Source organism: Parasulfuritortus cantonensis (genome assembly GCF_004337445.1).
GTDB lineage: Bacteria > Pseudomonadota > Gammaproteobacteria > Burkholderiales > Thiobacillaceae > Parasulfuritortus > Parasulfuritortus cantonensis.
The window spans coordinates 1-55,902 of the sequence record NZ_SJZB01000003.1 but is presented as its reverse complement, the minus strand read 5'-3'; the positions used below and the strand labels follow the sequence as shown (position 1 = coordinate 55,902).

At 63.3% G+C, this 55,902-nt stretch carries 59 protein-coding genes and 3 pseudogenes (1 of these 62 only partly in view); 31 read left to right on the top strand and 31 right to left on the bottom strand.

Going from position 1 to position 55,902, the window contains the following annotated elements; genetic code table 11:
- From EZJ19_RS01030 to EZJ19_RS15715, 10 genes are all read right to left on the bottom strand, one after another.
- Positions 1-41: the start of a cyclic 2,3-diphosphoglycerate synthase gene (locus tag EZJ19_RS01030; protein ID WP_131444448.1), read on the bottom strand. 1,303 nt of this gene lie to the left of the window's left edge; only the first 41 of its 1,344 coding nucleotides appear in the window; its start codon is at positions 39-41; the stop codon falls past the left edge of the window.
- A 17-nt stretch (positions 42-58) separates the two neighbouring features.
- The gene (lolA, locus tag EZJ19_RS01025) at positions 59-682 is read right to left on the bottom strand and encodes an outer membrane lipoprotein periplasmic chaperone LolA (protein ID WP_131444447.1); all 624 of its coding nucleotides are present in this window, start codon (positions 680-682) and stop codon (positions 59-61) included.
- Positions 675-2,960, bottom strand: a complete 2,286-nt coding sequence (locus EZJ19_RS01020; RefSeq protein ID WP_131444446.1) for a DNA translocase FtsK — start codon at positions 2,958-2,960, stop codon at positions 675-677. Before EZJ19_RS01020 ends, lolA begins: the two co-directional genes overlap by 8 nt.
- A gap of 107 nt (positions 2,961-3,067) precedes the next feature.
- A complete protein-coding gene (gene malQ / locus EZJ19_RS01015) occupies positions 3,068-5,131 on the bottom strand; it encodes a 4-alpha-glucanotransferase (protein WP_165873411.1) in 2,064 nt (687 codons plus the stop codon).
- Positions 5,132-5,452: 321 nt separating this feature from the next.
- Positions 5,453-5,761: a hypothetical protein gene (locus EZJ19_RS01010; RefSeq protein ID WP_131444444.1), complete on the bottom strand. Its 309-nt coding sequence runs from the start codon at positions 5,759-5,761 to the stop codon at positions 5,453-5,455.
- Between the two features lie 3 nt (positions 5,762-5,764).
- Positions 5,765-6,457, bottom strand: coding sequence for an IncC plasmid conjugative DNA transfer DtrJ family protein (locus EZJ19_RS01005; RefSeq protein ID WP_131444443.1), 693 nt, complete (start codon positions 6,455-6,457; stop codon positions 5,765-5,767).
- Positions 6,457-8,526: a type IV conjugative transfer system coupling protein TraD gene (gene traD / locus EZJ19_RS01000; RefSeq protein WP_131444442.1), complete on the bottom strand. Its 2,070-nt coding sequence runs from the start codon at positions 8,524-8,526 to the stop codon at positions 6,457-6,459. Before traD ends, EZJ19_RS01005 begins: the two co-directional genes overlap by 1 nt.
- The gene (locus EZJ19_RS00995; protein ID WP_131444441.1) at positions 8,523-8,978 is read right to left on the bottom strand and encodes a conjugal transfer nickase/helicase domain-containing protein; all 456 of its coding nucleotides are present in this window, start codon (positions 8,976-8,978) and stop codon (positions 8,523-8,525) included. The genes traD and EZJ19_RS00995 overlap by 4 nt, the downstream gene beginning before the upstream one ends.
- A complete protein-coding gene (mobH, locus tag EZJ19_RS00990; protein ID WP_165873410.1) occupies positions 8,950-10,791 on the bottom strand; it encodes a MobH family relaxase in 1,842 nt (613 codons plus the stop codon). The genes EZJ19_RS00995 and mobH overlap by 29 nt, the downstream gene beginning before the upstream one ends.
- Complete coding sequence (locus tag EZJ19_RS15715; RefSeq protein WP_165873409.1) at positions 10,778-11,209, bottom strand: hypothetical protein; 432 nt, start codon at positions 11,207-11,209, stop codon at positions 10,778-10,780. Before EZJ19_RS15715 ends, mobH begins: the two co-directional genes overlap by 14 nt.
- Positions 11,210-11,667: 458 nt before the next feature.
- Between EZJ19_RS15715 and EZJ19_RS00985 the strand changes: the two genes are divergently transcribed.
- From EZJ19_RS00985 to EZJ19_RS00895, 20 genes are all read left to right on the top strand, one after another.
- Positions 11,668-12,102: a lytic transglycosylase domain-containing protein gene (locus EZJ19_RS00985; protein WP_165873408.1), complete on the top strand. Its 435-nt coding sequence runs from the start codon at positions 11,668-11,670 to the stop codon at positions 12,100-12,102.
- A gap of 19 nt (positions 12,103-12,121) precedes the next feature.
- Positions 12,122-12,382, top strand: coding sequence for a hypothetical protein (locus EZJ19_RS00980; RefSeq protein WP_131444438.1), 261 nt, complete (start codon positions 12,122-12,124; stop codon positions 12,380-12,382).
- Positions 12,383-12,385: 3 nt separating this feature from the next.
- The gene (locus EZJ19_RS00975) at positions 12,386-12,757 is read left to right on the top strand and encodes a hypothetical protein (protein WP_131444437.1); all 372 of its coding nucleotides are present in this window, start codon (positions 12,386-12,388) and stop codon (positions 12,755-12,757) included.
- A 3-nt stretch (positions 12,758-12,760) separates the two neighbouring features.
- A complete protein-coding gene (traL, locus tag EZJ19_RS00970) occupies positions 12,761-13,063 on the top strand; it encodes a type IV conjugative transfer system protein TraL (protein WP_131444436.1) in 303 nt (100 codons plus the stop codon).
- Between the two features lie 13 nt (positions 13,064-13,076).
- Positions 13,077-13,694 carry a type IV conjugative transfer system protein TraE gene (gene traE, locus EZJ19_RS00965; protein ID WP_131444435.1) on the top strand — a complete coding sequence of 206 codons (618 nt, stop codon included), beginning with the start codon at positions 13,077-13,079 and terminating at the stop codon, positions 13,692-13,694.
- Positions 13,672-14,418, top strand: coding sequence for a TraK domain-containing protein (locus EZJ19_RS00960; RefSeq protein WP_165873407.1), 747 nt, complete (start codon positions 13,672-13,674; stop codon positions 14,416-14,418). Before traE ends, EZJ19_RS00960 begins: the two co-directional genes overlap by 23 nt.
- Positions 14,419-14,461: 43 nt before the next feature.
- Positions 14,462-15,775 (top strand): TraB/TrbI/VirB10 family type IV secretion system protein, encoded by a 1,314-nt coding sequence (locus tag EZJ19_RS00955; protein WP_131444433.1) that lies wholly within the window; start codon positions 14,462-14,464, stop codon positions 15,773-15,775.
- On the top strand, positions 15,772-16,536 hold the full coding sequence (locus tag EZJ19_RS00950) for a DsbC family protein (protein WP_131444432.1): 765 nt from the start codon (positions 15,772-15,774) through the stop codon (positions 16,534-16,536). The genes EZJ19_RS00955 and EZJ19_RS00950 overlap by 4 nt, the downstream gene beginning before the upstream one ends.
- A gap of 184 nt (positions 16,537-16,720) precedes the next feature.
- Positions 16,721-17,116, top strand: coding sequence for a TraV family lipoprotein (locus EZJ19_RS00945; protein ID WP_131444431.1), 396 nt, complete (start codon positions 16,721-16,723; stop codon positions 17,114-17,116).
- Between the two features lie 3 nt (positions 17,117-17,119).
- On the top strand, positions 17,120-19,675 hold the full coding sequence (gene traC, locus EZJ19_RS00940) for a type IV secretion system protein TraC (RefSeq protein WP_131444430.1): 2,556 nt from the start codon (positions 17,120-17,122) through the stop codon (positions 19,673-19,675).
- Positions 19,675-20,037: a hypothetical protein gene (locus EZJ19_RS00935; RefSeq protein ID WP_131444429.1), complete on the top strand. Its 363-nt coding sequence runs from the start codon at positions 19,675-19,677 to the stop codon at positions 20,035-20,037. Before traC ends, EZJ19_RS00935 begins: the two co-directional genes overlap by 1 nt.
- Positions 20,038-20,051: 14 nt before the next feature.
- Complete coding sequence (locus EZJ19_RS00930; protein WP_165873406.1) at positions 20,052-20,603, top strand: S26 family signal peptidase; 552 nt, start codon at positions 20,052-20,054, stop codon at positions 20,601-20,603.
- A gap of 2 nt (positions 20,604-20,605) precedes the next feature.
- The gene (traW, locus tag EZJ19_RS00925) at positions 20,606-21,244 is read left to right on the top strand and encodes a type-F conjugative transfer system protein TraW (protein ID WP_131444427.1); all 639 of its coding nucleotides are present in this window, start codon (positions 20,606-20,608) and stop codon (positions 21,242-21,244) included.
- The gene (locus EZJ19_RS00920) at positions 21,241-22,278 is read left to right on the top strand and encodes a TraU family protein (RefSeq protein ID WP_131444426.1); all 1,038 of its coding nucleotides are present in this window, start codon (positions 21,241-21,243) and stop codon (positions 22,276-22,278) included. The genes traW and EZJ19_RS00920 overlap by 4 nt, the downstream gene beginning before the upstream one ends.
- A 10-nt stretch (positions 22,279-22,288) precedes the next feature.
- Entirely contained in the window at positions 22,289-22,996 is a 708-nt protein-coding gene (gene trbC / locus EZJ19_RS00915) for a type-F conjugative transfer system pilin assembly protein TrbC (protein WP_131444425.1), read from the top strand.
- A gap of 442 nt (positions 22,997-23,438) precedes the next feature.
- Positions 23,439-24,560: a conjugal transfer protein TraN gene (gene traN / locus EZJ19_RS00910; RefSeq protein ID WP_165873405.1), complete on the top strand. Its 1,122-nt coding sequence runs from the start codon at positions 23,439-23,441 to the stop codon at positions 24,558-24,560.
- On the top strand, positions 24,542-24,943 hold the full coding sequence (locus tag EZJ19_RS15710) for a hypothetical protein (RefSeq protein ID WP_165873404.1): 402 nt from the start codon (positions 24,542-24,544) through the stop codon (positions 24,941-24,943). Before traN ends, EZJ19_RS15710 begins: the two co-directional genes overlap by 19 nt.
- A complete protein-coding gene (gene traF, locus EZJ19_RS00905; protein ID WP_165873403.1) occupies positions 24,936-25,832 on the top strand; it encodes a conjugal transfer protein TraF in 897 nt (298 codons plus the stop codon). The genes EZJ19_RS15710 and traF overlap by 8 nt, the downstream gene beginning before the upstream one ends.
- Positions 25,829-27,256, top strand: a complete 1,428-nt coding sequence (locus EZJ19_RS00900; RefSeq protein ID WP_131444422.1) for a conjugal transfer protein TraH — start codon at positions 25,829-25,831, stop codon at positions 27,254-27,256. The genes traF and EZJ19_RS00900 overlap by 4 nt, the downstream gene beginning before the upstream one ends.
- A gap of 19 nt (positions 27,257-27,275) precedes the next feature.
- Positions 27,276-30,215: a conjugal transfer protein TraG N-terminal domain-containing protein gene (locus EZJ19_RS00895; protein WP_165873402.1), complete on the top strand. Its 2,940-nt coding sequence runs from the start codon at positions 27,276-27,278 to the stop codon at positions 30,213-30,215.
- Positions 30,216-30,220: 5 nt separating this feature from the next.
- Here the strand turns inward: EZJ19_RS00895 and EZJ19_RS00890 are convergent, their stop codons facing one another.
- On the bottom strand, positions 30,221-30,526 hold the full coding sequence (locus EZJ19_RS00890) for a hypothetical protein (RefSeq protein ID WP_131444420.1): 306 nt from the start codon (positions 30,524-30,526) through the stop codon (positions 30,221-30,223).
- Positions 30,527-30,563: 37 nt separating this feature from the next.
- On the opposite strand from EZJ19_RS00890, the gene EZJ19_RS00885 reads away from it, so the two are divergent.
- A complete protein-coding gene (locus EZJ19_RS00885) occupies positions 30,564-30,863 on the top strand; it encodes a plasmid mobilization protein (RefSeq protein WP_420813083.1) in 300 nt (99 codons plus the stop codon).
- A gap of 17 nt (positions 30,864-30,880) precedes the next feature.
- Positions 30,881-31,090, top strand: coding sequence for a hypothetical protein (locus EZJ19_RS00880; protein WP_206199267.1), 210 nt, complete (start codon positions 30,881-30,883; stop codon positions 31,088-31,090).
- A 117-nt stretch (positions 31,091-31,207) separates the two neighbouring features.
- Here EZJ19_RS00880 and EZJ19_RS00875 read toward each other — a convergent pair whose 3' ends face one another.
- From EZJ19_RS00875 to EZJ19_RS00865, 3 genes are read right to left on the bottom strand one after another with little or no spacing between them, the layout of a single operon-like run.
- Complete coding sequence (locus EZJ19_RS00875; RefSeq protein ID WP_131444418.1) at positions 31,208-31,414, bottom strand: hypothetical protein; 207 nt, start codon at positions 31,412-31,414, stop codon at positions 31,208-31,210.
- A gap of 25 nt (positions 31,415-31,439) precedes the next feature.
- Positions 31,440-31,724 carry a type II toxin-antitoxin system RelE/ParE family toxin gene (locus EZJ19_RS00870; RefSeq protein ID WP_131444417.1) on the bottom strand — a complete coding sequence of 95 codons (285 nt, stop codon included), beginning with the start codon at positions 31,722-31,724 and terminating at the stop codon, positions 31,440-31,442.
- Positions 31,712-32,002, bottom strand: a complete 291-nt coding sequence (locus EZJ19_RS00865; RefSeq protein WP_131444416.1) for a CopG family ribbon-helix-helix protein — start codon at positions 32,000-32,002, stop codon at positions 31,712-31,714. The genes EZJ19_RS00870 and EZJ19_RS00865 overlap by 13 nt, the downstream gene beginning before the upstream one ends.
- A gap of 409 nt (positions 32,003-32,411) precedes the next feature.
- Here EZJ19_RS00865 and EZJ19_RS16740 point away from each other — a divergent pair, with 409 nt between their 5' ends.
- From EZJ19_RS16740 to EZJ19_RS00840, 5 genes are all read left to right on the top strand, one after another.
- Positions 32,412-33,230, top strand: a complete 819-nt coding sequence (locus tag EZJ19_RS16740; protein ID WP_420813082.1) for an OmpA family protein — start codon at positions 32,412-32,414, stop codon at positions 33,228-33,230.
- Between the two features lie 125 nt (positions 33,231-33,355).
- On the top strand, positions 33,356-33,832 hold the full coding sequence (locus tag EZJ19_RS00855) for an outer membrane lipoprotein (RefSeq protein ID WP_131444414.1): 477 nt from the start codon (positions 33,356-33,358) through the stop codon (positions 33,830-33,832).
- Between the two features lie 37 nt (positions 33,833-33,869).
- Positions 33,870-34,163 (top strand): hypothetical protein, encoded by a 294-nt coding sequence (locus tag EZJ19_RS00850; RefSeq protein ID WP_131444413.1) that lies wholly within the window; start codon positions 33,870-33,872, stop codon positions 34,161-34,163.
- Between the two features lie 165 nt (positions 34,164-34,328).
- The gene (locus EZJ19_RS00845; protein WP_131444412.1) at positions 34,329-35,423 is read left to right on the top strand and encodes a coiled-coil domain-containing protein; all 1,095 of its coding nucleotides are present in this window, start codon (positions 34,329-34,331) and stop codon (positions 35,421-35,423) included.
- Between the two features lie 76 nt (positions 35,424-35,499).
- Entirely contained in the window at positions 35,500-37,422 is a 1,923-nt protein-coding gene (locus tag EZJ19_RS00840) for a DEAD/DEAH box helicase (protein ID WP_131444411.1), read from the top strand.
- Here the strand turns inward: EZJ19_RS00840 and EZJ19_RS00835 are convergent.
- The 7 genes from EZJ19_RS00835 to EZJ19_RS00805 form a co-directional block, all read right to left on the bottom strand.
- Positions 37,415-37,672, bottom strand: a complete 258-nt coding sequence (locus tag EZJ19_RS00835; protein ID WP_206199266.1) for a hypothetical protein — start codon at positions 37,670-37,672, stop codon at positions 37,415-37,417. The genes EZJ19_RS00840 and EZJ19_RS00835 overlap by 8 nt on opposite strands.
- Before the next feature lie 113 nt (positions 37,673-37,785).
- Entirely contained in the window at positions 37,786-38,343 is a 558-nt protein-coding gene (locus tag EZJ19_RS00830; RefSeq protein WP_131444410.1) for a recombinase family protein, read from the bottom strand.
- Positions 38,337-38,594: a hypothetical protein gene (locus EZJ19_RS00825; RefSeq protein WP_131444409.1), complete on the bottom strand. Its 258-nt coding sequence runs from the start codon at positions 38,592-38,594 to the stop codon at positions 38,337-38,339. Before EZJ19_RS00825 ends, EZJ19_RS00830 begins: the two co-directional genes overlap by 7 nt.
- A 5-nt stretch (positions 38,595-38,599) precedes the next feature.
- A complete protein-coding gene (locus EZJ19_RS00820) occupies positions 38,600-39,034 on the bottom strand; it encodes a lysozyme inhibitor LprI family protein (protein ID WP_206199265.1) in 435 nt (144 codons plus the stop codon).
- Positions 39,031-39,771, bottom strand: coding sequence for a LysM peptidoglycan-binding domain-containing protein (locus EZJ19_RS00815; RefSeq protein WP_131444407.1), 741 nt, complete (start codon positions 39,769-39,771; stop codon positions 39,031-39,033). Before EZJ19_RS00815 ends, EZJ19_RS00820 begins: the two co-directional genes overlap by 4 nt.
- Before the next feature lie 24 nt (positions 39,772-39,795).
- Entirely contained in the window at positions 39,796-40,116 is a 321-nt protein-coding gene (locus EZJ19_RS00810; protein ID WP_476704064.1) for a HepT-like ribonuclease domain-containing protein, read from the bottom strand.
- Positions 40,113-40,379, bottom strand: coding sequence for a nucleotidyltransferase family protein (locus EZJ19_RS00805; protein WP_476704063.1), 267 nt, complete (start codon positions 40,377-40,379; stop codon positions 40,113-40,115). Before EZJ19_RS00805 ends, EZJ19_RS00810 begins: the two co-directional genes overlap by 4 nt.
- 183 nt (positions 40,380-40,562) lie before the next feature.
- On the opposite strand from EZJ19_RS00805, the pseudogene EZJ19_RS00800 reads away from it, so the two are divergent.
- A pseudogene (locus EZJ19_RS00800) lies at positions 40,563-42,011 on the top strand (Tn3 family transposase); the annotation flags it as partial.
- 32 nt (positions 42,012-42,043) lie between these two features.
- On the opposite strand, the pseudogene EZJ19_RS00795 reads toward EZJ19_RS00800, so the two are convergent.
- The 7 genes and pseudogenes from EZJ19_RS00795 to EZJ19_RS00770 form a co-directional block, all read right to left on the bottom strand.
- Positions 42,044-42,547 (bottom strand): annotated as a pseudogene (locus tag EZJ19_RS00795) (Tn3 family transposase); the annotation flags it as partial.
- Positions 42,526-42,687, bottom strand: a complete 162-nt coding sequence (locus EZJ19_RS00790) for a recombinase family protein (protein ID WP_476704062.1) — start codon at positions 42,685-42,687, stop codon at positions 42,526-42,528. The pseudogene EZJ19_RS00795 and the gene EZJ19_RS00790, both read right to left, overlap by 22 nt.
- 222 nt (positions 42,688-42,909) lie before the next feature.
- On the bottom strand, positions 42,910-43,461 hold the full coding sequence (locus tag EZJ19_RS15705; RefSeq protein WP_165873401.1) for a hypothetical protein: 552 nt from the start codon (positions 43,459-43,461) through the stop codon (positions 42,910-42,912).
- Between the two features lie 19 nt (positions 43,462-43,480).
- Positions 43,481-44,008 carry a pyridoxal-phosphate dependent enzyme gene (locus EZJ19_RS00785; protein WP_165873400.1) on the bottom strand — a complete coding sequence of 176 codons (528 nt, stop codon included), beginning with the start codon at positions 44,006-44,008 and terminating at the stop codon, positions 43,481-43,483.
- A complete protein-coding gene (locus EZJ19_RS16735; RefSeq protein ID WP_420813084.1) occupies positions 43,915-44,301 on the bottom strand; it encodes a pyridoxal-phosphate dependent enzyme in 387 nt (128 codons plus the stop codon). The genes EZJ19_RS00785 and EZJ19_RS16735 overlap by 94 nt, the downstream gene beginning before the upstream one ends.
- Before the next feature lie 10 nt (positions 44,302-44,311).
- Positions 44,312-45,604: a phenylacetate--CoA ligase family protein gene (locus EZJ19_RS00775; RefSeq protein WP_131444403.1), complete on the bottom strand. Its 1,293-nt coding sequence runs from the start codon at positions 45,602-45,604 to the stop codon at positions 44,312-44,314.
- A 58-nt stretch (positions 45,605-45,662) separates the two neighbouring features.
- Positions 45,663-46,340, bottom strand: coding sequence for a transglutaminase domain-containing protein (locus tag EZJ19_RS00770; protein ID WP_131444402.1), 678 nt, complete (start codon positions 46,338-46,340; stop codon positions 45,663-45,665).
- 586 nt (positions 46,341-46,926) lie between these two features.
- Here EZJ19_RS00770 and EZJ19_RS00765 point away from each other — a divergent pair.
- Positions 46,927-48,450 (top strand): annotated as a pseudogene (locus EZJ19_RS00765) (Tn3 family transposase); the annotation flags it as partial.
- Between the two features lie 134 nt (positions 48,451-48,584).
- Here EZJ19_RS00765 and EZJ19_RS00760 read toward each other — a convergent pair.
- From EZJ19_RS00760 to EZJ19_RS00750, 3 genes are read right to left on the bottom strand one after another with little or no spacing between them, the layout of a single operon-like run.
- Positions 48,585-51,653, bottom strand: a complete 3,069-nt coding sequence (locus tag EZJ19_RS00760; protein WP_131444401.1) for an efflux RND transporter permease subunit — start codon at positions 51,651-51,653, stop codon at positions 48,585-48,587.
- A 7-nt stretch (positions 51,654-51,660) separates the two neighbouring features.
- Complete coding sequence (locus tag EZJ19_RS00755) at positions 51,661-52,782, bottom strand: efflux RND transporter periplasmic adaptor subunit (protein ID WP_131444400.1); 1,122 nt, start codon at positions 52,780-52,782, stop codon at positions 51,661-51,663.
- Positions 52,779-54,239 carry an efflux transporter outer membrane subunit gene (locus EZJ19_RS00750; protein WP_131444399.1) on the bottom strand — a complete coding sequence of 487 codons (1,461 nt, stop codon included), beginning with the start codon at positions 54,237-54,239 and terminating at the stop codon, positions 52,779-52,781. The genes EZJ19_RS00755 and EZJ19_RS00750 overlap by 4 nt, the downstream gene beginning before the upstream one ends.
- A 190-nt stretch (positions 54,240-54,429) precedes the next feature.
- Here EZJ19_RS00750 and EZJ19_RS00745 point away from each other — a divergent pair, with 190 nt between their 5' ends.
- Together EZJ19_RS00745 and EZJ19_RS00740 are read left to right on the top strand one after the other, a co-directional pair.
- Positions 54,430-55,125 carry a response regulator transcription factor gene (locus EZJ19_RS00745; protein WP_131444398.1) on the top strand — a complete coding sequence of 232 codons (696 nt, stop codon included), beginning with the start codon at positions 54,430-54,432 and terminating at the stop codon, positions 55,123-55,125.
- Between the two features lie 2 nt (positions 55,126-55,127).
- Positions 55,128-55,902, top strand: a 775-nt coding sequence (locus EZJ19_RS00740; RefSeq protein ID WP_206199264.1) for a sensor histidine kinase, incomplete at its 3' end; no start/stop codon positions are given.

Here is a 55,902-nt window from a genome sequence, read left to right as displayed (position 1 = left end):
CCGGCTGCGCCCAGGATGACGATACGTCGTCTGGCCGCCATGGCTGGCCCCGCAGGCGCTAGTCGTCGCCGAGCACGTCGGCACCCTTGGGCGGCTTGAAGCGGAACAGCTCCGCCGCCAGCGGGGGGTTGTTCTTCATGCCGCTGAAGGTCAGGTCGGTACGCTGGCCGAAGTTGTCGCGCAGTTCCATGGCCACCAGCGTGTTGGCGCGGAAGCCGAGTCGGACGCGCTCGAAGGTGCCTTCCTTGCCCTTCGGCGTGGCTTCGAGCCAGTCGATGCCGTCCTGGCTGCCGCCGTCGCTGAGGACGAAGTACTTGTCCAGGTCGTTGCTGCCGGCCAGCAGGGCGGCCGGGCTTTCGCCGATCGAGCGGTCGAGCTTCTTGACCGTGACCTGCTCGAGGTCGGCGTCGTAGATCCAGATCTTGACGCCGTCGCCGACGATCAATTGCTCGTAGGGCTTGCGATAGACCCAGCGGAACTTGCCCGGGCGGGAGAAATACAGTTCCCCGGAAGTCTCCTGGGTCTTGCGTCCGTTGCGGTCGCGGACGACCTGGTTGAAGGTTCCGCTCAGCGTCCGGGTAGCGCCGGCGAAGTCGTGCAGGCGCTGGATGGCGTCGGCGCGCGCCGGGGCGGGCAGGGCGAAGACCAGGGCGGCGAGGGCGGCGAGGAGGGGCTTAGTCATTGTTCTGGGCGAGTACTTCGCGGTTTCCGTTGCTTTGCATGGGGGACACCAGGCCGGCCTGTTCCATGGCCTCGATGAGCCGGGCGGCGCGGTTGTAGCCGATGCGCAGGTGGCGCTGCACGGCCGAGATCGAGGCCCGGCGGGTACGCAGCACGATGGCGACGGCTTCGTCGTATAGAGGGTCGGCCTCGGCGTCGGTTCCCGCGCCGCCTTCGGTATCGGCCTCCTCGGGTTCGGCGGTGACGGCGTCGATGTAGTTCGGCGGCGCCATTTCCTTGAGCCAGGCCGTGACCCGGTGGACCTCGTCGTCGGAGACGAAGGCGCCGTGCACCCGGTTCGGCACGCCGTGGCCGGGCGGCAGGTAGAGCATGTCACCCATGCCCAGGAGGGATTCGGCGCCCTGTTGGTCCAGGATGGTGCGGGAATCGATCCGGCTCGACACCTGGAAGGCGATCCGGGTCGGGATGTTGGCCTTGATCAGGCCGGTGATCACGTCCACCGAGGGCCGCTGCGTGGCCAGGATGAGGTGGATGCCGGCAGCGCGCGCCTTCTGGGCCAGGCGGGCGATCAACTCCTCCACCTTCTTGCCGGCCACCATCATGAGGTCGGCCAGCTCGTCGATGACCACGACGATGTAGGGCAGGGGCTCCAGGCGTTCCGGGTTGTCCGGCGTGATCGAGAACGGGTTGGTGAGCGGGTTGCCGGCCTTCTCGGCCTCCTTCAGCTTCTGGTTGAAACCGACGATGTTGCGCACCCCGGTGGCCGACATCAGCTTGTAGCGCTTGTCCATCTCGGCCACGCACCAGTTGAGCGCGGTCGCCGCCAGGCGCATGTCGGTGACCACCGGCGCGAGCAGGTGCGGGATGCCCTCGTAGGTGGACAGCTCCAGCATCTTGGGGTCGACCAGGATCATGCGCACGTCCTGGGGCGAGGACTTGTAGACCAGGGACAGGATCATGGCGTTGATGGCCACCGACTTGCCCGAGCCGGTGGTGCCGGCGACCATGACGTGCGGCATCTTGGCCAGGTCGGCGACCACCGGGTTGCCGCTGATGTCCTTGCCCAGGGCCATGGTCAGCGGCGAGTGCATCTCGGCGTAGACCTTGGCGCCCAGGATCTCCGACAGGCGCACGGTCTGGCGCTGGCTGTTGGGAAGTTCCAGCGCCATGCAGGCCTTGCCCGGTATGGTTTCCACCACCCGGATGCTGACCACGGACAGGGAGCGCGCCAGATCCTTGGCCAGGTTGGTCACCTGCACGCCCTTGACCCCGGAGGCCGGCTCGATCTCGTAGCGGGTGATGACCGGACCCGGGTAGGCGGCCAGCACCTTGACCTCGACGCCGAACTCGAGGAGTTTGCGTTCGATCAGGCGCGAAGTGACCTCCAGGCCGGCCTGGTCGACCTTGGCCGCCTGGGCGGCCGCCTCGTCCAGCAGGTGCAGGGGCGGCAACTGGGCATCCGGGGTATCCCGGAACAGGAAGGCCTGGCGCTCCTGTTCGGCGCGTTTGGACTTGACGATCTCCTGCTTGGGCAACTCGATATGGATCGGCCGCTCCTTCTCGCGGCGCTGGCGCTCCCGGGCCAGCGCCTCTTCGCGTTCGCTGCGCGCCTCGAGGCCGAGCTTGCGGTCCCGGCGCGCCTGCCAGGCGTGCAGGGCGCGCAGGAACGCCCATTCCAGGCCGCCGCCCAGGATTTCCGCGATGCCGATCCACGACCAGCCGGTGAACAGGCTGAAGCCGATGCCCCAGAAGAGCAGGAGCGTGATGGTGCCGCCTTCGAAGCCGAGCGTGCCCTGGACGAGGTCGGCGATGCCGCCGCCCAGGACGCCGCCCGGGGCGAGCGGCAGGGCGGCCGCCAGGCTGTGCAGGCGCATGGCCTCGAGACCGCTGCTGGCCAGCAGCATGACCAGGAAGCCGGCCAGCGTGACGAACAGGCCATGGCGATGTTCCGAGTCCGGCTCGCCGATGCGCCGGTAGCCCCACCAGACCAGGTACAGGGCCAGGGCCACCCACCACCACGCCGAGGCACCCAGGAGGTAGAGCATCAGGTCGGCCAGCCAGGCCCCGAAGGCGCCGCCGGTGTTGGCGATGGTCTCGGCGCTGCCGGTGCTCGACCAGCCCGGGTCGGCCTTGTCGTAGCTGCCCAGGATGAGGACCAGGAACAAGGCCATGCCGACCACCAGTATCCACCAGGCTTCACGCAGCAGGCGAACCACCTTGGGGGCGAGCGGCTTGCGGTTTTTTGCGGCAGGAGGAGGGCGGCGGACGTTTCCCGACATGCTTATGAACTGGCTACCTCGTTGGCGTCGCCCAGGGCCGGTCCGCGGTCCGGGCCCGACCCGGTTCCCGCCCGCGCGGGGACGACGGAATCATCAAGCCGGGGATTCTACCCGATGCCCGGACGTTCGGCCGTCATCGTCTCGGCCAGCGCCCGGCAGCGGGCGTCGTCCGACCACGCCTCGACGGCGAGGCAGAGCTTGCGGCGCCAGTTGGGATGTTCGTCGACGGTGCCGGGCTGGTTGGCCTGCTCGGTTTGGCCGATCATGTCCTCGGCCTGGACCAGGGCCAGGCGGGCCGGCGAACGGGCCAGATGGGTGTAGATGGCGCCCGTCAGGGCCGGAGTCATGGTCGGCGATTGCTCCGGGTCTTCGGAGACGCCCTCGGGGAGCAGGCCTTCGCGGGCGAGATCGGCGAGCAGGCGGGCCCGGTCGGTGGCGCGGCCGGCCAACTGCTCCTCGCGCATGCCGGGGCGCGGGTAGAGGTCGAGCGCGCTGCGGGTGTCGATGTCGCGCCCGAGCCAGAAGCCGGCCAGGGTAGGGAGGTCGTGGGTGGAGGCCGCGACCAGCGACTGCTCCGGAAACCAGTCGGCCGGGAAGAAATGGCCGTCCTGCTGGCGCTCGAAGTAGAACAGCTTATAGCTGAGCACGCCGGCGTCGCGCAGCGCGTGGCGTACCTCGTCCGGAACCGTGCCGAGATCCTCGCCGACGATCAGGCAGCGGTTGCGCTGGCTTTCCAGATTGAGGATGCCGAGGAGTTCCTCGAACGGGTAGCTGACGTAGGCCCCGGCGTCGCCCTTCATGCCGGGCGGAATCCAGTAGAGCCGCATCAGGCCCATGACGTGGTCGACCCGCAAGGCGCCCGCATAGCGCATGTTGGCACGCAGCATGGCGATGTACGGCGCATAGCCGGCGCCGCGCAGCCGCTGGGGTATCCAGGGCGGCAGGCCCCAGTCCTGGCCGAGCGGATTGAAGTCATCGGGCGGGCAGCCGACCCGGGCATCGAGGGCGTAGAGGTCCTGGTGCACCCAGGTCTCGGCGCCGCCCTTGTCGACGCCGACGGCGAGGTCCTGGTACAGGCCGACCGCGAGGCCCAGCTCGTCACAGCGCCGGGCGGCGGCGGCCAGTTGCTGGTCCGCGAGCCATTGCAGCCACTCCTGCCATTCCACCCGTTCGGGGTGCGCGTCGGCGAAGGCGTGGACCGCCGCGCCGTCGTGGCGCCGGTAGGCCTCCGGCCAGGCCGGCCAGCCCCACACGCTGGCATCCTGAGCGTGGAAGTGTTCCTGCAGGGCGTGGTAGACGGCGAATTGCCGCAGCTCGGTGCCGCCCCGTTTCTGGAAGGCGCGAAAATCCTGCGCCCGCGCCGTATTGTGGTCGAGATGGCTGGCGCGGAAATGCCGGTATAGGGTTTCCAGGACGCCGAATTTGAGCGCCGCGACGCCGGCATAATCGACCAGGTCGGCCTCCCTGAGCGCCGCCAGGCGCGCCTGGAAGGCCGGATCGGCGACCTGCCGCTGGGCTGCGCTGCATTCGGCGTATTCCGGCAGGCCGGCGATGCCGATATGGAGGACGTTGAGAAACTGCCGGCTGGACGGACTGTAGGGGCTGCTGTGCAGCGGATTGTGCGGGAACAGCGCGTGCAGCGGGTTGAGCCCGACCATGCCGGCGCCGGCCGCCGCCGCCCAGTCGACCACGCCGGCAATGTCGGTGTAGTCGCCCAGGCCCCAATTGGCGGCACTCCGAAGGCTGTACAACTGCACGGCCAGGCCCCAATCCCGGCGCCCGGCGCCACCTTGATAGCTGCTGCGCGGACAGACGATCAGCGGAATGGAGGCGAGCGTCTTGCCCCGGCGGACCATTTCCAGACGGTGGTAGCCGGGTAACCCGACGGCGGACATTTCGACGCGCTCGCCGGCACTGCCCTCGATGACCTGCTGGTCCTCCAGGATCAGGCGCCAGGTGACCGGCTTGCCATCCGGGACCGGGAAGGAGACCGGTTCGTTTTCCCAGGTGACGAGGACCGGCGGCCAGGCGGGCGTGTCGGTGCGGAACTCCAAGGCGGCCAGGATGGCTTCGCGTGTCGCGTCGCTCGCCTCGTGACGCGTCCCCCATATGTCGTAGTAATTCGCCAGGATGCCGGCCTGGGTGCAAAGCAGGTCGAGTTCAGTTGCCATGTCTGGACACCATTTATAGTTGGCCACCATTCTATCCGGTTCGACGCCGGCTGAGTGGGATGCCCGTGCCGAGACGCGGGGCATCGCCGGCAAAGGGGTTTTCATTTCCGGTCATAAAACGTCTAATGTATAGAAGGTCTTATTCGAACCTGTAATTTTTGTTATGTCAGACGGTTAGCCTCGGCCCGCAGCGAGTGCATCTAGCACCGGATTGTGTGTGTACCCGACAACGCCAGTTCTTTTTTAACCCGCAATGGCAAAAAAATCAATGTATTGAAACATGATTTGTAATGGCTATTCGATATTGTCTACTCCTGCAAGTCATTTTATCGATAATTGACCACTAATATCCCTTAGCCATTTTCTGCCATCCTCTGTTAGGAACACCGATAGCGGAATATCGCCGAAGGATGCCTTTTCGAGGAAACGGCCTACGATAGCGTCCCAAGAGCCATCTTCCTTGGCCACCCGAATTTTCTCGGTTATGCGGTAGTCATTGACGTGTTGAGCCCAGGCCTGGTCCCGGTAGGGCCGGGTAGCCACGGCATAGCGCCAAATGGAGAGATCATCTGGTTCCTGCAACAAAGATCTGAGCTTCCGCACCAGTTCCGAACTGCTGGCGGTTACCATTCCCTAAATATACTTTTTGTAGAACTCGGCCTGGATCCTGACGAGGATGGCACAGGCTGGCGCGACCAGCGCGATTATAGTGGCGTCGATATCGCCAGGCCACCAGAGATAGGCCGCTGTGGCCACGGTCAGCAAGATTACCTGCAGGTACTTCGCGCGGTGGTAGAGGGTTGATGACTCGCGGCCTCCACCATACTTCCGTAGCCAGCGCTGCACGATGCCGTCGACCAGCGAGAGCGCATAGAGGAAGCCCGCCCAGGGCAGATATGACACCAGGATCGCGGCCCGTATGGCGACAACCTGGGAACCCACTAAGGCGCGGCTGACGGCAAAGTCCAGGGACCGGACCCCACGTCTCACAGCGCGCTCCGTTTCACCGATTTGGTCATCGTCCAAGTGCTGAATCAGGCCAGGCTTGCGATAGAACCACTCGGTGATGAAATCCGCCCAGGCCACGGCTCGATCGAGGGTTGGGCCCATGAAATCCGGCGAGACTGCCGCCCTGGCGAGTTCCCGTTTCATGATCGATTCCGGGGCCTCGAGGAGATCCTGATGGTCGGCCAGGGCCCACATGTCGATGGCCAGGCGGCCGACCACCAGGACGAAAAACGCGATCGCAAGAAAGGCAACGATCTTGAATGGGGCGGTTACCGCTTTGGTTACCCCGATGTCAATTGTGGCGCCATCGCCGGGCATTACCAGCCGCTCCCTTTGCCCATGACGGTAATGCCGGCGTCACTCGCGCGTCCGTGAGCGAGTTGAGCCGCCCGCATCTGATGGGCCATCTCCTCGATATCGGCAGGTATCCCGGATTCGTTCAGGGTGTCGGCCAAGGGAAAGCGAACCTTCCAGAGTTGCCCGCCGTTGATCAACGCAAAGGCCTGCCCCTTGGGCAACTGCACTAGGTCGGCCGGCGTCAGCATGGGCAACCGCTCGATGGTGATGCGATCCTCATTGCGGCTCTGGAACTCGGCGAAGTCGGTTGGATCGTTGGAGTCGCTGGCCATTGAGGCCACCTGCATCGAAGGCACCTCGACCTCCGGGAGCTTCTCGGTCAGGATCTCCGCGGTCTCGGTGTTCTCGACCCGTAGCATGACCCGGGTATTGAAGTTGCCGCCGATCTGCATGGCCTTGGCCGCATCGCCGACCTTCGCCTCGACGTCGTGCCAGGTCTGGGTGTAGGCGGTGACCTGGTAGCCGGCGCCACCGCCCTTGTTGACCATCGGTATGAACGCGTCGCCGACCAGTTCGTTGAACTCGTCGGCATGTAGCGCCAACCGACGCCGGCCGGGTGGCAGTTGGCCGACTCCGACGCCGAACTTGTAGATCTGGCCGGCAACGCTGGTCAGGTCGGCGAACATGGAGGTGCCGATCGCGCCGGCCACTTCATGGTCCGACAGCGAATCGAGACCGACATAGACCACGGCCCCGTGGTTGATGATGTTCATCCAGTCGATGATCGGCCTGGGATCATCCAGGGCCGTGTAGTCGGGGGAAATCAGGTCGGCTATCTTGCCCGTGGTGAGCTTCTCCAGGAGCGGGTAGAGACTAGACACCAGCTTCTCGAAGTAAGTGCGGTCGTTGGAAAGCACCGAGCGCAGGGCGTCGGCTACGGGATCGCGCAGGTCGTTGTCGCGGATGAAGCCCAGGATGGCCAGGGTGCTCGTCGACCGGCCGCTCTTCTTGGCACCCTCGGCCAGGGCCTTGGCCTGGGAGGCCTCCAGGGCGTCGACTTCCTGTTTCCAGCCAGGCCGGACTCTATCCAGCCACCAGGTGAAGTAGCGCACAGCCAGGGATTCGGTATCCACGGCATAGGCGTAGATGCTTTGGAAGTCCGGCCGTTCGCCGAGCGTAGTCATGGCCTTGGCCAGGACGTTCACGAAGCGCCAGACGAATTCCTTGAAGGCTGCGGAGTTTCCCTCGGAGGGCAGGGGGTCGGCCGTCCGGGTGGCGACCTCCGTGATGCGGGAGAATGAACCGATCGGGTTGTAGCGTGCCGAGATATGCGGGAAACCCAGGTGGAAGACGTAGAAGGGCCGGCCGGCACGGTGGGCCTCGACGTACATGCGGATCATCAGGTCGGCGTCGCCTTTCGGATCGAATGCCACCACGACGTCGCCGCGGCGAATATCCTGGGTGATGAGCACTTCCGCGAGCCTGGTCTTGCCCACCCGCGTTGTGCCCAGGACCAGGATATGGCCTACTCGTCCGGAGAGCGGCATGGAAACCTGCTCCTCGTCCGGTTCCACGCCATGTAGCGCCGGGTTGCCGCCCACGTCCGGCAGCGGCTTCCACCTGTTCCACCAGGCCTCTTGGCGGAACAGGGTGCGTAGCTGCTGGATACGGGGTCGAGGGTCGTGCTCTGCCGTCAACTCGAAGCGCCGGATCGCCTTGTACAATCGCGTCTGTTCTGCGTAACGCCGATTTTTCGGCAATTGGGCCTGATGCAGCCGCTGGGTGTGCAGGGCAGTCCAGCGAAACCCCATGCCCAGGTACAACACCTCGTTGCTCCAAGGGATCTCCGATGGCTTGAGAGAGTACCGTCTCAAGGTGCGCAGGTTGCGCTGATAGCGCAGCACGGTCCAGGCTTGGCGGCCTCGCCACAAAGCCCCCACCAGGAGCCCCAGGGAGAGGGCCATGGCCGTGGGTGCGCTGACCGGCACCCAGGGTGGTGTAGCGGCCAACATGGCCGACCCGACGAACAGGGTGCCGGCGGAATAGAGTTCGACCGGTGGCCGAAGCAGGTTATCGATGGGATAGCTCATGATGCCGAGGCCTCCGACTTGTCGACGGTCACGTTCTGGCTCCAGTAGCGTAGGCGGTCATTTGGCGGCGGCACCGGATTGACGAACCGCTCTGGATTGGTCACCAGGAAGCCGTTGAGGAGGCTGCCGCCGCTTTCCCCCCGGCGGATGACCTGGAAGCGGTGGACATTGCGGCCGCGGCCGGCAGGCTGATGCCAGCCGGCCTGAGTGAACGCCATCTGGATGCCCATGCCCAGCTTGCCCGGCGTGGCTTCAGTGTCGGGGCCGTCGCCGCCGCCGGTGGCCTGGTCGCCGTAGGCCTCGGCGAACTTCCGGAAAACCGCCGGTGAGACGAGCAGCATCATGGTCTCCTCCTTCTCGTCGCGCAGGATGACCTTCACGAAGTGGACCAGTGCCGTCGAGGTGTTGTAGGGCAGGCTGCCATCAGCCAGCCCCTGCTGGACCCAGCCCATGAAGCTCAGTGCCGCGTCCGTGGGCGCGGTGGCCTTCTTGCCGGTCTTCTTGCCTGCGGGGGAGGGTGGCGCCTTCGGGAGGGCGACATGGGGCACCACGGCGGCCGAGAGGCGCGGGGGCTCGGGGGCGGCCCGGCAACGCTCCTGCCCACGACCATGGGCTGTGCGGCGTCGAATTCATCCAGGTATTCCTCATCCCGATAATCGGCCGGGGCATCAATTCTGGGGGCTGGATTGGCGCAGGCGCCGCCTGGGTGGCTTGGCTGGTCTGGGCCAGTGGCGGCGGCTTTCTGGCCTTGGTGGTCAAGCCCTGTATGTTCGGCAGGCGCGGCGTGGGCGCCGGGGCTGGTTGCGCCAGGTTGTTGTCCGGTATCGGGGTAGCTGGGCCAGGTCCGGTTGTCGCGGCCGTCGCCGGGCCGTCCTGGGGCGTTGGCGCCGCCGGTGCCGGCGCCGGCGTGGCGGTGACTGGCGGTTCCTCGCCATTGGCCGCCTCCGGGACCGGGCTGGCTTCGGCTTGGGTGTCCGCTGCGCCGGTCGCGGCCCCAATGGCATCGCAGATGATCCGACCATCCAGGCAGGGCGGATACAGCGATGGGGCTGGGTACAGCAGCTCCAGGGGGAAGCGGAGCAGGGCACCCAGGCGGATGGCCTGGGCGCCGGCGAACTCGATCCGGGCGGACCAGATGGCCCCCTGGGTGTCCGGATTCGGCTTGCAGGCGCCGTATTCCTGCCAGGTATCGAACAGCCGATCATTCATCGTCTCGCCGGGTACGGGTTCCTCCGGATAGGCCTTCTTGAGCCAGTCCCGCACCTCATTCGCCAGGCGCGCCGCCGCGAACCAGACGTCGGCGCCGTCGCAGAACCCGGCCGCACCGGGCCGGTTCAAGGGGAGGCGGCCGCCCTCGGCCAGCATGGAGCGCAAGGCGTGCATGAGCAACTCGATCAGGGGTGTTGCCCTGGACGTGGCGAAACGCACCCGCGTCCCCGCCGCCAGGTTGCGGCGGACGCTCTCGGCCTCGGCCTCGCGCACGATCTCGGCGATCGGTCCCTGCAGGTCGCCGCCCAGGTAGCCCATCAGGCTGTCCAGCAGAGCCTGGTCGGTACTGAGCCAGATCCGGGTTTCAGTCGGCACCAATCGCTGCACCAGCTGAATGCCGATCTTCTGGTGGGCCTGGTAGTCCCGCTCGAGGGCGCGGGGAAAGTCGACCACGTAGGCCTCTGCCTTGGCATCGTTCATGGACCCCATCAGGGCTTTCCAGGTCGCTCCGCTCGGCGACGCGGCGGAAAACAGGGTGACTCGCAGGTCCGCCACCGTCTTGCCGACATCGTGGAGCAGGGCGGCGATGTAGATGCCCACCGTCCAGATGTGCTGGATGCGGCCCTGGGCCTCGATGTCGGCACCTGGGGGTAGGATACGGCCCTGGCGCAGCCGGGCGGCGTGCTGCAGGGTTTCCACGGTGTGGATCCACAGGCCGCCCGGCTGCGCATGGTGGTGCGCTTCGGAGGCCGGCAGCTGCTGGGTCATTTCGGCTACCGACCGGATCGTCGGCACCACATGGGTCCGCCACGTCGGTTCGGTGAGCCCGGACGCCAGGCGGACCTCCTCCAGCGCCGCCGTCGTCCCCGTCGCCTCGATGACCTTGTCGCCGACCAGCACGGGGAGGGCGGCGGCGGGCCAGTTTCTGGCTATCTGAAGGGGCGCGGGCGGTTCTGGCACATGGGCCGCCTCCGGGCGCCGCCGCATCCACCATGCCGCGGCCAGGCCGAACCCCAGGGCCGGCACCGCGGCGAATAGGTAGTCAGCGATCTCCATGTTGGCGTAACTGGCGCAGGAGGTGCCTGGCCGTGAGGGCCGGCGACAAGGGCCGAGTGGCGGCCGGGTAGGCGGTAATCGGTCCGGCCGCACGGAATTCAGACAGGGCCATGAGGGCCGGATCCCAGCGTTCATCCAGCATCGTGCGGTCATTGGCCCGGTGGATCCGGTAATCCAGGAAGCCCAGGCCCGCTATCGCGTGGGCGAACGCACGATCGTCCAGGACCACACCGGACCGGATGCACATCCGCAGCAGGGCCACCACTTCAGGCCGCGCCCCTTCGTTCATTCCGATAGTGAGGTCTTGCAGGCCTTCATACCTGCGGAACATCTCGCACAGGATGCTGCGCCAGTGGCCCAGGCCCGCCTGCGCCAGCAAAGCAGCGACCCTTTTGTCCGGTTCGGGGAACGTATTCATGAAAGCCAGCTTACGGCCCTCGATACCTGGAAATTCCGATAAAAATAAAACGAATTTCCACGATGTCGGGCGCGTATAATGCTGGCCCCGTTTTTCCCCTTGCCCTATGGGGTTACCTTTATCCCGTTGTTTTACCGTAGCTTTTTCTGTTTTCGCCTTTAGGCCCGAGCGCGGGAATTAAGCGATCGGGCCGCCCTTTGGTTCGGCCACTTACAATTTTATTTTTTGTCTTGCTGGCCGTTGCACACCATTTTCATACCCGTCACGTTTCTTAACGCATTGTTTATATTGCGTTATTAAACCGTGCCCGCCTGGGCGGGGCAAACATTATACAGCACCGCTAGGCTATTAATTCGTTTTATTTTTATCGGATTTATCAGTAGTCAACCGGTTAGGGTGAGCGCATTGCAAATCCAGTACTGTCAATGCGCCTAGTTTCATTTCTTCTGGTTTCGATCATGTCGATCGGACTTACCCGGTCCGCCGATGCCGAGTGCTGGGGCGACGCGGCCCGGGCCTACGGCCTCGATCCGATGGAATTAGGGGCCATCGCCTGTGTCGAGTCCTCCATGAACATCAACGCAGTCAGTCCGGTCGGTGCGCGCGGCGTCATGCAGGTGATGCCAAGCCATGCGGCTCGCTTCGGCCTGGATCCCGCCCTCCTATTCGATGCCTGCACCAACATCTACATGGGTGCGTACGTGCTCGCCGAAATGAAGGCGAAATACGGCGACACCTGGGAGGCGGTCGGCGCCTACAACGCCGCCTGCACGAAGCTGAAGGGCCATGCCTGCCGCAAGGCCCGCAGCGACTACGCCTGGGCGGTCTACCGCGCCCGCCTGAACCTGGAGCGCACCGGCAAATGCTCCGGACCCCGCGACGAGTTCCACTGATCCAGATGGAGGGAAAGCCTTGAACGACGATACACGCGTTAAGAAAGTCACTCCGGGCTTTCGTTCGATCCTGGTTTCTGAAGCAGCCTTCGACAAGCTCAAAAAGCTCCAGAGGCTCACATACGGTCATCAAAGCGACCCGAACGGGGTGCGCTTCGATCTCAAGGATGTCGTCTCAGCCGTCGTGCTGGAGGCCCTGGAGATCGAGGATCTCCCGCAACGGGCATTGGACCGCACCGCGCGGACCGTTTTCAGCTCACTCAATATTCCCAAGGAGTAAATCATGAAACTCGCCAAAGTAGTTTCCGCCCGCCTGGTCCAGGCCAAACACGCCATCGACACCAAGACCACCGCCTGGTACGTCGCCAGTGTGCTCGGCCTGGCTGCCGTGACCGGCGACGCCCTGGCCATCAGCCTCGACATGGGCAACGTCGGCGCCGCCACCGGCCTCGGCCCCATGCAGGCGGCCATCCAGCAGTTCGCCGACATGAACACCGGCCTCAAGGCCCTGGTGATCGTCATCGGCTTCCTGGTGGCCTTGATCGGTCTGGCCGCCCTGCGCAACTTCGCGCCGGTACTCGGCTACATCGGCTTGGCGATCTTCGCCGCCGTCGGCCTGACCGCCGGCTTTGCCGTTGCGGGCGCGATGCTCTGACCCATGGAAGGCAGCCGCATCCTTCGGCACCTGGACGATCCTTGGAAACTCGGGTTGTGGGAGATGGACGTGTCTATCACGTTCATCTTTTTCCTCTTCCTGGGGTTCGTGAAAGGGACCATGTGGGGACTCTTCGTCTGTGCCGCCCTGGGGTACTACGCCAGTTCCCGGATCTCCAAGCTGAAGGCCATGCGGCACACCGGCTACCTGTGGCATTTCCTGTACTGGTGGCTGCCCCAGGAACTGATGTTGCTCATACCGCGTGGCGTGATACCCCCCTCCCACTACCGTGAGTTGGCGGGCTGACCAGGAAGGAACGATGAAAAAAGACGCATACGAGGCCGACGTCCAGGTCCTGAGCACTCAGAACAAAAACCTCTGGCTGGCCGTGGCCGGCCTGATCCTCTTGCTGATCCTGGCGCTCATGCTCGTCTGGTCGAGCATGGGCTCCAGCCGGACCGTCGTGACACCGCCGAACATCGAGAAGTCGTTCTGGATCACGAACGGCACCGCGTCGGATACCTACCTGACCCAGATGGCCCAGTGGGTATCGTTCCTGTCGTTAGATGTCACGCCCGACAACGTGGCCTACAAATCCGACCTGTTGCTCAAGCTGGCGCACCCGGACTATCACGGCGCCCTGCAGCAGAAACTGCGTATCAACGCCGAAAAGATCCGCCGGGACAACGCTTCCACGTCATTCGACGTGCGCGTGGCCAAGGCGGCCCCGGATGCTTTGGCCGCCATCCTGACCGGGTATCTCAAGGTGACGATCAACGGCACTGTGGTGAAGAACGAACTTCGCCATTACCTGGCACGTTTCTCGATCGTGGGCGGCCAGGCCCAACTCATCAAGTTCAGGCGGGTAAAGATCGATGACTTCAAGGCCGTCCTGGCCGAGACGGAGACTGACGATGAAAACGAACTGGAACAATAGCCTCGCCTTCTGCCTGGCCGCGCTGGCCATGGTCCAGGCACCGGCCTGGGCATTGCAGCAATACGAGGTCAAGCCCGACGGCGCCGTGTCGGCCCGGATCGCCGTGCGGGAAACGTCGCGCATCAAGGTCGAGGGGGCGCGCATCCTGGAGGTGTTCGGCTCCATCTATTCGCCCGACAACCAGGCTGGCGAACTGATGGCTTCTCCCGATGCGGCCAGCGGCGAACTGTATGTCATCCCGTCGGCGATGGCGACGCCGGGCAAACCGATCAACATCTTCGTCAAAACCGAGAAGGGAACGGTCTACACCCTGCTGCTCACTCCCTTCGACATCCCCAGCGACACGGTCGTGTTGAAGGACCGATCGCTGCCGCTCGATACCCCGCCGGCGGCGGCTGACGCAGCACCTGATCGGATCCGCGAGATCAAGGCCATGGAATTGGCCCTACGCGCAAGGACCGTGCCCGCGGGCTACACCGCCGTCAACCTGGGACGGCCGGTCCAACTGTGGCAGGAAGCTCGCTTCGTCGAGATGAGGCGGGTCATGAACCCGTACCTGGCTGGCACCGTGTATTCGCTAACCAACATCTCTGATGCACCGATGGTGCTCGATGCACGGGAGTTCTTCGACACCGACGTGGCCGCCGTGGCGGTGGAGCGCGAGGCCCTGGAGCCGGGCGACACCACCCGGATCCATGTGATCAGGGAGCGGCGCGGTGACTAATTCTTCCGCCAAAACCCCGGGCGTCGCGCCGGCCTGGTCCGGCATGCGCGGCCTCAAGAACTCTCGCCGCGCCCAGTTGGCCATCATCCTGGTGCTGGTGATCGGGCTCTGGGGGCTCTTCGTGCTGCTGTTGTCGTCTGGCTCAAAGCCCAAGTCGGAGCAGAAGGAGGGCGTGGATCCCGGCAAGGTCGCGGTCAAGGCCATCACGGCTCCCGGTGAGGTGGTCACCGATGCCCAGCGCTGGCTGTACAAGGCCGGCGACGATATCGCTGTGCTGAAGGGGCGGGTCAGCGAGAGCGATACCCAGAACAAAGAACTGGTCGCTCGTCTACAGAAACTGGAAGAGGAATTGAAACACCAGCAGGAGGCCGGCAAGGGTGCGGCTCCCGCGCGGGCCGACTATCCGCCCGGTTCGCCGTCGAATCCCGGCCAGGCCAGGCCAGGCCCGAAATTCATCCCGCCGCCGGTGCCCGGCCAGGCCGCCACAACCGCACCCGCCACAACCGTTCCGGTCGCGGCCCCGTTGCCGCCGCGTCCCGGCATTGGTCGCATCAGCCTGGCCGCCTTCCGGGCGCCCCAGGCGCCGGCTGCCGCTCCTCAAGGTGGCCCGCAGGCCACGCCGGCGCTTCCGCCATCCGGCAAAGCGGACCAAGCTGGCAAACCCGACAAAGATTCCCAGCGTCAGGTCGGCAAGACCTTCCTGCCGATCGGTTTTGTGAAGGCTCGCCTCCTGGGCGGTATTGACGCCCCCACCAGCGGCAGCGGCCAATCCAATCCGCTGCCGGTGTTCCTGCATATCGAAGATCTCGCTTGGCTGCCCAACCACTGGCGTGCCAACGTCAAGGATTGCATGGTGACTACGGCCGCCTACGGCGACCTGTCGTCCGAGCGGGCGTATTTCCGTCTGGAGAAACTGTCCTGTGTCCGCCATGATGGCCAAGTCCTGGAGCAGAACGTGTCCGGCACGGTCTACGGCGAGGACGGCAAGGTCGGCATGCGCGGCCGGCTGGTGAGCAAACAGGGGCAGATTTTGGCCAATGCACTACTCGCAGGCGTGGTGTCGGGCATCGGCCGCGGCATCGTCTACCAGTCCTCCACCACAGGCGTCACGGCACTCGGTACCACCGTCACCGAAGCAGATCCGGGCAAGGAATTCCAGACAGGCATGGCCCAGGGCGTGAACACTGCCATGGACCGACTGGCCCAGTATTACATCTCCCTTGCCGACAAGTCCTACCCGGTAATCGAGATCGATGCCCAGCGGCAGGTCGACATCGCGTTCACGCGCGGCACGAGCCTGGATGTCCCGCTGCCGGACCAACCGGACCTGTTGTCGATGCGTCGGGGTGACCAATGATCAAGCGTCTCCTCACCGTAGTTGCCTTGGCCGCCCTGGCGGCCGTCAGCCAGGCGGCCGAGGTGCCGGCCTACTCTTCTCCGGACCAGGTGATGGCGACCCTGGCGGCTCGTTATCCCGCCACCCGGATCGATGCGGTACGCGAGAGCGGGCTTCCCGGCGTCTACGAACTGGCCATGGGTCGCAAGCTGGTCTACGTCGACGCCAGCGGCACCTACTTCCTGTTCGGCCACATCTTCGACCTGGCCGCCAACCGCGACCTGACCGAGGAACGCCTCCAGGAGTTGGCCAGGGTCGACGTGTCGGCGATCGCCGCCGACCAGCTGCTCGACGCCGGCGTCGCCCAGGGGCAGGGACGGCGCGTGGTCTACGTGTTCTCCGACCCGGCCTGTATCCACTGCCGCCAGATGGAGAAAACCCTAGCGGTGCTGCCCGACGTGGACATCCACGTCGTGGTGTTGCCCCTGCAGGAGGGTTCGATGGCCATCGCACGGGACATCTGGTGTGCGGCTGATCGTCAAGCCGCCTGGTCCGCCTGGATGTTGCGCGGCGAACAACCCAAGGCTGCGGCGCCGTCCTGCGACGCGGAGCGGGTGATGCGGCGAAACCTCGACCTGGCCAACCGCTTCGGCATCCGCGGCACTCCGGGTCTGGTATCCGCTGACGGGCGCGTCTCCATGGGGGCGATGAACGCCCGCGACCTGGCCGCCTGGCTGGCGGCCGGGCAAACCTCCAATGCCATCTCAGAGGTATCACAATGAAGCGCCATGCATCCCTTCTGCCGGTCCTGCTCCTGGTGGGCGGCTGTTCTACTCTGAGCGGCTTGTCCGGCTCCAGTGACCGGCTGTCCTGCCCGTTGAGCGAGGGCGTGACCTGCAAGCCGATGAGCCAGGTGTATGAGGAGAGCGTGCAGGGCCAGAACAAGGTTGCGGATCCGGCGTTGGAATCCCAAACGCCCGCCCCCATCGCGCCGACTCGCGCCCGCCCACACGGCTGGTTGCCTCCGCAGCGGCCGACGGCGAGCCTGTCCCCCTCCGGACCCGTCCCAACACACAGCGCATCTGGGTGGCGCCCTGGCAGGACGCCGATGGCGATCTGCACGAGGACGCCTGGATCGTCGTCCGGCTGGATGATGGCAACTGGATGATGGAGCATGTGCGCGAACGGGCTCATGCCGGGTTCTCCGCGACGCTCAAGGCGCCGCCAGCCTCCTCTTCGGCGGAGTCCCGCGAAGAAGAGCCGCCGGCTGCCGCCACGGCCGTTCCCACGCTGGTCCCCGCCCTCACTCCCGCCCGCGCCCCCGCCGCCGGTGCCGGCCTCCCCTTCGTTCCCACACGCTGAACCATGGACACGAACGCGACCCTCCCGGGCTGGCTGGATTGGCTGGCCGGCCTATTCAAGCCGAGGGCGGAAGAAGAGGACGGCGGCGATTCGCAGCAGTTTTCCACTTACTTACCGTATCGGAGTTGGGACAGCGACACCAACCTTTTCATCCTGGGCAACCAGGTCGGGTTCTGTCTCGAGTTGGCACCCCAGTCCGGATCCGATCAGTCCATGGCCGACATCCTGGAAGGATTGTTGCATGGCTGGCCGGTCGGCACCGGCCTGCAGTTCCATTTGTTCGGCACGCCGCATATACGACGCAGGCTGACGCAGTACGCCAATCTCCGGGTGTCTGATTCAGATATCAAGGAACGTTCCGACGAGGCGGGCCGGCCGGCCCGCAACAAGAACATCTACCGGACCCTGGCCCGGCGAAGATTCGAGCATTTGGCCAGGGCCGCCCACCAGTCCCTGACCCGTGGTTACTCCTACCTGCTGCGTGATTTCCGCCTGGTGTTGTCGGTCACCGTTCCGATCCGCTTCAACGACCACGCCCGCATACAGGAACTTCTGAACTCCAGAGCCGGTATGGTGACCACCTTGCGAGGGGCCGGTTTTCCAGCCCGTGAATGGGAGGCGGGCGACCTCCTGAACTGGTGCGCCGACTTCTGCAACCCGCACCGGCTGCACAGCGACCTGCCTTCATTCAACTACGACCAGGGGCGCCTGCTCAACGCCCAGATGGTCGACTTCGATACGCTGCAGACCGAACACGGCCGAGGCCTGCGGTTCACCAATACCCGCCACCCGGACCTGCCTGTCGAGATGCGTGCCTATGCGGTGAAGGGCTATCCGAAGCGGTTCTCCCTGGGGCGCATGGGTGCGCTGATCGGCGACCTGACCCAGTCCTCGTTGCAGTATCCCTGCCCCTTCCTGCTGACCATGGGGGCGTATTTCACCGATCCCTCCGGCACCAAGGCCAGCGTGGTGATGAACCAGGCCCGGGCGACGCAAAACGCCCAGTCCAAAATGGCCCCGCTCATGCCCGACCTCCAGGAAAAGAAGGAAGATTGGGACGAGGCCCTGCGGGTCGTGGACGGTGGTGGTGGCCTGGTCAAGGCCTACCACACGCTCCTACTGTTCCCGACCGAGGACCAAGCCTCGACGGCGGATAAGGCGGCCGAGTCGATCTGGCGCGACCAGGGATTCGAGTTGTGCCACATGACCTACATCCAGCGCACGATCCTGCTGGCGTCCCTGCCCATGGGATTGGACGGCGCCATGTTCAAACTGTTGACCCGCTTCAAGGTGCCATCGTCCAAGAGCTACGAGAACGTCACGGCTCTGGCGCCGATGATCGCCGAGTGGTCCGGCACCCCGACGCCGACCATGATCCTCGGTGGCCGGCGCGGCCAGCTCATCTCGCTGGACTTCTACGACAACACCTTGGGCGGCTACGGCGTCGCCATCGTCGGCGGCATCGGCTCCGGCAAATCGACCTGGCTACAGGAGATCACCTGGAGCTATCTGGGTGCTGGCGCCAAGGTCTGGCACCTGGACCTGGGCCGCAGCGCGGAACGCCTGGTCAGCAAGACCGGCGGCATGTTCCTGGACATCCGGGAGGGCTCCGGCATTAACGTAAACCCGTTCAGCCATGTCGTCAGCATCACCGACGACATGGACATGCTGCAGGCCGTCGTGGCCAAGATGGCCGCGCCCTTCGCGGACCTGGATCCGTTCCAGTACCAGGCCGTGGGCACGGTCATCAAGCGGATCTGGGACCAGAAAGGCCGGGACACCACCATCACCGACATCCGCGATTGGTTCGCCCGCGGCCGTATCAACGACGACGACCCTTTCGACGGCCGGCTGCACGACCTGGCCACCATGTTGTCGCCCTACGCCCAGGGGGGCGCCTATGCCGAGTTCTTCGACGGCCCCTCCAATATCAACTTCGACGTCAACCACCTGGTCATCGAGTTGGAGTCCCTCAAGCGGTCGGCGGCCCTGCACCGGGTGGTGATGATCGCCATGCTGTTCCGGATCACCTCCCAGATGTTCTTTACCCGAAACCGGCAGAAGCTTTTCATCATCGACGAATTGAAGCAGCAGCTGGGCACCGAAGGCGACAACACGCTGACGCGGATCATTGAGGAGACCGCGCTCAGAGCGCGTAAATACGGCGGCGCCCTGATCACCGCGACCCAGATGGTGGAGCACTACTACGCTTCCGACGCCCTGCATGCCGCCTTCGCGCAGTCGGATTTCCTCATCGTGCTGCGGCAGCGGCGGGAATCCATCGAGAAGCTCGCCCAGGAAGGCAAGCTCCACCTGGACGAGGGCCGCAAGCGCCTCCTGGCCAGCCTGCGCAAGGAGGACGGGGCCTACTCGGAGGCCTACGTCTACAGCCCGATGGGCGAGGGTGTGGTGCGTCTCATCCTCGATCCTCGCACCCTGTTGCTGTTCACCAATCGGTACGAGGACAACGCCCCCCTGGACGAACTGCAGGCTCAGGGGCATAGCCTCGACGAGGCCATCGAGATTCTGTTGCAACGACGTGGCGGGAGGGCGGCCTGATGACGGCGCGCGACTGGATGTTCATTCTGCTGGCCAACTCCGTGCTGACACTGGGCGCCGTCGGCCTCTACCACTATCTTTCCATTGATCGGCAAATCCGGATCGGCGTGGTCGACCTGGCGTCCGTGTACCGGGAAAAGGAACAGCAGTTCTCCAAGCTGGTCGCCAACGGGAACGCGACCGATGATGACCGCAAGAAGGCCGTGGCGGCCGCGCAGGATTTCGCCAAGACCCTGCCGGCCGCTCTTGCGTCGCTCTCGAACGAGTGTGGGTGCGTTGTCTTGCTTGGCAACGCAGTGGCCTCCAGGACGGCCCAGGTCCAGGACCTGACGCCGCTCCTGCGCGCCAAGGTGGGGATGTAATGCGGGCCCGGCGGATGGCGTGCCCACACCCCATTTTTACGCGGGCGCCGCGCGGGCGCATCTACGCCTTTCTTGCGTGGCTCGGCCGCGAGGCCTTGGCCCTCCTGCTCTCACCCCTGCGCTACTGGCCGGCTACTCTGATCATCGTGCCCGTCCTGGTCTGGACGGCAATGCATTACCGGTTCAACCTCAGCCCGTCGCTGCCCTGGACCGTGGCCCGCGTCGAATACGGCCGGACGCCGGCGCGGGGCGAATACATGTTGTACACGTACCGTGGCCCCATCGAAGGCCTGCCGTCGCACACCTTCTTCAAGCGGGTGGCTGGAATCCCAGGTGACACGATCCTCGTCGACGGCCGCCGGGTCTGGGTGGCCGGCCGCCTGGTCGGCGAGGCCGCCGAGCACACCCACAAGGGCGTGCGGCTGACCACGATCCGGCCCGGCACGATACCGGACGGATTCCTGTTCGCCCAAGGCGACCACCCGGCGTCGTTCGACAGCCGCTACGCCGAGAGCGGCCTCGTGCCGTTCGATGCCGTGATCGGCGTCGCCCATCCGGTGTTCTGACCATGCTGGCTTGCCTGCGCCACCTGTTGATCCTCCTGGCTCTGGCCGGCCTCACGGCCCCCTGCCAGGCCGTGGACCTCGGCCTCATCGGCAAGACCTACGCCATCACCGAACCCGATTTCCTGGACGAGATCCAGGCGATCGCGCGCCAGAAAGTGGAGAGCGGCGAGTGGCGGCGCATCATGCTCGATGCGCGGGAGCGCGCCCGTCAAACGCTTGAGAATCCGGTGGCCGTCGAGGGGCTCCGCACAGCCAAGGTCAACCGTATCCGGCGCTTCGATCCCAGTATCACCCTGGCGGAGGACGTCCTCGATGAGTCTGGCCGGGTACTATTCCCGGCCGGCACCACGGTCAACCCCGCCGACATCGCGCCGTTCCCCGGTGCGCTGTTGCTCATGAACGGCCGCGAGAAGGCCCAGCAGGCGGTCGCCCGCCGGTTGATCGCCCGCTGGGGCGATCGGCTCAAGATCATTCTGGTCGACGGCTCGCCGCCGCAACTCATGCGCGAATGGAAACGCCCCGTCTATTTCGACCAAGCCGGAGCGATCACGAACCGATTCGGCATTGAGAACGTCCCGGCGCTGGTCACCCAGGCCGGGCCGGCCGACCGCTTCCTGACCATTGAGGAGATCAAGCCATGAGCATGAGGCGGCACCTGGGCATCCTCGCATTGGCGGTGGCGGTTCTCGCTGGCCAGGCCATGCCGGCCACAGCCGAGGATAGCATCGTGAATGGCGGCTGCACTGGCCGTTTCCCCAATCTTGTGACGGACATCTGTTGGCGGTGCATGCTGCCGCTGTCTATCGGCAGCGCGCACATCGCCAACATCGGAGGCCAGACGGATATCGACAACCCGGGTAATCCAGTATGCATGTGCGGAGGATTTCCCCCGAAGATCGGCCTGACGCTCGGATTCTGGGAGCCCGCGCAACTCGCGGAAGTGCCGCGGGAACCCTTCTGTTTCCCGACCCTGGGGGGGCTCAGCCTGGATACGGGATCCATGCCCGGGCGCCATTCCAGGAATTCCAAGACCCCCGAGAACTACACCTCGACCGCGTTCTATCAGGCGCACCATTACACCTTCCCGGCCATGTACGTCCTGGGCGTGATGAACGATCACCCGTGCCTGGTGCAGAACTCGATCGACATCGGCTTCATCACCGAATATGACCCGACCTGGATCGACCCGAATCTTTCCGCCTGGATCAACCCGGAGGCCCTGCTGTTCGCCAACCCGGTCGCACTGGCAGCCTGCGCCGGCGACTGCGTCGCATCGACCACCAGCAAGCCCGTCTCCAGCCTGTTCTGGTGCGCGGGGTGCCAGGGGTCCCTCCATCCCATGCAGGGCTTTGTACCGCACCATACCGGCGGGGTGGCCACGTCGCTTCTGCTGGCGGAACGCCTGCAGGCCAAGATGCACAAGTTCTCCGTCGCTTGGGAATACCACGGTTCCGGAGCCTTGTGCGGTCCACATCCGAACATGGTCATGGATCGCCAGGCGTACAAGACCCAGATGGTCTACCCGGTACCGAACACGGCCAAGGTCAACGGCAAGTGCTGCCAGAACTTCGGGGAATCCTCCATCGTGTGGGGCGCCGGCAAGGAGGTTCCGGGGCGCGAGGATTTTGCCTACCTGCTGTTCCGCAAGCGGAACTGCTGCATGACCTTCTACTGATGACTTCGCCATGCGTAACGGACTCTTACTCGTCATGATTCTTCTGGCTCAGGTGGTGCAGGGCTCGTCTGCGCAGGCTGGCACCGACGCGGCGATAGTGGACTGGCAAGGCCGGATCGATGCGGCCGTCCGTGCCGCCGACGATGCCGAGGCGGGGTGGCGCCAGCGGATCGGTACCGCCGTCGGGACCTCGGGAGAGGCCGCCAGCGTCGACAATCTGCCCAAACCGGCCAGCGTGCCGGTGCAGGATGTCGGCCAGCTCGCCGAGCGTTTCCAGGGCTACCTGGACCGGCAGAGAGGCGGCGACGCGGCTCCCGGCGGCCTCTCCGTGTTCGTTTCCCTCAGCATGCCCCGCGCCAGCCTGCAGCGTTTGATTGCCGACGCCGAGGCGACCGGAGCGACCCTGGTGTTGCGCGGGATGGTGGAACGATCCATCAGCAAGACCGCTATCGCCGTACAGAAACTGATCGGCGAGAGGCGGGTGGCCTGGACCATCGACCCCGACGCCTTCCGGCGCTTCAACGTCGAAGCCGTGCCGGTCTTCGTTCTCACCCGCGCCGGCGCCCAGTCTCTGGGTTGCGGCGACGATCAATGCCTGCCGGATACCGACTATGTCCGGCTCACCGGCGACGTGAGCATTGGATATGCCTTGGATACCATCGACCGCCTGCAGCCTGATTTCCACGCCCAGGTTGAGAAAGCGAGGGCAGGGCGATGAGAAAGTGGATGGTGTCGGCACTTATCACGTGCGTTGCCGGCCCCGCATATGCCGACGCGGCGAGTGAGGCACGCACGGCGGGCCAGGCGTCGATCTCGACGATCAACGGCGGCCTGCAATCCGACCAGCAATGGACCGCTCCGGCTATCACCGCGTTACCTGGCGGTACTCTGCCACAGGCCACCGCATCCGGGGCGGAGGCGAGCAGCATAGCGATGGCGGCCCAATGTGCGACCAATCCGAGCGCGCACGTGGAATGCGAGGCCATCAATGCCGCATCGGCAAACATGCAACCCGCCTCGACATATCAGGCCGCCATGAGCGGATACACCGACGCGGACTTACTTCGTTCCGGTCAGATTTCGTTCAGCGACGAAGAAGGGCTCGGCATAGGGGCACATATAGCTGCACCACCAGTACGGAAACCACCGGCTCATACCAGATGTACGCCATCCTTCTTCAAGGACTTCAAAACACCCGGTATGACTGCTTGCCTGTCGACGACCAGGTGGCCTGCTGTCGGCAAGGCACGGTACTAACCAGAATCAGCCAGTATTCGGGAGGCATATTCGCCAACTTGGATCCGGTCATATGGCGGTGCGTCGACAACACCAATTCGTCTGGCAATTGGCTGAGTAACCGCGTGCGCTGGCTGGATCCGTCCGATTCGCGCATCCAGGTCGAGGACAATACCTCTCAGCAGACGGTTACGACCTGCGAGAGCCAACCGCAAACGACCGAGACCGGCGCCGCTTGGGACCCGGGCAACGAGGCGGATAGCGACTTGGCCGAGGTCGTGGCCTACATGGAGGCCGGGCGCGAGGCAGGCGGCTACATGGACCCGGATACTTTGGAAATTTTCAAGGGCTACAAGAGCACGTGCAAAAAGAAGCTGTTCGGGGCGGTGAACTGCTGCGCTGGCGGTAGCGGGTCAGGAAGCGCGTTCTCCAATTCCGCGATCGGAGTCATGAGCACGGCCGGCAATGCGATGGCGTCGACCTATACCTACGACGCGCTGTTTGCCTCTCAGGCTCCCGATATGGTGATTGCCGGGTTCTCCACGCTGTTCGGCTCGGGCACGAATTCGGCGCTGGCCGGCATGCTGGCTGGCGACGTCAGTGTCGAGGGTTTCCTCTCCTCATTGGTGCCCGGGCCCTGGACCATCGCCATGATGGCCTTGCAGTTCTCCGGCTTGATGGACTGCAGTCAGAACGACCAGGAGACGGCCATGCGCAAGGACGCCAAGCTGTGCGTCAGCCTGGGCTCATATTGCTCAAAGAAGGTTCTTTTCGGGCCCTGCCTGGAACGGAAGCAGTCCTACTGTTGTTTCAACTCGGTGCTGGCCAAGCTCATCAACAAACAGGGCAAGGCGCAACTCGGCCGGAGCATGGGATCCGCCAGGCGTCCGAACTGTAGTGGCTTCACGCCAGCCGAGTTGCAGCAACTCGATCTCTCGGCCATGGACCTGACCGAGTTCATGGAGCAGGTCATGCCGGAGACCGACACCCCAGGGGCCACCTCCTGCTATTTCCACGGAGACACCTCATGTCCGGCCGTACATTGATGATTGCCGCGACCGCGATGGCCATGCTTGGCTTGCCGTCGCTGGTTCAAGCCCGCGAGAGCGTCACGTCGATCAAGCCGCTCCTCATCGAGGCCCTGCAGGCGGGCAAAGCCGCGGGAACCCTTGTCGGCCGCGATGCCCTGGCCCTCTCCGGGCAATTCGGTACAGCGGCCCCTATTCTGGTCGACGTGGAACGGATCGGCACCCACACGGAAGCCGGCTGTGGACGCCTGCGCGTCGTCACGCGCCAGGCCGGCGTGGTCGAGCGGGACGCGCAAGGCAAGGCCGGGCCGGCAACCGACCAGTCTTTCGCCTGGCAGGTCAACTATTGCCGCAGTGGCCGCTTCCCGATCGGGGAGAGCGGGGAGGGGGTCGATGAATAAGGTCATTGCTCTGCTTTTCTGGGCGGCCACAGCCCTTCTGGGCGGGCTGGGCGCCTCGCAAGCCATGTCGGCCACCCCGATGCCTGCTGCAGTCGATGCACAGGCCACAGAGGCGCCTAAACCGTTCCTTAAGGAACGCGAGACGGGCTGGTTCTGGTACAAGGATCCGCAGCCTGAGCCAGCTCCCAGTAAGAAATCTGACTCCAGGCTAGATAGCCATACTTCCGAGGCCGCGGCGGCCAAGCCCCCCGAGGTCCGGATGTACGAGAAATTCAAGGCCGACATGGTAGAGGCGCGCATCGTGGCCATGTTCAACCCCACCCAGGCCAACGTGGAGCGTTATGTCCAGTACCGGACCGCCTTGGTGCGCCTGGCGGACCAGTTCGCCGAGGCTGGCCAGCGGGTGGTGTGGGCTAACCCGCAATACGATTTCACCCAGGAACGGCCGGTCAACGTGGTCGGCCTGGAGGCCTACAAGCAGGAGCAGGCGAAACTTCAGCGGGAAACCCTGGAGCGCCTGGCCAAGGGGCATGTCCTGTATTTCTTCTTCCGATCGGACTGTCCGCATTGCCACGCCTTCGCCCCGGTCCTGCTCGGCTTTTCGCGGGCCACCGGGATCCAGGTTTTCCCGGTTTCCCTCGACGGTGGCGGCCTGCCCGAATTCCCGCGGCCGCACCGCGATCGGGGCCAGGCCGACGCCCTGGGCGTCACCCAGGTGCCGGCCCTGTACCTGGCCAACCCCTCCACCAGGGATGTCGTCGCCGTCGGCTTCGGTACGCTGTCCGAAACAGAATTGATCGACCGCCTGGTGGCGATCGCCAACCCCAGCGCCAGCCAGTACGTCGATGCGGCCACCCCCGTCCGTTCATTGGAAGGATTCGAACCATGACCATGAAGAATATCCATTGGAAGCCCCTGGCGCTGGCGATTGCGCTGCTGTCGGTTCCCTCCCTGTCGTCCGGCGAGTCCCTCCAGGCGCAGGCTGAAACCATGTTCAACGGCATGACGAACACCACGGCGCCCCAGGCCTTCAAGGGGCAGACCATGAACACCTACACCATGGGCTCGATGTTCACCCGGGTGCCTAACAAGACCTACCAGCTGCTGTCGGTCCAGGCACCCTACATCAGGGCCGGAAACTCCTGTGGCGGGATCGACGCCTTCGGCGGTTCCTTCAGCCACATCTCCTCCGAGCAGTTCAAGAACATGCTGAAGAACATCACGTCGGCCATACCGGGCGTGCTGTTCCAACTGGCCATCAAGTCCGTCGAGCCCCTGCTCGGGGATACCATGCAATGGTTCAAGTCCATCGAGAATATCGTCAACCGGGCGTCCATCTCGAGCTGCGAGGGGGCCAAGATGGCCCTCAATGAGGCCAATCAGCTGCTTGGCTTTTCTACCGCAAAAACGTGCGAATCGATCGCCACCACCCTGGGCATATCCAGCGACGCGGCGGACGCCCGTGAGAAGTGTGCGAGTTCCTCCGACGTCGACAGCGTCCTGGACGCCGGCGCCGACAACGACCAGACCAAGGCTCTGGTCCCCTTCTTCGGCAACATTGTCTGGCATGCCCTCAAGCGGATGGAGCACCTGGACGACGAGGACCGGGAACTCATCATGTCCATTACTGGCACGACGATCTACTCTCGGGCAACGGACGGCAAGGAGGATCCGAGGCCGATCGAGGCTACCGACCTCAATGTCGCCGCCCTGCTGCGTGGCGACGCGGAAGTGGATGCCGACGGCAATTCCACCATCAAGATGCTGAGTTGCGGCGGCGATACGGACGATTGCCTGAATCCCGTGGTGGTCAACCAGCCGTTCCGCCCCCTCACCGAGAGAGTGCGCGCCCTGATGGCCTCCCTGGCCGACAAGATCGCCTCTCGTGGTACGCCGACCGTCGCCGAGGTCAACTTCGTCAACAACGTGCCGGCGCCGGTTTACCGGATGCTGGCAATCGCCGGCAGTACACGGGACAACGACGTTGTCTCACAGGCCATCCGTGAGCAGTACAACGACTACGTGGCGGTGGAGTACGCCTACGCCTTGCTCTACCGCGCAGCCCATGAGGCCCTGACGGTGGGCCTGCATGGCTCGCAGTACAAGCCCAGTCAATTCGAACAACTGCAAATACATGCCGGCCGGGCACAATCGTTCTTGACGGGCCTGAACAGCGAGCGGCAGACCGCCGCGGCCAAAGCCCAGGCGGCCGTGAGCATCATCACCCATGTGGCCCAGCTGGAGCGCGATCTGCGCGCAGCGATGCCCCAGCAGGTCCTCGACCTGCTGGCCTACTCCGCCTTCGACCGCTGAGGATTTGGGGGAAACAACGGTGTCCGGCTACACCATCTACAGCTACGGCAACGTCGACACCCTGGCCACCCTGTTCAACGGCATGGCGGCCTTGATGGGGGCGGACGGCTACACCGGCGCGATCGCCATGGTGTTGATCCTGGGCTTCCTGGGCGCGCTTTTCGCCATGGCCTTCATGAAGCACATGTACGGCGTCAACTGGCTGATCGCCGTGTTCCTGATCAACGGTGTTCTCCTGGTGCCCAAGAGTACGATCCAGATCGTCGACCGGATGGCCGGCCAGGCACCGGTGGTCATCGACAACGTGCCGACCGGCATCGCCGCGCTGGCCTCGCTGGTATCGAGCATCGGCTCGACCCTGACGGAACTGTTCGAGACGGCGGCCCAAACCCTGCCAGTCGTGTTGGGCACGAACGCGACTGCCGCTTTGCCGGCCGATCTGACCTACGAGAAGACCGGGATGATGTTCGGGGCCACCCTCATCAAGGAGGCCACCACGCTCCGTTTCTCGAATCCGAACTTCAACGCCGACGTGGTCAACTTCGTCGCCAACTGCACCATCTACGACATCTCCCAAGGGTTCATCGATGCCGAAGATTTCGTCAACAAGTCGACGGATCTCTGGGCAATCATGGCCGACACCAACCCGGCCCGCTTCACCACCGTCCATGCGGCCGACGGCAGCGTCGACAGCTACCCCTGCACCCAGGCCTACACCATGCTCGACAACAGCATGACGAACCAGGTGGGACGGGCGATCCTCAACCTGGCCGTGCGCACCAGTCCGGCGCTCAAGGGCAAGATCGCCGGCAGTGTCGACCCGACCATGGAGAATGAGGCGCGTACCGCCCTGGAGGGCCAGCTGTCCGCCGCCTATACCCGCGCCCTGATCGGTGGTGGGGTAGCCGACACTGCCCAGATCGTGAGGCAGAACGGCCTGATCAACGCCGTCCGGGGCGCCGGCCTCCTGTTCAGCCAGCGGACCAATGACCCATCCGCCCTGATGCTCGGCCTGGCCCAGGCCCAGACCACGGCGGCTATGAACGCCCAGAAGATCGTCGGCGGCAAGATCGCCGAGGCGGCCCTGCCGATGCTGCATAACGCTATCCAGGCCGTGGTCTATTATTCGTTCCCGCTGGTGGTGCTGGTCGCCTTGATCCTGGGCGGGATGGGCGCCTTGCGCACCCTGAAGATGTACGCCTTGTCCCTGGTCTGGCTGGCCATGTGGCCGCCGCTTTATGCGGTGGTCAACTACCTCCACTCCACGGCGGCCGCCAAGGAGATTGCCTTGGCGGGCTATTATGACGGCGTCCAGGGCCTGACCATCGCCACGGCGCCGACCATCTACAACACCACGGTGTCCGAGCTGGCCATCACCAGTTGGCTGCTGGTGTCGGTGCCGTTGATCGCCAGCGCCATCGTTTTCGGGATGAACCAGGTGGCCAATGCCGCCATCGGCTTCATGTCGGCAACTGGAACATCCGCCAGCTTCGGGTCGAGGGGGGCAGGGGACTACTCCGGCAACGTGAGCATGGATCAGGTGAGTCTGGCGCCGAACCGCTCCGATGCGTTCATGAATCAATACACCAATGCCCTGGGGACCAGCACAACGGACCTGCAGACCGGGGACTTCCGGTACGCCGCCAACCTGGGGCGTGGGGCTGCGTCGCTCGGCAATACCATCGAGATCAGCAGCCGCCTGTCCACCGCATCGGCCAATGCCGAACGGATGGCTACCCAGGAATCCGAGGCGGCACAACAGACCCATGCGGCTACCCTGTCGACCATCCTCAGCGAAACCCACAAATGGGGGAGCGACAAGACCTACGGGGATGCCTGGCGGCATGGCGACAATGCCAGCCTGGCCACGAAGATCGACCGGATGAACAAGATCAGCGATCAGATCAAGAGCGATCTTGGGATTACGGATTCTGAGACAGCGGCCAGGGTTCTTGAGGCTTCCATCAAACTCCAGGGTAGCTTCGGTACTCCTGGGGCGCTTTCAGCCGTAACCGGCCTGGCGGCCTCGATCAATGCATCGGCGGGGGCCACCGGCAGGCAGGTGAGCACCGAGGAAGTGCAAGCCACCCTGGCGAAGGCGCACATGTCCGCGCGCGAGGCGGGCATTACCGACACCCACACTCTGGCCGACGAGTTCGTGAAGAGCCAGGAGTTCCAGAAGCGGCTGCACAGCGGCGACGATGGCGCCCGCCAGATCCAGGCGGCCCATCAAGATACCTTGACCCATACCCAGGCGGCCCAGAAGTCCCATGAGCAGGCCAGCGAGTACCGCCAGAGCGCCGAAAAGGTCATGGCCATGGCGGCGCGGGGCGAGATCAACTGGATTCCTGAGTTCCACAACTATGTCCGCCGGCATGCCCTCAATGCGCCGGGCGAGTATGGCATCCGGGACATGGGGGAACTGACAGGGGACAAGGCCACCTACTGGATGGCCAAATTCTTCGCCGAAGGGGAGATGGGGCGCGCCCTGGATGGCTCGCCTGTGTGGATGGAGCGGGCAGGATTGCCGCCGAACCGGCAGCCCATGACTCCGGAGGCGAATGCTGGTCTCGGTGGTGCTTATGCGGCGCTCGGCGTTCCTGCGATTGACGGCACTCCGGTGACCGCAGGAACCGTCGCTACGCAACATGAGAAAGATAAGGGATTAGTGCCAGAAGTGCCCGGATGGCAGGATCCGAAAACCAAGGGGGCGCCGTTAGTCGGGCAGGTCGAAGCCGCGAAAGGGGAGGCCGAACAAGAGGAGGCGCGTACCAGAGCCGAGGTCGGGGCAACACAGCAGGCCGACAGGCAGGCCTACAAAGACAGATCGGGTAGTACCTCTTATTGGAACAACCACCTCGGCGACAAGGACCCCCTAACAGGGCAACCAACAGACAAGAATGCCGTCGCGCGGGCGAAAGATGGCGCCAGCACAGGCGGCGCCAGCGGGAAATGGTGATGGGATCAGGCGTCGTGGTGATTCACGTTACAAACCAAGTAGCTGTATTCGGGATCAAGGGTGAAGTCTCCACCTACCGCGACCTTGTCGTCATCCGCCATTGTAGCGGCCATAGCGACGTGCTCGGGCCGAACGCGATCAGCATACCTTCTGTTGATGCCATAGATCACCAGTGCCCAGAGTGCGACCAGCGTGATTCCGATTGCAGTCAGCATGTCCAATACCTCGTTTTCTTTTTCTTCAGCGGTTCCAGTGTAGGTCTGCAGCAGAGCGCAGGCAACGCGGATCGATTGAATCGTATCATCGCGCACCCTATTATGCACATGTGCATGACATGTGCATACCTAAATGGAGTTCGCAATGACTACAGCAACAGCAAGGATTCCCGTCCTGGTGAGCCCTCAGGAAAAGACCCGGATCGCACAATTGGCCAAGGCTTCAGGCATCTCCATGGGAGAGTTCCTGCGCCGGGCGGCCATCTCCTTCCAGCCCTCGGAGGACGAGGCATTGCTGGTGGGGTTGATCGACCAAATGGAGAAGTCGACTGCCGAGGCCGGTGCGGCAATAGACGATGCGCTGGCGTTCGTCGAGGCCTCGAACGCCCGCATCGAGCGGATCGAAGCCGAGGCGGTCCGGGGGGCTCGATGATGGGTATTGGCGACAAGATGTGGGACGCCATCGCCACGGTCATCAAGATGAATGACAAGGTGGAGCGCATGGCGATAGCCATGAAGACTCAGCAGGAAAAGATCGAGGATCTGACCGGACGCGTGATCCGCCTGGAAACGGCCCTAGAAATCGCCCTTGCTCAGCAAGGCATTCGTGCGAAAGCCGGCACCAAAGTCAGCAAGCTTGAAGACAAGGAAAAGGCGTGACTATGAAATCCTGCTCGCCGGTGTTGGGTTGGCTGCCGTGAGGCTTGGCCGAGCGTCCCCCGCCATCGCTGCCGAGCCGCGGCGGCGAGCAACGAGCTTTTCCCGAAGTTCGGACAACTACTGGCTCGCCGTTGCGCTTTTCCAGTCCTCGGGTGTGGTGCGGGGGTTGTCGCTATCTTCGGCTGGTGCTTCGGGCGCTGCCGCCAACGCGTTGGCGATGACGTCGGGGCGGAAGATTGGCTTTATCTGGCGAACCGCCTCCAGCAGCTCTTCGCCCAAGTTGCGGCCCGCCTCTTTCTCTGCTAAGTCCTTGTCTGTCAGCATGAACGACCCCTTTGATGGCAACGCATCAATAGCCGATTTCCTTCTGATGACGCACGGCCACGACGGTGTTCCCATCGTACCGATACAGAGCCAGGTATCCGGAATCGCCGAAGTCGATGGGCCACTCGCGGTACTCCGGTTCCATGCCCTCGGCGGGCCGGCCGATGCCAGGCTGTCCCGCTACATTCCTGATGCTTCTACGGATGGCATTGATCGCTCGCCTGGCGGCATCAGGGTTCTTGCTTGCCAGGAAACGATAGAGCCGCTGCACATCCAGAAGAGCCGCCGGCGACCATATCAAACGTGGCAATCCGGCACCTCTGCATCCTCACCCGCTTCCAATTTGGCAAGCCATGCATCGGCCTCTTCAAACGTGACATGCAGCCCCGTCGCCTGGTATTCCTCCCAGGCTCGTATGGCATCCTGTCGGAACGCCTCGCGCTTCTCCTCCCGATCGACGTACTGCTGGATGGCCTCGCGCAGCAGCCAGTGCGGCGTGCGCTGGCGTGCCTCTGCCAGGCGTTTGACGCGCTCGCGCACATCCGGATCGAGCTTGACCGCTATAGGCCGTACACCCGTGTCTGACATTGTGCTTCCCCAATGGAGTATCATGAGGTATTACTTTAGCATACCTCGCATGCTTCGGCTGTTGCGGGGCTGGCACGCGATCCCACGCGGGGGACTCTTCGTCTCACCCCTCCTTGAAAGGATGCCGTCATGCTGAAACACCTCCTCGTCATTACCCTGTTCAGTCTTCTGGCCAGTGCCGGTGCTACGGCAGCGGATACAGCCTCGGACGCCTCCCGACTTCTCCCTCCCGTCCCGCAAAAAGCCATCAAGAAGGGGGGTATTGTTCCGGAATGTCTCTTCATGACCTGGGTTGCACACCCAAGATTCCGAACGCAACATCGGTGGACAAAATCTATGAACAGGGCTGGCGCGTCGTAAGCCATGTCATCGATTCATACGGCTACTACCGACTCGTCATCGAAGAGCAATGAAACCTCTTCGCCCGCTTGCCCCGCTCCTGGTGGCCACGCTCGCCGGCTGCCAGCTTTCGCCCACTACCCCTGGGGATGTGCGAACACCGCTGCCCGTTCGCGCGGCCGATCCGGGAATCGGTCAGGCCATCGACCCCGATACTGGCCAGGTCTATTACGTCGTCTGTGACCCATGCTTGAAGCCGACTCCCAAGACCCGGGCGCTCCCATCTTCGTTCGTTCCGGCGCGGCCAGTGGTCGCGCCGGCGCCGGCGGTTCCTGTCGACGCGGTTCCACCAGTTCCTGATCCTGTCCCGATCGTACCCGGCACGCCGGCTGCTGTGCCCGTTCCCGTCCAGCCTCCCGCTGCCGAGCCGGAACGAACGACAAAATCGGAGCCCGTAGTTCAGCCGGCGCCAGCGGCCGCACCGGCACCGGCGCCCATCGTGCATTGCGTTCCCTTTGCGTTCGGCCGCGCTACCTTCGGGCCCATCGGGATGAAGGCCCTCACGGCTTTAGTACCGGAGGCCAAGGCTGCAGAAGGCATTCATATCCGTGCCTACACCTCCAGGAGCCCCGGCGGCCGGAACAGCCAGGATGCCAACGAGACACTGGCTGCCGCGCGGGCCGAGGCAATCCGGCAGCATCTTATACAGGCGGGGATTGCTCCCTCGAGAATATCCACCAGCCACTGTACGGATTGTTTCATCGAGCCCAACGATACCGTCGCCGGACAGCAAGCAAATCGGCAAGCCGTGGTACTCCTCAGCGCAACGCACGACGTCCAGCCTCCGGCCGAGATCGACCGAAAACGGCATTCCGCTTGCCGTAGATAGGACCGGTAGATAGGAAAGGGCGATGCAAGGGATTGAACAGCCTGGCCAGGGCCGCTTCTGACGCGCCCTCGGCCGTGGCGGCAGGACAACATGAGGTCATAAAACCAACCACTAGGAGATGAGAAATGCAAAAAGCCGTATTGATGGCTGTTGCGCTTGCCAGCCTGTTACTGGCCGGCTGCGCATCGAGCTACAAACCCAACGTCTACCAGGGAGGCCAGGCCCAGCAGGCAATGAAGGTCAAACTCGCCACTGTGGTCGAGGTCCGCGAGGTCGAGATCGCCGCGCAGAACACCGGCACGGGTGCAACCGCCGGCGCGGCGGTGGGGGGCGTCGTCGGCGCCTATTCAGGTAGCCGGGGCGGAATTGTGTCCAGTATTGCCGGCGCCCTGGTCGGCGGGCTTGTCGGCAATGTTGTCGAGAAAGGCGTCAACGCAAAGAAGGGCGTTGAGATCACCTATCGGCTCGAGGGGTCAAACGAAGTCATGGCCCTCGTCCAGGAGCAGGACGAGGCCGACCCCATTCGAGTGGGCGATCGAATCAAGATCGTGGAAGGCGCAACCACCAGAGCGACAAAGCTGGCGGCCGATGCGGCGCTGTGACGCGCGCCGCTCTGGGCCGTGAGGGGAGGAGGGCCAAGTGCACGGGCTAGATATTCGGATGAGGTATGCCAAGGCCAGGATCGCCGTGAATGTTCTTGGCGCCGACCCGATGGACGAGCTTTGGGATAGTGTCATGGAAGCCGAAACCCTCGGACACCATGACTACCAGGCTGGACTGGGGCGAGACGACGTGCCGGCCATGTTCAAGGATGAGCGGGAGCTACGGGAGGCCTGGGAAGGAGGATGGGACGAACAAGACCAGATGGAAAGGATCAAGGAGTGCCCGTACTGCAATGATCCATCTTTCGTGTTCTGCCCCGTTCATGGCTAGACCGGATATTAATGGCCTTGCAACGTGACATGTCACGCGCTATGCTGCATCAACAGTGATTTTGTAGATGGGGCGATCATGGGTGGAGCGGCAACGGCAAAACAACGGCAGGCGGCTCTGAGAGCGCGGCGGCGTGATGAGGGTCTTAACTACATCCACCTCTGGATGAACCAAGACCAGGAGCGTGCTATCCGTGCCTTCCTGGACGATCCGGCTGCCAATCCGTTACATGTCACCCCCGAGCACAGCGTTGACGATGAGGTGACTCGCCTTCATTTCGACCTGGTGCAGAAGCAGAACGATCTACAGCAGCGCCTTCATGAGTTGACCCTGAAGGAAAACCGGTTGGAAGCCCAGCGCCAGGCTCAGGACGCTTTCGAAGCGGACCTGGCCAGGCGTGAAGAAAGGACTGAAGACACCTACCAGACGTACAAGTCCTGGCTGGGTGATTTGGATAAGCGCCGGGACACCATCGAGGAGCGGGAACGGGAACTCAACGTCCAGGAGAAGGATTTGAAGGTCGCTGGCGCCAGGCTCAAGCGGGACGGCGATGCCAAGAAGGTATCGGACAAGGCGCGCACTGAGGCCTTGATACAGCGGTTCACGACCGAACGAGACTACCGCCAGGCCGGCGAGGCCTACAAGCCCATTGTGGACGATTGGAAGATCGAGCAGCGCGTTCAGGAGTTGGCCAAGCTGACGGCGCGCACGAAGACTGTACGCACGTCCATGGCCACGCTGGCGCGGGAATTCAAGGAAACCCTTGGCGACAGGGAAACCGACGACCTCATGGATGCGGATGAGGTTCTATTCCGCATCGGCAACGCCGCTGGTGTTGCCCTGAAACGGGCGCGGGCACTGGAAGTCAAGCTCAAGGAAGCGGAGAAACAGCGCCACCAGACGGCCCACAAGGCGGCTACGGCGTACTTGCAGCCGCTTGATGACGCCGGGCAGACCATGGTTCTGTGCATTCTCTACAACTCGAATTATGAACTGGGCAAGTTCCTGGGGGCCGATCCCGCCTATTACAAGAGCATGTCGGAACGCTTGGCCGAAGTGAAGAAGCAGACCCACGACTACGTGCGCAACAAGATCAAGGATTACCTCAAGCAGGGTTGGACTCTCGAAAAGGGCCTGGCCCACCTCGATTCCGAGATCAGCCAGGCCATGCCGACGGAGCAGGAGGCCTATGGCCCTCGGGTCGAGCGGGCGATCGCAGCCGTCGTCGCCGAACGCCTGACCAAGGCGAACGCGCAATAGGGCGGGGGAGGGCGCCATCGAGGAGTTCACCCTTCCCCCTCCGGTCGCGCCCGCCAAACGCCCCTTCGCCACGCACGTGGCCTCCGATGGCTTGCGCGTCGGCCTCGCCATCCCCTTCTTCCCCCTGGCGAAGGCCTGGGCCAGAAGCTGGGGCGGCGCCTGGTCCTTCGGCGCCAGAATGTGGGTGTTCTCGAATGACGATTTCAAGAGCCGGGTGTTACCCGGCGTCGGCGAGGCCCTGGCCACACAGCCTACCTTCCAGGCCGAAGGCCTGCGCGACCTGGCCGTCGACGCCTGGCGCAATGCCGATCGGGAGTTGTTCGTCAGCCGGCTGGACGCCCAGCTGATCCCCCTGGAGGCCGGTGGCCACCTGTTCCAGTCCGCCTATGACAGCTTGGTCATCCGGGCGCTCAAGCGCCTGGGGGCTGTCTTTCACGGGCCGGCGAAGGCCTGGGAGATCCAGGCGCCCATTGACCAGGCCCTGGCCACCCTGGACGAGGTCGCCGGCTTGGCCGAGCACCTCATCTACCGCCACGACCAGCACGTCACCCTGGAGGATATGACGGCGCCGGCGGGCCTCGACGTCGGGATCGCAGTCACCGGCGCGGTGCCGGCGCCAGGGGTAGGACGCCTGCAGGGGATCGAGACCGGCAGCGGCTTCATCACCACGGTCGTTGACGAGCTGGCCCGCCTGCAGGTGGACGAGGCCCTCCTGGTCAGGTCGGCCGAACAGTTCGGCTTGTACGATTTCCAGGTCGACGGAGTCCGTCATCTCCTGGGCGCCACGTCCGCCCTCCTGGGGGACGACATGGGGCTGGGCAAGAGCCGCCAGGCGGTGGTGGCCGCCCACCTGGCCGCCGGCGAGGGCAGGGTACTGATCGTCTGCCCGGCCAGCCTGCGAATCAACTGGGAACGCGAGATCCTCGCCGTCCTGCCCGGCCAACTGGTCGCCCAGGTGGGCGAGGCCTCGCCCATGGACATGACGGCCGCCCGCTGGCACGTCTGCACCTATGAGCGCCTCGGGCGCCTGGTGCGCGACAACACCTGGCGTTATGTCGTCATGGTCGTCGACGAGGCGCACTACCTCAAGGAGCACGACGTCAACCGCACCCGCAACGCCTTCCTGATGTCGCAGCGCATCGAGCGTCGCTTCCTCCTGACCGGCACCCCGGTGCTCAATCGGGAAGGGGAAATACACACTCTCCTGCGGATCTCCGGCCACCCGGTGGGGCTACTCCCCTTGCCGGACTTCTCCCGCCTCTACACGGGCTCCCAGGAGGCCCGTAGGCGCCTCGGCGAGCAGGTGGCTTCCTGGATGCTGAGGCGCAAGAAGGACGTGCTCAAGAACCTGCCTGGCAAGACCTACGAAGTGGTGTATTGCGAGCCGCCCCACGGCATGGAACGCTACCGCCGCATCCTGGCGGATCCCACCATGCCGGCGCTACCGAAGATCACGGCGCTGAGGCAGTGCCTGGAATCCCTCAAGATCGACTACATCCTTGAGCGGATCCGGAATCTGGACCAGGACGACAAGGTATTGGTCTTCTGTGAATACGTGGCCACCGTCGACGAGCTGGTGGCCACCCTGACGGCCGAGGGGATCGGTTGCGTCTCGCTCACCGGCAGCGACAGCACCGGCAAGCGCCAGGCGGCCGTCGATCGCTTCCAGGGGGAGGCCGTGGCCAGGGTCTTCATTGGCACTTCCGGCGCCGCCGGCGTCGGCATCACCCTCACGGCCGCCAACGTGGTCATGTTCGCCGGCCTGCCCTGGACGCCGGCACTGAAACGCCAGGCCGAGGACCGCGCCTGGCGCAATGGCCAGAAGCGGCCGGTGACCGTCATCATCCCGCTGGTACCGAAGACCATCGACGAGGATCTCTACCGGCTCTTGGAGGCGAAGACCGGCATCGAAAACGAATTGATCGATGCCAGCCAGGATGAGCGGGCGATGATGAACGCGGTGATGCGCAGCGCTTCAGCGCCCGCTGCCATCAGTTGAGTGAGATGGTTGCCCCGGTGGCCTTGGCCAAGGTGGCCAGCTTGTCCAGGGGCTTTCTCGCCTCGAAGTGGGCCACCGCCGCCGCGAGCAGGTTGCGCTGCCGGGTGGCCGGGTCCTCCGTGGCCAGGTGGCCGTTATAGAGTTCGGTGGCCAGGTCGAAATCCCGATCCTCCGGGCACAGCTTATCCAGGAAGGTCCCCAGGGTCGGATCGGCTGACGCCTCGCCAAGTCGGCCGTCCCGGATTAGCAAGAGCAGCGCCTTCGCCGTCGGATCGTTCTCGGCCACCGCCGCCCGGGCCACCGCCACCTGCAGACGGATGGCGCGCAGTAGGGGGCGTCTCAGAAAACGGAAAAAATCGTACGCTAAGCGTGCGATGAGGCCGGCACCCAGCGGTAGAGCGTTGGAATGGACACGCCGAGGTTCTTAGCCACGTCCTTGGGCGGAACTCCGCTGGCCAACAGCTTCTTGGCCGACTCGATCTTGCTGTCGGTCATCTTCGGCTTGCGGCCGCCCTTGCGACCGAGCTGCCTGGCGACTTCCAGCCCGGCGCGGGTGCGCTCAACAGTCAGCTCGCGCTCCATTTCGGCCAAGCTCGCCATGACGTGGAAGAAGAACCGCCCGGACGGCGTACCGGTGTCGATTGAGTCGGTGAGACTCTTGAACTGGACGCCTTGCTTGTGCAGCTCACCGACCAGATCAACCAGTTGCTTGACCGACCGGCCCAGCCGGTCGAGCTTCCAGACGACCAGGGTGTCGCCATCGCGCAGCATTTCGAGCGTCTTGGCCAAGCCGGGCCGGTCTGCGCGTGTACCGCTTACCTTATCCTCAAAAACCTTCTTGCATCCGGCCTTGGTCAAGGCTTCGCGCTGCAATTCAAGGTTCTGGTCCTGCGTCGAGACCCGCGCATAGCCGATCAACATGGCTTGTCTCGCACCCGGTCAATGCGTTCCTGCATCGCCTGCATGACTTCTTCGTGGGTGTAGGTCTTGGCGTTGGGGTCGTCGGCTTCCCGCAGAGCTTCCTCAACCTCGCGGGTCATCCACTCCTGAATGGCTTCGCTGGACCGATGCGCTTCCGATGAGGCAGTCCCATCGTAGCCTGCGGGGAATTCCACCTCCTCGGCGATCCTTGCCCAGGCGCTGGCCAGCGTCTCGGTGCTGGACATGCTCATGAAAGCTACTTCAACGGCAAATCAGACACGGCATCGCGCAACTGTTCGGCTCGCCTGTTATTGAGTTCCGAAACGCAAGCCAGACGCCCTATCTCATGAGCATTGCCGGCACCGCCTCCACTCAGCGAAGCCAAGAATTCGCATTGGACATCACGGTATTTGGCAAACTCCTTATTTGATGCGGCCAGATTGGCCTTGGCTTGGCTAACGTACTTGCTATCTTCATCCCATTTTGAGAGAGTGCCAGCCACCTTTTTCTCGGCTTGCCGTAATGCTTTTTGACTGTTCTCGGCTTTTGTTGCTAGACAGTCGCGCATTCCTGCTTGAGAGAATGCACTGCATTCCTCGCGCAAGGCACGCTCGCCAAGAACGGGGGCAATTGAGGCCGCAAGTGCTGATACTGGTAAAGAAACCACTAAGCAAAATCCGATCAGGTTCATTGTGCACATAGAGCAGCCTTCCCTTTGCGTATCAACGACAATGCGTAATCGAGTTTCTTGGCGTAGTTGGGATCGCGGCCTCCGTTGTAACGCTGGGCGATCAATGTCGTAGATATGTGTCGCCAGCTTGTGATGACTCGTTGAACAGACGCTTTCTGGCACTTCAAGTGCTGACCAGGACGCAACGCATTGGCGGCCGGATTCAATTTCTTCATCACCTCGATGGTGCTACCTTGCGCCTTGGCAATTTTGTCAAGGCTGTCGCCGGGTTTAACAATGACCTCATAGACCTTGGTGTCAGTACTCAGCACGCTGCGATACTCGTAATTGGCCATTTTCATTAGCAGGTAGCCGATGCCAGCACGAATGTTATAGGCTGGAATGCTGCGTACCGAACTGACTGTCAAACGTCCTTTCCAAATGGGAGGCAGAATCAAGTCGCCGCCTTCGTTTCCAGATAGAAGCGATGTCATCCCAGGATCACCAGACACGCCAATTTGCATTGGTTTGCTCGTCCACTCTGGCCTATTTGCCCCCGTCTCGACCCAAACCATGGCTTTGATAAGCTGCCAATCGAGTGGCACGTACCCTGCTGTACCTAAGAGATGGCGGTTGTACTCACTGACGGCCATCTGGATTTCGCAATCCCAGGCATTCCATTTGGCATCGCCCACCGCCTTGTTGATGCCCTCCTGCCATTTCTCGAAGCCTGTTTTCGGGGGTGTTTGAACCGCCATATCAGTCCTTCCTGGTTGAGTTGTTTATGTAATCGGCATCCTGGCGCACGGCAGACAGTTGCATGAGTAACTCGGGATGTCGAAGTAGCCGTGGGCGATACGGTTGCGCATACCGCGCATATTGCGCCACGGCACTTTGGCATGCGCCTGCGTGAACTCAACGTAGCCGTCCATCACCTTCGTGACGGCCTCGCCGATGATGATGAGGCTCATGATGACGGCCTGCTGGGTGCGCTTGTCCGCCAGGAAGTCGTCCTTGGCCAGCCCTTCCACGAAGCTGCGTGCATCGGTCGCGGCCTGCTGGATGTGGTCAAGGTAATCGGGCAGTCGGTGGTTCTCGCTCATACCGGCTGCGCCTCCGCTAGCACTTTGGCCCGGAACTTCGGCGGCAGGTCGCCGGGGGTCAGCAAATCGACATCGACGCCGAGCAGCGATTTCAGTTCCTCTTCCAGATCGCCCAAGTCCAATAACGTGGCACCCGGCAGCGCATCGACCAGTAGATCAATGTCGCTACCGTCTTGGTCGGTGCCGTGCAGCACCGAGCCGAAGACACGTGGGTTTGCCGTGCGGAAGCGGCTTACCGCTTCACGCACTGCACTTCGCTTCATGTCAAGCACAACGGACGGTCGCATGGGTATGCTCTCTTATCGAAACTCGTTGAGATGATATTGAATCAAGAATAGCATTTCAAGAATCATTTTCGAGAATCGCAATGCCTTGATTTCCCGTGCCGCGCCGGTTGCCTTGGCGGGCTTGTCACAAACCTACGTTTTCAAGAAGAAGGAAACCGCATGCCCCGCCGTTCGATCCTCTCCGCCGCCGAGCGCAACAGCCTCTTGGTGTTGCCCGACACCCAAGACGAACTCATCCGGCACTACACGTTCAGCGAACCCGATCTGTCACTGATCCGGCAGCGGCGCGGCGAAGCCAACCGCCTGGGTGTCGCGGTGCAGTTGTGCTTGCTGCGCTTCCCCGGTCAGGGGCTGCTGCCCGACGCTGCCGTGCCGATGCTCCTGCTGCAATGGATCGGACGGCAACTGCGGCTCGACCCGGCATGTTGGCCGCAGTATGCCGAGCGGGTGGAAACCCGGCGCGAACACCTCCTCGAACTGCGGGCGTACCTGGGCATGGAGCCATTTGGGCTGGCGCACTATCGGCAGGCTGTCCATGCCGCGGCCGAGCTGGCCTTGCAGACCGACAAGGGCATCGTGCTGGCCAGCAGCATCCTCAACTCCCTGCGGCATCGGCACATCATCTTGCCGACGCTGGACGTTGTCGAGCGCGTCTGTGCCGAGGCGATCACTCGCGCCAACCGCCGCATTTACGACGCCTTGGCCGAACCGCTGTCGGATACGCAGCGGCGACGCCTCGATGATCTGCTCAAGCGCCGGGACAACGGCAAAGCGACCTGGCTGGCCTGGCTGCGTCAGTCACCGGTCAAGCCGAACTCGCGGCACATGCTGGAGCACATCGAACGCCTCAAGGCGTGGCAGGCACTCGACCTGCCTTCCGGCATCGAGCGGCTGGTGCACCAGAACCGCCTGCTCAAGATCGCCCGCGAGGGTGGCCAGATGACGCCCGCCGACCTGGCCAAGTTCGAGCCGCAGCGGCGCTACGCGACCCTGGTGTCGCTCGCCATCGAGGGCATGGCCACCGTCACCGACGAAATCATCGACTTGCACGACCGCATTCTGGGCAAACTGTTCAACGCCGCCAAGAACAAGCATCAGCAGCAGTTCCAGGCGTCCGGCAAGGCGATCAACGCCAAGGTGCGGCTGTTCGGGCACATCGGCCAGGCGCTGATCGAGGCCAAGCAGGCGGGCCGCGATCCATTCGCCGCCATCGAGGCCGTCATGTCCTGGGACGCCTTCGCCGAGAGCGTCACCGAAGCGCAGAAGCTCGCGCAGCCCGAGGACTTCGATTTCCTGCACCGTATCGGCGAGAGCTACGCCACGCTGCGCCGCTACGCGCCGGAATTCCTCGCCGTGCTCAAGCTGCGGGCCGCGCCCGCCGCCAAGGACGTGCTCGACGCCATCGAGGTGCTGGGCGGCATGAACAGCGACAACGCCCGCAAGGTGCCCGCCGACGCGCCGACCGACTTCATCAAGCCGCGCTGGCAGAAACTGGTGATGACCGACACCGGCATCGACCGGCGCTACTACGAGCTGTGCGCGCTCTCCGAACTCAAGAACTCGCTGCGCTCGGGCGACATCTGGGTGCAGGGTTCGCGCCAGTTCAAGAGGTCAGCTCACGAAACGGAAAAAATCGTACGCTAAGCCTCGCCAGGCATTCGTAGCGGCCTGAACTTGCCTTGGCCGACCTGCTTGTTCTGCCGCCAGATGTTGTCGCCGGTTAGGTTGATGTGCTCCCAGCCAAGCGGCGAAAGATGCGGTAACAGCCGCTCGTCAATCTCCTTGCCCGAGTCGCGCAGCGCCTGGACCGCCCGTTCCAAGTAAACCGTGTTCCACAGGATGATCGCCGCCACCACCAGGTTGAGGCCGCTGGCGCGGTAGCGCTGGTTCTCGAAACTACGGTCGCGGATTTCACCGAGGCGATTGAGGAATACAGCGCGTGCCAGGGCGTTCTTGGCTTCTCCCTTGTTCAAGCCGATCTGCACGCAGCGGCGTAGTTCGACGTTCTGCATCCAGTCGAGCGCAAACAGCGTGCGCTCGATACGCCCCAGTTCACGCAGGGCCACCGCCAGGCCATTCTGGCGCGGGTAGCTGCCGAGCTTCCTGAGCATCAGGGATGCCGTCACCGTGCCCTGTTTGATAGTGCATCCAACTGCGGGCGCTGCGTGTCCTTGCCCGAGGCCTTGTCGGTGAACACTTTGTCCACCTGGATATGTTCGAGCTGCCGTTCCGGGTTCTGGTCGAAGCTACTGACGCGGACGTAACCGATGCGATGCCCTTGCAAAATGCCTCCTGAGCCGAAAGTGTCAGGCAGAAATCTATGGCCTTGCGCGGCACTCGTCAAGAAATTGCAAACAAGGCCCTATTCTGACGTTTCCAAACGGCTCATCCTGACATCCGGTTAGGGTATAGCTCAATTCCACAAGAGCAAAGGTGCGGGCTGATGCCAAGCGTTATTGGGTTACCCCACATCCTGCTGGTTAACCAAGGCAATGGTGTGGTAGCCCTACGGTAATACTTCATTTACGTAGGCTAAAAGATTTCCCGCTTGATCCGTGATTTCGTGAGACCGCCCAAAGAAACTGGGACAACATTCTCTGTAGGGGCTAATGGCTTCAACTTGGAAAACCTGTGGCAGGGTAAAGTATCTGCGGCGAAGGAATGCAGGACGAATCCCTGCAGCAAATAGGATACTTCCAAAAGGAACATCTGATTCAATCAGATAGCGCTTCATTGCCGGTGGGAATGCCTTCAATACGATAGAAATGTGCGCGATCACGTGACAGCGCCGGTTCGCATCCAGAAGTAAGATGGTGCGAGTCAGTAGCCGGCCGCTACATTGTTGCCAGAGCCGTTCAATATGTAACGTGCAGCCCCGGCTCTTTTCCAAATAGCCTGTCATGTAACCCTCATGCATCAATGCTTCCCTGCTGCAGGTACAGATATCTCCTGGCTGAATCCGAGTCGCGCTACTCCAATCCTCGTTGACATAAGGCGCATCCAACAACAAGGGGGTACCAAGCGGTGGGGAAGAGAACACTGAATGAGCTTTGTTCACGGTGGTCGTCTGTGCATTGTTACAAGCTAATTGCCAGATGCGACTGGCACACCGATACGATGTCACCTCGAATACCGCGTCGGTGTAACTGACGTGCGGCAGCGATGGCTGCACCAGAAGAAGTTCCCACAGGTTCCCCAGTGGCCTGAAGCGTTTGTTGCGCCGTTCTCAATGCCGTTTCTGAATCCACTAGGAGAATGTCGGCAACCCATTCGCGTTGGAATAATTTGGTTGGAATCGGAGGGGCGAGACCAGGTATGCCATGCGGTTGCCAAGGTTTGCCCGAAAGGACTGGTGCTTCGGCCGGCTCAACAACGTAAACTGGGATCCGTTTATCCTTGGTAGCCAAGGCGATACCCATTGCCGATGCTGCACTCCCAGCGCCAACCGTAATGGCAGAAATGTTCTCATTTTGCCGCATCAATTCTTCCCCTACGATGCGGTAGCGCTGAATCAATGTGACGTCCGAGAGCTGATCGACGATGAATGTGTCTGGTAACTCTGCGTATTTTGAAGAATAGATTCCAGGTGACCGTGTGGGTGACACTGGATATCGGCACCGAGCTGGCTTGCATAATTGATAACCGATTGTTTTGCAGATTCGGGCATTAACAGTACCGCCTCGCAACCGAGGCGACGCGCGGCCCAAGCGACACTGATGCCCGCTGTCCCAGATGTCAAAATCACCACTCTGAGTTTTGTGGTATTCCCTCGCTTTTCCGCGTATTCGAAAATGGCAGGAGGTAGAGCCCGGTGTTTAATTGACAGGGATGGATTGAGATACTCTAGCTTCAACTGCAGCCCTGGCATTACAACATTCGCATCAAGAAGTGGCGTCATTGTTATGACCTCACAGGTACGCTTCGACATGCTGCGGCAAGTCCACCAGTCGGGGAACTTTTACGCCATTGCCACTTGCCATCTTTTCAGCTTTTATTTTTCGAATGAGATCGATGGGGACCGAACGAACGTGAGGGCTGACGGCCAAACGCCGCAACATGGCTGCACTCACGTGCTCGTTCAGGTTGGCTGACGTGTCGTATCCGATCCACACTTCGGCATTGTGACCAAGCACTGGGTCGGGGTACCTGACCACTAATGCATCGCTAACCTCCGGGAACTCACCAAGCACATCAAAAATCAGATCGGGGAAGACAGTCTGGCCTTGAATCTTCAGTTGATGGTCAATTCGGCCAATAATGGCACCCATCCTGGGCGTAGATCGTCCACAAGCGCATGGACGGTAATCCATCCAGCTCGCAATATCACCCGTGGCATACCTTACCGCCAGGAAGCCTCGCGGCATACTCAAAGAAGTGACGACGACCTCGCCGGGTTGTCCCGGCGGGACCGGCATACCACTATCAGGGTCAATCAGCTCGACATAGACTGCATCGTCGTTGATGTGAAATCCGGCATGACTTAGACACTCATGCCCAATGGATCCGACTTCACTGCAACCATACTCATTCAACGTCTCCTTTAGACCCCACAAATCCTTGACCCGTTGTGCCACAGGTGTCAGTTGGTTATCGGCATCGAAAGAGCCGCACGCACCGAAGTATGCGTAATCGGGAAGACATTCTGGATCGGGGAAATTGTGCCCCTGTTCCTCGGCCAGATTGAGCATTACGACGGGGTTGCCGACAACAAAGGCGGGCTGATGGTAATGGACGACATCGAATATGCGGCGTACCCGCTGAGGTGAGCATCTAAACGGCCCCAATCCCACCTTTTTTGCTGCTTGCAGAACCAGGGGGCCGAGGGTGAACATGTCGTTGTTGCTCAACAGGTGCAAGAGACGATCACCAGGTCTGGCTCCCAGTTCGGTCAGCACACGTGAAACGCAGTCGACCCAAACCAATTCCTGCAACCGATGAACCGGTAAATCCACCGGTCGCCCGGTCGTTCCGGATGAACTGACAACATCGGTGAAGTCCCCATACTCCATCAACTCACCCCAGTGCTGCGAAAGATCGCGTTTTCGAATCACGGGGATGCGATAGTATTCACCATTCCGCACAAGTTCATGAATCTGTTTAAGGTCCTTGCCCCAATGAATCGGGTAGAATGGCCGGCGCCAAGCTTGCTCAATTACGGCCATGATGCGTTTCACAGGCGCGGAAAATGCAACTACCTCCATCTTTTTCTCCTTGTCTATAACTTACGCCAACTACGTTATTTCTGGGTGCGGTACGCCCTTATAAACGGCTGTTGATATAACGATTCCATGCGTGTTTCAGTGGCCTAGGGATTAACCCGAGCCATGTATTAAAGTGAATTCCTAGCAAATTATTGTTTCCGGCTTGTGCATCGGTGGCGGCTCGGAGATTGGGAAAGACTTCATCGCCAGCGGTAAGCGCATCGGGATTGGCTTGAGCAAAAGCGTCACTGTTCCCATCCCAGTAACAGGTCGCACTTTCGGTGAGACCAAAACCGGCTGGCAAGCCGGTACGTGTAAGTTGGTCCTTCTGCCGTTTGAAACCATCGGGATTAAACAAATAGCTATCCGTATTGAGCCAGCGGTTTGATACCCTTACTTGGGTAACTGCATGAAATAGCGTATGCGGAAGGACGAGGTAAATGGGAGTGGGTACCGCATAGCGAAGAATTCGCTTGTCAATGTATACAAACCGTAGCCGTGCCGTTATTCCCGCCTCTTCCAGCAAGGCACGAAAGAGGTCCGCTTGGGCATTGCAGTGACCGCGACCTAACCGCAGGGTTTGTTCTGGTGCGATGGATTCGAATTGCGAAGTGAAGCCAAATAGGATGTTGTCGCGCACAAAGTCGTGCAGAACAACGCAACATTCCCGTTCATTCGCCGGTGGATGGACACTCAATAAATGCCGCACGGTACTTTGAAGAAGATTCTCGCTCATAGATACGGGCTAGTGTTGTCCGAGCTTGTGCTCATGCTATCGCTGGCAGAAATGCCGGGCCAATGGCACTGCATTATTGGCAAAATAATTGCCGAACCTCCGAACATGGCTTTGTTTTCCCTGTGGCTCTTATGACGGCATCAGCCTGAAGTCCTAGGATTTTGCGGGGAGAGTTAAAACCCGTCCGGCCGCACTCATCGTGACTTATTCCGATGAAGGGAAGCAAGAGTCAGGCCTACAATTTCGCTTGTACTTAAAGATGACGCTAACCGATTGTTAGTCCTCAATATGCGTCCACATTCATAGAGATTAATGGTAGCGACAACACCCCCTGTTACCGCTGATCTGCCATATATGGCTGTCATTAATGGCATAATCGTCATAATTGTCGTGCTGTGTTGGCGCATGGCACGCTTCCTGACTAGCATTGAACGTGACAGGGAATGATATGAGAGTGCCCACCGACACTCGATATGAGTATATGGAGAAGGTGAGACTCAAAAGTTCACAAATTGCAAATTATTGCTACTAGGAATTGTCCCGTGAGACTTAGCGTACGATTTATTCCGTTTCGTGAGCTGACCCCTTCAAGGACTTCGAGGACTACCTGGTGCCGCCCGAGACGTTCGCCAGCCTCAAGCAGACCAGCGAATTGCCGCTGGCCGTGGCCACCGATTGCGACCAGTACCTGCACGACCGGCTGACGCTGCTGGAAACGCAGCTCGCCACCGTCAACCGCATGGCGCTGGCCAACGAGCTACCGGACGCCATCATCACCGAGTCGGGCCTGAAGATCACGCCGCTCGATGCGGCGGTGCCTGACACCGCGCAGGCCCTGATCGACCAGACGGCGATGATCCTGCCGCACATCAAGATCACCGAACTGCTGTTGGAAGTCGATGAGTGGACGGGCTTCACCCGGCACTTTGCGCACCTGAAATCCGGCGACCTAGCCAAAGACAAGAACCTGCTGCTGACCACGATCCTGGCCGACGCGATCAACCTGGGCCTGACCAAGATGGCCGAGTCCTGCCCCGGCACGACCTACGCCAAGCTGGCCTGGCTGCAAGCCTGGCACATTCGCGACGAAACCTACTCCACGGCGCTGGCCGAGCTGGTCAACGCCCAGTTCCGGCATCCCTTCGCCAAGCATTGGGGCGATGGCAGCACGTCATCGTCGGACGGCCAGAACTTCCGCACCGGCAGCAAGGCTGAGAGCACCGGCCACATCAATCCGAAATACGGCAGCAGCCCAGGGCGGACGTTCTACACCCACATCTCCGACCAGTACGCGCCGTTTCACACCAAGGTCGTGAACGTCGGCGTGCGCGATTCGACATACGTGCTCGACGGCCTGCTGTACCACGAATCCGACCTGCGCATCGAGGAGCACTACACCGACACGGCGGGCTTCACCGATCACGTCTTCGCCCTGATGCACCTCTTGGGCTTCCGCTTCGCGCCGCGCATCCGCGACCTGGGCGACACCAAGCTCTATATCCCGAAGGGTGATGCCGCCTACGAGGCGTTGAAGCCGATGATCGGCGGCACGCTCAACATCAAGCACGTTCGTGCCCATTGGGGTGAAATCCTGCGGCTAGCCACCTCGATCAAGCAGGGCACGGTGACCGCCTCCCTGATGCTCAGGAAGCTCGGCAGTTACCCGCGCCAGAACGGTCTGGCCGTGGCGCTGCGCGAGCTGGGCCGCATCGAGCGCACGCTGTTCATCCTGGATTGGCTGCAAAGCGTCGAGCTGCGCCGCCGCGTACATGCCGGGCTGAACAAGGGCGAAGCGCGCAACGCACTGGCCAGGGCGGTGTTCTTCAACCGGCTGGGCGAAATCCGCGACCGTGGTTTCGAGCAGCAACGCTACCGTGCCAGCGGCCTCAACCTGGTGACGGCGGCCATCGTGCTGTGGAACACGGTCTACCTGGAACGGGCTGCGAACGCCTTGCGTGGCCACGGCCAGTCCGTCGATGACGCCCTGTTGCAATACCTGTCGCCGCTGGGCTGGGAGCACATCAACCTGACCGGCGATTATCTCTGGCGCAGCAGCGCCAAGACCGGCGCGGGCAAGTTCAGGCCGTTACGGCCGCTGCAACCGGCTTAGCGTACGATTTTTTCCGTTTTCTGAGACGACCCCATACTTCATCTGGCCGGATCAATAATTGTTCTTTCCGCCGACGCTACAGCTGATCGAAGGCCCAAAAATCGTTGGATTCGTGCCGAAAGCCTCTTTGGGGTTTACTTGACTGAACCGAAAAAACGGCGTAGTCCACATTGCAACAGATCATCCACATAAGTGAACACCACGGGCACCACCACCAGGCTGAGGACCGTGGAGGTCAGCAGGCCGCCGATGACGACGATAGCCATCGGCTGGCGGAAGCTGGGCTCGGCCCCCAGGCCCAAGGCATTGGGCAGCATGCCGGCGCCCATCGCGACGGTGGTCATGACGATGGGGCGGGCCCGCTTGTGGCAGGCGTCGAGCACCGCCTCCAGCCGGCTCATGCCGCGCTTGCTGCGCGCGACGATGGCGTACTCCACCAACAGGATCGAGTTCTTGGTCACGATGCCCATCAGCATCAGCACGCCGATCACCACCGGCATCGTGAACGCCTGCTGGGTGATGAACAGCGCGAACAGGGCGCCGCCCAGCGCAAGCGGCAACGCGCACAGGATGGTCGCCGGCTGCATGAAGTCGTGAAACAGCAGCACCAGCACGGCATAGATGCAGAACACGCCGATCGCCATCGCCAGCCCGAAGCTCTGGAACAGCTCGGCCATGCGTTGCAACTCGCCCTGCTCGACGCGGTGCACGCCGGCCGGCAGGGCGTTCAGCGCGGACAACGTCATCGCCTCGCGCTCCACCTCGCCGATGGCGCGCCCGTTCAGTTCGACGGTGAGCGTGACGTTGCGCGAACGGTCGATGCGGTCGATCTGCGACGGGCCGCTGCCGAGCGAGACGTCGGCCACCGAGCCCAGGCTCACCGTGCCGTTGCTGCCCGCCACCCGCAGGGAGGCGACCGCGTCGAGACTATCGCGCACCGACGGGTCCATGCGCACACGGATCGGAATCTGGCGTTGCGGCAGGTTCAGCTTGGGCAGCGCAGTCGAGTAGTCGCCATAGGTGGCTAGGCGCACGGCGTCTGCCAGCGACTCGGAGGTGACGCCCAGCGCCGCCGCGCGGGCATAGTCGGGCCGCACCTGGATTTCGGGCCGCTGCAGCGCCGCGCTCGAGGTCACGTTGCCGATACCTTTCAGCGTGCGCAGCTGGCTCTCCAACTGCGCCGCGGCGGTGGAGAGCGCCTGCGGATCGTCGCTGGCCAGCGTCAGCTCCATCGATTCGCCGCTGTTGCCGCCGCCGACCTTGACGCGCACACCGGGCAGCGTGCGCAGCGACTCGCGCATCTTCGCCTCCACACCCGACTGCTTGAGCGCGCGTTCGCCACGCGGCACCAGGTCCACCGTCAGCGTGGCGCTGGTGACATCGGCGGTCGATGAGCTGTCCATGCCCCCGCCACTGCTTGCCGTGCCGGCCGAGACGAACACGCTGCTCACCTCGGGCAGACGCTTCAGCAGTTCCGAGGCACGCCGGCTCATGGCAGCCGTCTCGTCCAGCGTGCTCCCGGGTGGCAGGGTCAGGGTGATCGAAGTCTGCGCCTTGTCCTGCGCCGGCATGAAGCCGGTGGCGATGAACGGCACCGTGGCCAGCGCAAGCATGAAAAAGATCGTGGCGCCCAGGATCGCCTTGCGGCGATGGGTCAGCGCCATGCGTACCAGGCCAAGGTAGCGCGTCGTCGTCGGGCCGTCGGTCGAGACCTCGTGATGCTCAGCCGTGAGCGGTTTCATCAGGTAGGCCGCCAACATCGGCGTCAGCAGGCGCGCGACCAGCAGCGAGGCGAGCACCGCCACCGAGGCCGTGACGCCGAACTGGCGGAAGAATTTGCCGGGAATGCCGCCCATGAAGGCGGTGGGCAGGAACACCGCGACCAGCGTGAAGGTGGTTGCGATCACCGCCAGGCCGATCTCGTCGGCGGCTTCCATGGCCGCCTGGTACGGCTTCTTGCCCATGTTCAGGTGGCGCTCGATGTTCTCGATCTCGACGATCGCGTCGTCGACCAGGATGCCGATCACCAGCGACAGCGACAGCAGCGTCACCGTGTTCAGCGAGTAGCCCGCCAGCGCCATGTAGCCGAAGGCCGGGATGATGGACAGCGGCAGCGCGGTGGCCGAAATCAACGTCGCGCGCCAGTCGCGCAGGAACCACCAAACGACGACGATGGCGAGCAGCGCGCCCTCCAGCAGCAGGTGCATCGAACCTTCGTAATTCTCCTCGATGGGCGTGACCGTATTGCTCGCCTCGGCGATACGCACCTCGGGATGCGTCTGTCCGAAGCGCACGACCGCGGCGCGCACGTCGTCGGCGACACGGGTGTCGGAGTAGCCGCGCGAGCGCGTGACCTGGAAGCCGATCACCGGCTTGCCGTCGCGGTAGGCGAGCGAAGAGCGGTCGGCATGGCTGTCACTGATGCGGGCGATCTGGTCCAGCCGCACGTAACGGCCGTCGCTCAACGGCATCGTGATCGCGCCGACCTCGGCCGGCGAGCCGACGGTGGCGAGCGTGCGGCTGGATTGGCGCTGGCCGCCGATATCGCCCCGGCCGCCCGAGGCCTCGGTCTGCACGGCCTTCAGCTGGGTGGAAACGTCCGACGGCGTGACGCCCAGGCCAGCCATCAGTTTCGGGTCGAGGTCCACGTGCACCTCGCGGTCGATGCCGCCGACGCGCTCGACCTTGGATACGCCCTTGACGGCGAGCAGCGCCTTCGTCACCTCGTTGTCGACGAACCAGGACAGATCCTGCTCGTCGAGCTGCTGCGATTCGACGGTGTAGGTGAGCAGGGCCGAGCTTGCCGAAGTAAGCTTGGATACCGTCGGGTTGCTCATGCTCGACGGCAGTTCGGCGCGCGCGCCGTCCACGGCGTTGCGCACCTCGGACAGCGCCACCTCGCTGTCCTTGTCGATCTCGAAGCTGACACTGATGCTCACCGAGCCGTCGGTGATGGTCGTCGTGACGTGGTCGAGCTTGGACAGCGAAGCAAGCTTGTCCTCGATCTTGCGCGCGACCTGGGTCTCCAACTGTTCCGGCGCAGCCCCCTCCAACGTGGCCGAGATCTTGATCGTCGGCAGGTCCATGTCGGGGAAATCCTGGATCTGCAGCGATTTGAAGCCGATCAGCCCCATCACCGTGAGCAGGATGAACACCAGTACGGCAGGTACCGGCTTCTTGATCGACCAGGCGGAAACGTTCATCGTCGGTTCACTTCGTTCCGTTTGCCGCGCCGGCCGCGGTCTTCGCGTCCGCGACCGCGACGTGCACGCCCTCGGACAGGAATGCGCCGCCGCTGGCGACGATGCGGGTCTGGGCGTCGATGCCGCTGACGATCTCGACACGATCGCCGCGGTGGCGGCCGGTGACCACCGGTCGGCTGTTCACCGTGCTGTCGTTGTTGATCAGGTAGACGTAGGCGCGACCGTCGCGCTGCACCACCGCGCTGGATGGCAGCGTCAACGCCGGTTTTTCGTCGAGTTCAATGCTGCCCTCGGCAAACATGCCCGGGCGGCCGGGACCGCCGACCGGCAGGCTGACGTAGAGCGTGGCACGCCCGGTGCTGGTCGACAGCGTCGGCCCGACCAGCCTGACCTCGCCCCGCTCCGTCTGGCCGGTGGGCAGCGTGATGCGTGCCGGGCGGCCTGGCCGCAGGCCGGTCAGCTGGTGTGCGTCCAGCTCGGGCCGCCATTCGACCCGATCCTGGCGCACCAGCCGGAACAGTTCGGCACCGGCACTCACCACGTTGCCGAGCACTCCGCTCTTCGACGAAACCACGCCGTCGTCGGCCGCGAGAACCCGTGTCTGCACGAGCTTGAGCCGGGTGCTGTCGAGATCGGCCTGCGCCGAATCGAGCGAAGCCTGCGAGGTCTCGACGCCGATGCGGTACTCCTCGATCTTCTGTGCCGACAGCGCGCCGCTGTCCTCCGCCTGGCGCGCGCGCTTCAGGTTGGACTGCGCCTGTTCGAGATTGGCGCGTGCCAGCGCTACAGCGGCCACCTGTTTATTCTGGTCGACCAGCAAGCTCTGATCGGACAAACGGGCCAGCAGTTGACCGCGCTTGACCTTGGCGCCCACATCCACTTTCAGTTCGACCAGCGCGAGGCCGCCAGTCTCGGGCGCGACGATCACTTCCTGCCAAGCGGCGAGCGGCCCGCTGGCCTGCACCGTCTGCGGCCAGTCCTGCGTCTGCGGCGTCGCGGCCTCGACGGTCAACGCGCTGGCTTGCGACTCCGCGCTCGCCGTTGCGCCGGTTTTGGGCTTCGAACAGGCAGTCGGGCCGCCCAGCAGCAGGGCCGCCAGAGTAACGGCGGTGAGGAAGTTGCGGTTCAAGACGAGCCTCCTTGCACGGTGTCGTGGGTTGCCGACGGCGGTGCGGTCGCGATGCCCGGCTGCCAGCCGCCGCCGAGCGCCTTGTAGAGCGCGATCCAGTACTGCACGCGGCTCTGTTGCAGCGCGAGCAGGGTGATTTCGGCCGACAGTGCTGATCGGCGGGCCTCCTCCAAGGTCAGCAGACTGACGTTGCCGGCACGCCAGTTGGCTTCGACCGAATTGAAGTAACGCCGGTATTCCTGGGCCGCGAGGGCCGCGTCGTCGGCGCGCCGCGCCGTGCTGTCCAGATTGACCAGCGCCTGCTCGACCTCCTTGACCACGGAGCGCACGCCCGCACGCCAGCTGGCGTGCGCCGACACATAGCTTGCCTCCGCGCTGCGCACCGCGGCGCGGCGCTGGCCGCCGTCGAAGAGCGGGATGGACAGCGATGGGCCGAACGACCAGGTCGTGATCGACGATGACCCGCCGGTGGCCGACAGGCCGACCGAACCGGACAGCGACAGGCTGGGATAGAGGTCGGCCTGCGCCGCGCCGATCTCGGCACTGGCGGCGGCCAGTTCGCGCTCGAGAGAGGCGAGATCGGGCCGTTGGCGCAATACCTCGGCCGGCACCGCCCGCACCTCCAGCGCACGCGGCTGCGGCACATGCGGCCCGCCCTGCGCCAACTGTCCGCGCAAGGCCGATTCTTCGGCGCCGGTCAGCGCGACCAGCGATTTGACCAGCAGCTCGCACTGCGCCTGTTGCGATACCAGCGTCGAACGCGTGCTCGCCACGCTGGCGCGCGCCAGCATGGCGTCGGACGGTGCGTTGAAGCCGGCCGCGACGGCGGCGGCCGTGCTCTTCTCGGTCTGCGTCAGCGACGCCAATTCACGCGCGTAGGCATCGGCCAACAGCCCGCAGGCGCGGTACTGCACGTAGGTGTCGGCCACCTCGGCGGCCAGCGTGACGCGGGCGTTGTGCCAATCGTCGATGCGGGCGTCGATGCGCGCCCGGGCGGCTTCGACATTGCGCCGCACCTTGCCGAACAGGTCGATCTCCCATGACGCGTCGAGCCCACCGCTACGCGTGGTGGTGCTCGTCGTCTGCGCCGAGGACTGTTCGCGGGAGCGTGTGACCGCGCCGCTGCCAGTCAAGGACGGCAGACCGGCGGCCTCGTTGCTCGTCAGCGTTGCGCGCGCTTTCTCGATGCTGGCCCAGGCCTGGGTCAGGCTGGGGCTGTCGGCTTCGGCCTGCTCGATCAGCCCGCTCAGCACCGGATCGTCGAACTGCCGCCACCAATCCTCCATCGCCGCGACACGGCCGCCGTGCGGCAGGGTGGCGTGCCAAGTCGCGGCGACCGCCGGGCCGGGTTCGCGATAGACCGGGCCGACCGCGCAACCTGCCAGCGCAAGGCCAAGGATGAGCCCTCCGGCGAACCGGGTGGCATGAGAGTGGGAACGGAGTCGAAGGATGGGCATGGTTTTGCTCGCTTGCCACGCATCCTAGGCGCAGCTTCGGTTGGCTGCTGTTTGGAAAGGTTAGGAAGCGTAAAGATTGGTATGACAATCGCCATGCCGCCTTCTGGCGGGCAATAATCCCGATGGAACAGGACACTTGCATGCCGAGGATTGGGACTCGGATGCACCTCGGATTCCACCATATACGATCATGACCAAGGTCTTGCTGGTCGACGACGACGCCGACCTTACCGCGATGCTCTCGCAATACTTGATGCGGGAAGGTTTTGACGTGCACACCGTGCTGGACGGCGAGGCCGGTGTGGCCGAGGCAAGCTCGGGTGCCTACAACATCGTCGTTCTCGACATCATGATGCCGCGCCTGTCCGGTATCGAGGCATTGCGCCGCATCCGCGCCGCAAACGATGTTCCCGTCCTGATGCTCACCGCACGGGGCGACAACATTGATCGCATCGTCGGACTCGACATGGGCGCCGACGACTATGTGCCCAAGCCCTGTACGCCAGGCGAACTCGTGGCCCGGCTGCGCGCGATTCTCCGCCGCACGGAGGCGCGCGAACCGGTCGGCGAGGCGAGCAGTGCCCCGGTGTTGCAGGCCGGCTGGCTGGCCATGTGGCCAGGAAGCCGGCGCGCGACCTGGCGAGGCCAGCCGCTGGAACTGACGGGAACCGAGTTCAACCTGCTGGAAGTGCTTGCCCGCCATGCCGGGCAACTCGTGAGCAAACAGGAGATCTCGATGCAGGCATTCGGTCAGCCGTTGGCACGTTTCGACCGGCGCATCGACGTGCACATCAGCAGCATTCGCCAGAAACTCGGCGCCCTGCCCGACGGGCGGTCCTGGATCGAGAGCGTTCGCGGCCAGGGCTATCAGCTGCTGAAGGAATGACCTTGCTGCGCTCCAGCCGGCTGTTCAGAAAACTGCTCATCGCGCTGTGGGCCAGCATGCTGCTGTCGATGGTGCTGACCTTCAGCTATCTGCGCTTCACCGGCCACCCGCCGCCGCCGGACGATTTGGCGCAGTTCGGCGGCGTCCCCCTGGCGCCCCTAGTGTTCGCCGCGTTCGCAATCCTGGTCACGGGCCTCGCTCTGGTGTGGTACCTGTCTCGGCCGCTGCGGCATCTGAAGTGGGCGCTGGACCGGGTGGCCGAGGGCCGGTTCGACACCCGCGTGCAGCCGCTGATGGGCAGCCAGCGGGACGAAATCGTCGACCTTGCCCAGGATTTCGACCGTATGGCGGCGCAATTGCAGCTGCTGACGGAATCGCGCGAATTGTTCCTGCATGACGTTTCGCACGAGTTGCGCTCACCCGTCACCCGCATGCAGGCCGCCATTGGCCTGTTGCGCCAGAATCCCGAGCAAACGCCGGCCATGGTCGACCGCCTCGAAATCGAGTGCGAGCGACTCGATGCCTTGGTCGAAGAACTGCTCACCCTGTATCGCCTGGAAGCAGGGCGCTCCGACGAGGGACGTGAACGGGTCGACATCGTCGAACTGCTCCACGCCATCGCCGAGGACGCCGACTTCGAGGCGCGCGCCGCTTCGCGTTTCGTGGTGATCGACGCGCCGGACAAATTCATCGCCGAGGTCGACGGCGAACTGATCTATCGCGCGTTCGAGAATGTGATCCGTAATGCGGTCAAATTCACGGCGTCCGGCACGACGG

Excerpts from the sequence above, each read along its gene's own strand:
- lolA (WP_131444447.1), bottom strand. The coding sequence starts at position 682 with ATGACTAAGCCCCTCCTCGCCGCCCTCGCCGCCCTGGTCTTCGCCCTG.
- EZJ19_RS01020 (WP_131444446.1), bottom strand. The coding sequence starts at position 2,960 with ATGTCGGGAAACGTCCGCCGCCCTCCTCCTGCCGCAAAAAACCGCAAG.
- malQ (WP_165873411.1), bottom strand. The coding sequence starts at position 5,131 with ATGGCAACTGAACTCGACCTGCTTTGCACCCAGGCCGGCATCCTGGCG.
- EZJ19_RS01010 (WP_131444444.1), bottom strand. The coding sequence starts at position 5,761 with ATGGTAACCGCCAGCAGTTCGGAACTGGTGCGGAAGCTCAGATCTTTG.
- EZJ19_RS01005 (WP_131444443.1), bottom strand. The coding sequence starts at position 6,457 with ATGCCCGGCGATGGCGCCACAATTGACATCGGGGTAACCAAAGCGGTA.
- traD (WP_131444442.1), bottom strand. The coding sequence starts at position 8,526 with ATGAGCTATCCCATCGATAACCTGCTTCGGCCACCGGTCGAACTCTAT.
- EZJ19_RS00995 (WP_131444441.1), bottom strand. The coding sequence starts at position 8,978 with ATGGGCTGGGTCCAGCAGGGGCTGGCTGATGGCAGCCTGCCCTACAAC.
- mobH (WP_165873410.1), bottom strand. The coding sequence starts at position 10,791 with ATGGAGATCGCTGACTACCTATTCGCCGCGGTGCCGGCCCTGGGGTTC.
- EZJ19_RS15715 (WP_165873409.1), bottom strand. The coding sequence starts at position 11,209 with ATGAATACGTTCCCCGAACCGGACAAAAGGGTCGCTGCTTTGCTGGCG.
- EZJ19_RS00985 (WP_165873408.1), top strand. The coding sequence starts at position 11,668 with ATGTCGATCGGACTTACCCGGTCCGCCGATGCCGAGTGCTGGGGCGAC.
- EZJ19_RS00975 (WP_131444437.1), top strand. The coding sequence starts at position 12,386 with ATGAAACTCGCCAAAGTAGTTTCCGCCCGCCTGGTCCAGGCCAAACAC.
- traL (WP_131444436.1), top strand. The coding sequence starts at position 12,761 with ATGGAAGGCAGCCGCATCCTTCGGCACCTGGACGATCCTTGGAAACTC.
- traE (WP_131444435.1), top strand. The coding sequence starts at position 13,077 with ATGAAAAAAGACGCATACGAGGCCGACGTCCAGGTCCTGAGCACTCAG.
- EZJ19_RS00960 (WP_165873407.1), top strand. The coding sequence starts at position 13,672 with ATGAAAACGAACTGGAACAATAGCCTCGCCTTCTGCCTGGCCGCGCTG.
- EZJ19_RS00955 (WP_131444433.1), top strand. The coding sequence starts at position 14,462 with ATGCGCGGCCTCAAGAACTCTCGCCGCGCCCAGTTGGCCATCATCCTG.
- EZJ19_RS00950 (WP_131444432.1), top strand. The coding sequence starts at position 15,772 with ATGATCAAGCGTCTCCTCACCGTAGTTGCCTTGGCCGCCCTGGCGGCC.
- traC (WP_131444430.1), top strand. The coding sequence starts at position 17,120 with ATGGACACGAACGCGACCCTCCCGGGCTGGCTGGATTGGCTGGCCGGC.
- EZJ19_RS00935 (WP_131444429.1), top strand. The coding sequence starts at position 19,675 with ATGACGGCGCGCGACTGGATGTTCATTCTGCTGGCCAACTCCGTGCTG.
- EZJ19_RS00930 (WP_165873406.1), top strand. The coding sequence starts at position 20,052 with ATGGCGTGCCCACACCCCATTTTTACGCGGGCGCCGCGCGGGCGCATC.
- traW (WP_131444427.1), top strand. The coding sequence starts at position 20,606 with ATGCTGGCTTGCCTGCGCCACCTGTTGATCCTCCTGGCTCTGGCCGGC.
- EZJ19_RS00920 (WP_131444426.1), top strand. The coding sequence starts at position 21,241 with ATGAGCATGAGGCGGCACCTGGGCATCCTCGCATTGGCGGTGGCGGTT.
- trbC (WP_131444425.1), top strand. The coding sequence starts at position 22,289 with ATGCGTAACGGACTCTTACTCGTCATGATTCTTCTGGCTCAGGTGGTG.
- traN (WP_165873405.1), top strand. The coding sequence starts at position 23,439 with ATGTACGCCATCCTTCTTCAAGGACTTCAAAACACCCGGTATGACTGC.
- EZJ19_RS15710 (WP_165873404.1), top strand. The coding sequence starts at position 24,542 with ATGTCCGGCCGTACATTGATGATTGCCGCGACCGCGATGGCCATGCTT.
- traF (WP_165873403.1), top strand. The coding sequence starts at position 24,936 with ATGAATAAGGTCATTGCTCTGCTTTTCTGGGCGGCCACAGCCCTTCTG.
- EZJ19_RS00900 (WP_131444422.1), top strand. The coding sequence starts at position 25,829 with ATGACCATGAAGAATATCCATTGGAAGCCCCTGGCGCTGGCGATTGCG.
- EZJ19_RS00885 (WP_420813083.1), top strand. The coding sequence starts at position 30,564 with ATGGAGTTCGCAATGACTACAGCAACAGCAAGGATTCCCGTCCTGGTG.
- EZJ19_RS00880 (WP_206199267.1), top strand. The coding sequence starts at position 30,881 with ATGTGGGACGCCATCGCCACGGTCATCAAGATGAATGACAAGGTGGAG.
- EZJ19_RS00875 (WP_131444418.1), bottom strand. The coding sequence starts at position 31,414 with ATGCTGACAGACAAGGACTTAGCAGAGAAAGAGGCGGGCCGCAACTTG.
- EZJ19_RS00865 (WP_131444416.1), bottom strand. The coding sequence starts at position 32,002 with ATGTCAGACACGGGTGTACGGCCTATAGCGGTCAAGCTCGATCCGGAT.
- EZJ19_RS16740 (WP_420813082.1), top strand. The coding sequence starts at position 32,412 with ATGAAACCTCTTCGCCCGCTTGCCCCGCTCCTGGTGGCCACGCTCGCC.
- EZJ19_RS00855 (WP_131444414.1), top strand. The coding sequence starts at position 33,356 with ATGCAAAAAGCCGTATTGATGGCTGTTGCGCTTGCCAGCCTGTTACTG.
- EZJ19_RS00845 (WP_131444412.1), top strand. The coding sequence starts at position 34,329 with ATGAACCAAGACCAGGAGCGTGCTATCCGTGCCTTCCTGGACGATCCG.
- EZJ19_RS00830 (WP_131444410.1), bottom strand. The coding sequence starts at position 38,343 with ATGTTGATCGGCTATGCGCGGGTCTCGACGCAGGACCAGAACCTTGAA.
- EZJ19_RS00825 (WP_131444409.1), bottom strand. The coding sequence starts at position 38,594 with ATGAGCATGTCCAGCACCGAGACGCTGGCCAGCGCCTGGGCAAGGATC.
- EZJ19_RS00820 (WP_206199265.1), bottom strand. The coding sequence starts at position 39,034 with ATGAACCTGATCGGATTTTGCTTAGTGGTTTCTTTACCAGTATCAGCA.
- EZJ19_RS00815 (WP_131444407.1), bottom strand. The coding sequence starts at position 39,771 with ATGGCGGTTCAAACACCCCCGAAAACAGGCTTCGAGAAATGGCAGGAG.
- EZJ19_RS00810 (WP_476704064.1), bottom strand. The coding sequence starts at position 40,116 with ATGAGCGAGAACCACCGACTGCCCGATTACCTTGACCACATCCAGCAG.
- EZJ19_RS00805 (WP_476704063.1), bottom strand. The coding sequence starts at position 40,379 with ATGAAGCGAAGTGCAGTGCGTGAAGCGGTAAGCCGCTTCCGCACGGCA.
- EZJ19_RS16735 (WP_420813084.1), bottom strand. The coding sequence starts at position 44,301 with ATGACGCCACTTCTTGATGCGAATGTTGTAATGCCAGGGCTGCAGTTG.
- EZJ19_RS00775 (WP_131444403.1), bottom strand. The coding sequence starts at position 45,604 with ATGGAGGTAGTTGCATTTTCCGCGCCTGTGAAACGCATCATGGCCGTA.
- EZJ19_RS00770 (WP_131444402.1), bottom strand. The coding sequence starts at position 46,340 with ATGAGCGAGAATCTTCTTCAAAGTACCGTGCGGCATTTATTGAGTGTC.
- EZJ19_RS00760 (WP_131444401.1), bottom strand. The coding sequence starts at position 51,653 with ATGAACGTTTCCGCCTGGTCGATCAAGAAGCCGGTACCTGCCGTACTG.
- EZJ19_RS00750 (WP_131444399.1), bottom strand. The coding sequence starts at position 54,239 with ATGCCCATCCTTCGACTCCGTTCCCACTCTCATGCCACCCGGTTCGCC.
- EZJ19_RS00745 (WP_131444398.1), top strand. The coding sequence starts at position 54,430 with ATGACCAAGGTCTTGCTGGTCGACGACGACGCCGACCTTACCGCGATG.